Origin of the sequence: Streptomyces orinoci, assembly GCF_003121295.1 — a bacterium.
Lineage (GTDB): Bacteria > Actinomycetota > Actinomycetes > Streptomycetales > Streptomycetaceae > Streptomyces > Streptomyces orinoci.
On the sequence record NZ_PHNC01000017.1, the window covers coordinates 55,162 to 112,218 of the forward strand.

Sequence of the window (57,057 nt, forward strand, 5' to 3'; positions counted from 1 at the left end):
CAGCCCGGGAGGTCTTCCACCTGGTCAGACCCCCACAGTCATGCCCCCCGCCGTAGAGGCAGCCGTGATACGTGAGAGGGTCTGGCGCGTGAGTGAGACACCGGCGAACACCCTGCAATACCGCTCTGACGGGCCAGAAGACGCTCCCGTCCTGGTCTTGGGGCCCGCCCTTGGTACCACATGGCATATGTCGTAGAAACCGTCCAGGGGCGTCCAGTTGGTCCAGGGTGAGCGCGTAAGTCCAGGTCAGGGCCTTGTGACGTGAGAGCTTCCACGGGGTTGGTGACACGTCTGTGACTGCTCGTACCACGTGAGGACTCCCGTCGGCTTGCTCCGACGGGGGCCTGTGTAGACGGGGACCTGATACGAGGACGCCCCGCCGGCTTGTTCCGGCGGGGCGTCCTCGTGTAGTTGGTCAAGACGGATGGGGGCTTACGCTGGAGGCCCCGTTGTACTCCGGCTCCCCGTTCTCGAGTACGCGGAGGAGCGAGGTGGTGGCGACGCGGGCGGTGCGGCCTATCGGCAGCACGCGGCAGGGGAATTCCCCCCGGCGAACAAGGTCGTAGCTCTTCGATCTCGACAAGCCGAACGCCTGGGCGGCAGCCGCGACGCTCGCTGTCCCACTCCAGGTGGCGCGGATGTTCTCGGGACTGAACGGGCCGTGATGCGTTTCGCTGCTCTGGCTGGGCATTCCTGTCAACAGCGCCTTTCGGGTTTGGTTGCTTCCGGGGCAGCGGGGAAGCGGAGAGGTGCGGTGGACTGACAATGGTCCGAGGATCACCGATTTCGGTAACCGGGCATTGACGGATACCCTGCTCCGCTCGGCGTTGGGGGTGAGTTGTAAAGGGCCCAATCGGCTCCAGCATTGCTGGTTGGAGCCGTCGGCGTTGTCTCCACGTGTTTCCGGTTACACATCATGTGGAGTGCGTGGCGATCCTCAAGCGGGTCACGAAGGGTTCCTGACCTGCGGTGTTTTCGGTGCGCATGATGTGTGGTGTGGGCGTTACGGGCGAAATCTTGACGCTGAAATGACGCTCGTGACGCTCATTCGACGCTCTTTCTGATGGCGTGTCAGGCAGCTTGGCGGAGTCGGATCGGGCGTTGAAAGTGGTCCGTGTCTGCACGCCGCTGAAGCTGGGAAGCAGGGCACTTCCTGTCTGATCGGAAGTCGCGGAAGAGGCCAGCCCAACGCCGTAACCTGCTGCGATGGGGCGGTGTACGTCGCTGACCTGCACGAATGACCTTTCGGCTGTTTCACGCTCGTACCCGTTGATGCAGCCGGAAGTCCCAGAAAAGTCCCGGAGGACTCCCACCGCCCGCACGGACGACTGTGCCTTCGTGATCCGCCGCCGGGCGCTCTTGTTCCGTCGCCTTTGCCGACCGCCGGAGCGGTGGGGCGTGCGTATTCCTCCGTGTAGTACGGCGACCGGAGCCGCAATGCTCGGGCGAGGCTGTACGGACGGGTGTCGGCACATAGATGCGCCGCCCCGGCCCCGCCGTCGATGCCGGGTCCCTGTAGGCGCCGCTGCCGCGGAGACGGAGGCGGGTCCGCTGGGACGCACAACGGGCAGAGGTGCGATAGCCGCGTCCAGGTTTGACTGGGACGGGTGAAGTGCTGCCCGGGCCCGAGGGTCAGGCGCGTGGCGGTGGCCGTGCGCCCGCTTCTTGTCTCATGCTCCCGTGAGTTATTGCATAGGTATTGCAGGTGAAATTCGGCCGCACCTACGGTGTGCCGTCCTGGGTACGCCGAAGGAAGGAAACCCTGCAATGATCACAGGTTCTTCCACAGCCGCCGGCATACGGTCCCCGCGCTGGCAGCGCGCGGCAGAGTCCGTATCCCGCCAGGAGTGGCGGCGGCTCGGTGGCATGGCCGTTGTCATCCTGGCCCTCCATGTCATCGGCTGGTTCACCCTGGTCGCCCTGGTGGCCCCGGAGCACTACAGCCTGGGCACCAAAACCTTCGGGATCGGTATCGGGGTGACCGCGTATACACTCGGCCTGCGGCACGCCTTCGACGCCGACCACATCGCGGCGATCGACAACACCACCCGCAAGCTGATGCACTCCGGACAGCGGCCCGTCTCGGTCGGCTTCTGGTTCTCGCTGGGCCACTCCACCGTGGTGTTCGTGCTGGCCTTCCTGCTCTCCCTCGGTGTCAAGGAACTGGCCGGACCGGTGACGGACGACGGCTCCCAGCTGCACGATGTCACGGGCCTGATCGGCACCATCGTCTCCGGCAGCTTCCTGTATGTCATCGCGGCCATCAACGTGGTGATCCTGGCGGGGATCTGGAAGGTTTTCCGGCGCATGCGGGCCGGTCATTTCGACGAGGCGGAGCTGGAGGACCAGCTCAACAACCGCGGCTTTATGAACCGTCTGCTGGCCCGTGTGATGAAGTCGGTCACCAAGCCGGGGCAGATGTTCCCGGTGGGCCTGCTGTTCGGCCTGGGCTTCGACACCGCCACCGAGGTCGCCCTGCTGGTGCTGGCCGGCTCCGGCGCGGCCTCCGGACTGCCCTGGTACGCGATCCTCTGCCTGCCCATCCTCTTCGCGGCGGGCATGTCGCTGCTGGACACCGTCGACGGCACCTTCATGAACTTCGCCTACGGCTGGGCCTTCTCCAAGCCCGTCCGCAAGGTCTACTACAACCTCACCATCACCGCCCTCTCCGTCGCCGTGGCCTTGATCATCGGCACCGTCGAACTCCTCGGCCTGCTCGCCGATCAGCTCGGCCTCCATGGGGCGTTCTGGGACTGGGTGGGTGGCCTTGACCTGAACGTCATCGGGTTCGTCATCGTCGGGCTGTTCGTGGTCACCTGGATCGTCGCCCTGGCGGTCTGGAGGTTCGCCCGCATCGAGGAGAAATGGACCGCACACATCCAGCCCGGTGAGTCGGCCCTCGACTGACGCGGGAACGCACTGCTCGTGACGGACACCGCCACCGGTGTCCGTCACGAGCAGTGGCGCCGCTATGCCGGCTTCGGCCCGGTCGCCTGGCTGGGCAGGGGCATGGGGCGGGCGGTCACCAACGTCGTGTGTGGGCAACGGTTTTCCGGCGCGCCGCAACGTAGTGCCGCCGGAACGCGAGTTGCGGGGGGTGGATTTACTAGGACGTCCAACTATATATTCGAGAGGTAGGCCCGCGGTGCAGGGAAGCCGGTGTGATTCCGGCGCGGTCCCGCCACTGTGACCGGGGAGTACGCCGTCGAGCAGGACGCCACTGACGAGCTGGATGTCGGGAAGGCGGACGGCGCGCGCTGATCCGGGAGCCAGGATACCGGCCGTGGGATGTTCCGTGTTGTCCACGAGGATGGAGCTGACACGCATGGCACCGGTGCGCATCCATGATCCCGGCGGACTCCGCCGACGGCGTCACTCATATCGCGTTCCCGTCCCCGCAGTCTGACGGTCCCCACGCCATACGCGTTCTCGCGCCGCCCGCACGCCCGCGTACGCAACCGCGGTCACGGGTGCCGGTTCGGCGTGCCATCCCGGATCGCCCTCACCTGACGAGAGCAGGTTCGCATGATCCATCCTAAAGTCCCCGCCGAACCAAGTGAGTTGACCCACTTCATCGGCGGTAAGCATATTCCGGGAACCTCGGGGTCCTATGGCGAGGTGTACGACCCAAACAGTGGTGAGGTCCGGGCCCGTGTGCCCCTGGCGGACCGGGCAGAGACCGAGGCGGCCATCGCCGTCGCCGTCGAGGCCCAGCGTGAGTGGGGTGAGTGGAACCCGCAGCGCCGCGCCCGCGTCCTGCTGCGCTTCCTTCAACTCGTCGAGCGGGAAAGGGAAGCGCTGGCCCGGCTGCTTTCGTCCGAGCACGGCAAGACGATCGCCGACGCCCACGGGGACATCCAACGCGGTCTGGAGGTGGTGGAGTTCGCCGCCGGTATCCCGCATCTGCTCAAGGGCGAGTTCACCGACAACGCCGGCACCGGCATTGATGTCCACTCCCTGCGCGCGCCCCTGGGGGTCGTCGCCGGGATCACTCCGTTCAACTTCCCCGCGATGATCCCGCTCTGGCAGGCCGCTCCGGCCCTGGCCTGCGGCAACGCATTCATTCTCAAGCCCTCCGAGCGTGCCCCGTCCGTTCCGCTCCGGCTGGCGGAGCTGTTCCTGGAGGCGGGCCTGCCGGCCGGTGTCCTCAATGTGGTCAACGGCGCGCGGGAATCGGTCGATGCCCTCCTTGAGGACACCCGTGTCGCCGCCCTCGGCTTTGTCGGTTCCACGCCCGTGGCCGCGCATGTGTATGCCACCGCCGCCGCCCATGGCAAGCGCGCGCAGTGTTTCGGCGGTGCCAAGAACCACCTGATCGTGATGCCGGACGCCGACCTCGACCAGGCGGTGGACGCCCTGATCGGCGCCGGCTACGGCTCGGCCGGCGAGCGCTGCATGGCCGTCTCGGTGGCCGTTCCCGTGGGTGAGGCCACCGCCGACGCGCTGGTGGCCCGGCTGAAGGAGCGCATCGGCACCCTGCGGATCGGCCGCAGCGACGACCCGGAGGCCGACTTCGGTCCGCTGGTCGGCCGTGACGCCGTGGACAGGGTCCGGGCGTACATTGACCTCGGTGTCGCTGAGGGCGCCGAACTGGTCGTGGACGGCCGGGACTTCGTCCTCCCCGGTCACGAGAACGGCTTCTTCGCCGGGGCTTCGCTGTTCGACCGGGTCACCCCCGGCATGCGTATCCACCGGGAGGAGATCTTCGGCCCCGTGCTGTCGGTCGTCCGTGCCGCCGACTACGAGGAGGCGCTGCGCCTGCCCAGCGAGCACACCTTCGGCAATGGCGTCGCGATCTTCACCCGGGACGGGGACACCGCCCGCGACTTCACCCGGCGGGTGAACACCGGCATGGTCGGCGTCAATGTGCCCATCCCGGTGCCGGTCGCCTACCACACCTTCGGCGGCTGGAAGCGTTCCGGCTTCGGCGACCTGAATCAGCACGGTCCGGATTCGATCCGCTTCTACACCCGTACCAAGACCGTCACCTCCCGCTGGCCCGCCGGCCTGCGCGAGGGCGCGAGCTTCACGATCCCGACGATGGGGTGAGCGGACGATGACCTCCACCCTGCTCACCGAGGACCAGCAGGCCCTGGTGGAAACCACCCTGGACTTCGCCCAGGACCAGCTGGCCCCGCACGCCCTGGACTGGGACCGGGACAAGCACTTCCCCGTGGATGTCCTGCGCAAGGCCGCCGGGCTCGGCCTCGGTGGCGTCTACGTCCGTGAGGAGTACGGCGGTTCGGGCCTCAGCCGTGCCGATGGTGTCCTGGTCTTCGAGACCCTGGCATCGGGCTGCCCGTCCATCGCCGGATACCTGTCCATCCACAACATGGTCGCCTGGATGATCGACCGCTATGGCGATGCCGCCCAGCGCGAGCGGTGGCTGCCCCGGCTGTGCGCGATGGACGACCTCGCCAGCTACTGCCTGACCGAACCGGGCGCCGGCTCGGACGCGGCGGCCCTCACCACCCGCGCCGTACGGGACGGCGACGGCTATGTGCTGACCGGCGTCAAGCAGTTCATCTCCGGCGCGGGTGCCTCTCAGGTCTATGTGGTGATGGCGCGCACCGGCGGTGACGGTGCCGAGGGTGTTTCCGCGTTCCTCGTCGACAAGGACGACCCCGGTCTCACCTTCGGCCCGAACGAACGGAAGATGGGCTGGAACGCCCAGCCCACCCGCCAGATCGTCCTGGACGCGGTGCGGGTGCCCGCCGACCGGCTGCTCGGCCGCGAGGGCGAGGGCTTCCGGATCGCGATGAACGGCCTGAACGGCGGCCGCCTCGGCATCGCCGCCTGCTCGCTCGGCGGTGCCCGCAGCGCCCTCGACCGGAGCCTGGCCCACCTCGCCGACCGCGAGGCGTTCGGCGCGCGGCTCCTGGATGCCCAGGCGCTGCGGTTCCGGCTCGCCGACATGGCGACCGAGCTGGCCGCCGCCCGCGCCCTGGTCCAGCAGGCAGCCCAGGCCCTGGACCGGGGCGACCCACAGGCGCCGTACCTCTGCGCCATGGCCAAGCGGTTCGCCACCGACACCGGGTATTCGGTCGCCGACCGCGCCCTCCAGTTGCACGGCGGCTATGGCTACCTCAGCGAGTACGGCATCGAGAAGATCGTCCGCGACCTGCGGGTCCACCGGATCCTGGAAGGAACCAACGAGATCATGCGTGTCATCGTGGCCCGTGGTCTGACGGAGGCGTTCGGATGACCGGAAGCGAAGAGGCCGTCCTGTTCCACACCGCCGGACGGGCCGCCCACATCACACTCAACCGGCCCAGGGCCCTCAACGCCCTGAACCATGCGATGGTCCGCCGTATCGACGAGGCGCTCAAGGTCTGGGAGCGTGACCCGGCCGTGGAGACCGTGGTCATCACGGGGGCGGGGGAGCGCGGCCTGTGCGCGGGCGGCGACATCCGGAGCATTCACGATGACGCCCGTGACGGCGACGGTACCGCCTCCGCCGCGTTCTGGCGGGACGAGTACCGCCTCAACGCCCGTATCGCCCGTTATCCCAAGCCATATGTGGCCGTCATGGACGGCATCGTGATGGGCGGCGGGGTCGGCCTCTCCGCGCACGGCAGTGTCCGGATCGTCACCGAACGCTCGCGGATCGCCATGCCGGAGACGGGCATCGGCTTCGTCCCGGACGTCGGGGGCACCTATCTGCTCGGCCTGGCTCCGGGCGAGCTGGGCACTCATCTGGCGCTGACCGGCGAGCCCATCCGCGCCGGTGACGCCCTGTTCTGCGGGCTGGCCGACCACTTCGTACCCGCCGCCGCGCTCCGGGATTTCCTGGACGACCTCGCCGGCGCTTCCGTACGAGAAGCCCTCCACCGTCATGTACAGCCGCCGCCCCGGAGCGAGTTGGCCGACCGACGGGAATGGATCGACTTCTGCTATGCCGCCGGCACGGTGGAGGAGATCGTCGACCGGTTGCTCGGTCATGGCGATCCGGCGGCCAAGGCAGCCGCAGAGACCCTGCTCGCCAAGTCGCCCACCGCGCTGAAGGTCACCCTCGCCGCACTGCGCCGGGCCCGGCCTCTCGGTTCGCTGGAGCGGGTCCTTGACCAGGAGTACCGCGTCTCCTGCGCCGCACTGCGCACCCGCGATCTGGTGGAGGGCATCCGTGCCCAGGTCATCGACAAGGATCGCGATCCGCACTGGTCGCCGGCCACCCTGGCCGAGGTGACCGACGCCGATGTGGACCGCTTCTTCGCCCCGCTCGGCGAGCGTGAACTCGGACTCGCCGGGCCCGACGCCACCACGGAGGTGGCCTGGTGAGCCGTACCGTCGCATTCGTCGGACTCGGGCACATGGGCGCACCCATGGCCGCCGGCCTGGTCAGAGCGGGCTATCACGTGCTCGGCCATGACCTCGTGCCCGCCGCTGTGGACGGCGCCGCGCGGGCGGGCGTTGAGCCCGCGTCCTCCGCGGCCGGTGCTGTCGAGCACGCCGAGGTGGTCATCACCATGCTCCCGGCGGGCCGTCATGTCCTGGACCTCTATGCCACCCTCCTGTCGGCGGCCCGGCCGGGCACTCTCTTCGTGGACTGCTCCACCATCGATGTCGCCGACGCCCGCACCGCCCACCAACGCGCCGTCGCGGCCGGGATGCGGGCACTGGACGCGCCGGTCTCGGGCGGTGTGCTGGGTGCCGAGGCGGCCACGCTCACTTTCATGGCCGGTGGGGGCGAGGCGGAGTTCGCCGAGGCGCGGCCGCTGCTGGAGGCCATGGGCAAGAAGGCCGTCCACTGCGGTGGTCCGGGCGCCGGGCAGGCCGCCAAGATCTGCAACAACATGATCCTCGGTATCTCCATGATCGCCGTCAGCGAGGCGTTCGTCCTCGGCGAGAGCCTTGGGCTGTCCCATCAGGCGCTGTTCGACGTGGCCTCCACGGCGTCCGGGCAGTGCTGGGCACTGAGCGCCAACTGTCCCGTTCCCGGCCCCGTGCCGACCAGCCCCGCCAACCGCGCCTATCGCCCGGGCTTCGCCGCCTCCCTCATGGCAAAGGACCTGGGGCTGGCCGCCAACGCGGCCCGGTCGGGCGGCGTCCGCGCCGAACTCGGTCTCCGCGCCGCCGAGTTGTATGCGGCCTACGCCGAACAAGTGGGCGCCACGGAGGACTTCTCCGGCATCGTACGTACCATCAGGGACCAGAGCGGAGAACAGGTATGAGCACCGAACCGGCCGTCGAGTACGAGACGATCCTCGTCGAGCGCAAGGGCCGCACCGCCCTGCTCACCCTCAACCGCCCCAAGGCCCTCAACGCGCTCAACCTCCAGGTCATGAACGAGGTCGTGGCCGCCACCGAGGCCCTGGACCGGGACCCGGAGTGCGGCTGCATCGTGATCACCGGTTCGGCGAAGGCGTTCGCGGCCGGAGCGGACATCAAGGAGATGCAGCCGCAGGGATACCTGGACATGTATCTCACCGACTGGTTCGCGGCCTGGGACCGGCTGGGGCAACTGCGTACCCCGACCATCGCCGCCGTGGCCGGATACGCCCTCGGTGGCGGCTGTGAACTCGCCATGCTCTGCGACATCCTGCTCGCCGCCGACACCGCCGTCTTCGGCCAGCCGGAGATCAAGCTCGGCGTGATTCCCGGCATCGGCGGTTCCCAGCGGCTGACCCGGGCCGTCGGCAAGGCCAAGGCCATGGAACTGTGCCTGACCGGGCGCACCATGGACGCGATGGAGGCCGAGAGTGCCGGGCTTGTCTCCCGGATCGTCCCCGCGGTTGAACTGCTCGCCGAGGCCCTGGCCGTCGCCGAGGTCGTCGCCGGGATGTCGCTGCCGGTGGCGATGATGGCCAAGGAGGCCGTCGGACGGGCCTTCGAGACCACGCTCTCGGAAGGCGTCCGCTTCGAACGGCGGCTGTTCCACGCGGTGTTCGCGACCGCCGACCAGAAGGAGGGCATGGGCGCCTTCATCGACAAGCGACTGCCGGAATTCCGCCACCGCTGATCCATGAACAGGGGAGCGCCCACCTGGCGCCGGAGGGAGATCCCGCCGGGTGGGCACCCACTGCCTTGTCATCCGGGGCCGGATCCCGGTGGCGGCGCAGGAGTGCCGCTATCGCGCAGCGCAGACAGTCCGCACCGGCGTCCGGCCCGGCTGCCGCACCGCCGTGGGAGGGTGGCGGGCAGGCCGTCGTCAGTGTCCGGAACTGCTCGCAGCGTCCGTTCGGCGGTGTTCTGATCAGCCTCTCCAGGTCCTGAAGGAGTTGTTCGGTCCGCTTCGCCTCATGGGCGAGCGCCCGGACTCGCGCACTCTGTCCGCCGATCTGCCGCCGGGTGGCGAGGAGTTGTTCGTACTCCTCCACGGTGAGGGCGACGGCCTCGCGGCCGCCGAGGGTGATGTGGCGCGGTGTGAGACGTCTGGTCATGGTTCCGCAGGGTCCTGTGTTGTCCGGAAGAAATCGGGTCGCGGTCGTGACCGTCATCAAGGTCATGGGCTGGACGCTGTTTGGACGGTCAGCTCCCAGAGGGAGGCCGGCGCCGCGCGGGGTGATGGCTGTCGAGGACCGCACGTTCTCGGCCACTTGTCTGATTGACGGACCATCTGCTCTGTCCGTACGCTCCGGTTGTAATGACGGTCTAAGGAAGCTGGTGGAATTCCAGCACGGTCGCGCCACTGTGAACAGCCCCTCCCCAGGGTGGGCTGGAGTCAGACCCTTGGCCGTCGCGACGCTCCACTGAACCGAGGGACGCACGATCCCCTGAAGGAGGCTCGACCATGAGCAGCATGTCCGCGCCCGCCGCACTGCCCACCCCGGTTGTCCTGCCGGCCGCGAAGGCTGTGATCTGGCTGGTCGGAACCGCGCTGATCGCGCTGGCCATCTACTACTTCATCGGTGTCGACCAGGGCGCCTACTCCGTCTTCGGCAAGGACATGCACGTCCACGAGTTCGTGCACGACGCCCGCCACTTCCTCGGCTTCCCCTGCCACTGACGAAAGCGCGCACGGACATCCGAACATGGAAAAGAGACTCATCCTGCGCGGCGGCATCGCCGGCGCGGTCGCCGGTCTGCTCGCCTTCGTCTTCGCCCGGATCTTCGCCGAGCCCCAGATCGCCAAGGCCATCGACTACGAGAGCGGGCGGGACGCCGCTCAGGAGGTCCTCGACAAGGCCGCCGGACTGACGCCGGAGGCGGCGGGACCGGACATCTTCAGCCGGACGATCCAGGCCAATGTCGGCATCGGCCTGGGCATGGTCTTCTTCGGCATCGCCATGGGCGCCCTGTTCGCCGTCGCCTATGCCGTCTGCCTCGGCCGGGTCGGCAAGCTGCGTCCCCGTAACCTGGCGATGCTGGTGGCCCTGGGCGGCTTCCTCGGCGTCTACTTGGTGCCGTTTGTGAAGTACCCGGCCAACCCGCCGGCGATCGGCCACCCGGAGACGATCAAGGACCGCGGCAACCTCTATCTGGTCATGGTCGTCTGCTCGGTGGTCTTCCTCGTCGGCGCCGTCTGGCTCGGCAAACGCCTCCAGGCACGCTTCGGCAACTGGAACGCCACACTCCTGGCCGCCGGTGCCTACATCGTGGCGATCGGCATCGTGATGGCCCTGCTGCCGCAACTCGGCGAGCTGTCCGCCAATGTGCACGAGTACGGCCACCAGGCCACGGAGACACCCCTGCCGTTGAAGGACGCCAAGGGCTCCATCGTCTACCCGGGCTTCCCGGCGGACGTGCTGTTCTCCTTCCGCTTCTACTCCGTCGCGGCCCAGGCACTGCTGTGGGCGTCGCTGGGCCTGGTGTTCGGGCCCATGGCCGAGCGGCTGCTCGACCCGGCGATGCGGACCGCTGCCAAGCCCGCGCCGAACCAGCCGGAGCCGGCCGGCGCCGCCTGACGGTGCTGGCCGTACGACGGTCCCGGGGGCCGTGCCCATGCGAAGGGCACGGCCCCCGGTGCGTTTCACCGGCCCGGGGCGCCGCCCGGTACGGCCAGCGGCCCGCCGATCCGCAGATTCCAGCGTCCTGCCCGTCCGCTGAACTCCGTGGCGGTCAGCGGCAGTACGTCCAGCCGCCAGAAGGAAGCCATGGGCAGGCCGAGGACATGGACGACAGCGGCCCGTACCACCTCCGGTTCGACCACGGCGAGCGTACGGCCGTCCGTCTCCCGCGCGCCGTCCAGCCAGTGCCCGACCCGCTCGCACACATCCCGCACCGACTCCCCGCCGTGGGCCGCCCAGCCGGGGTCGCCGAGCCAGCGGCCTATCGCCTCCGGCTCCGCGGCCGCCACCTCCTCAAGGGTGCGCCCCCGCCACCGGCCCACATCCAGCCCGCTCAGCTCCGGCAGCTCCACCCCGTCGAGACCGAGCGCCACGGCCGTGTCCCGGCACCGGACACTGGGGGACGTCACCACGAGGCCGGGCGAGGGCAGCGAACCGGCCGCCGAGCGGGCCTGGGCCGCTCCGGCGTCGTCGACCGAGTCGCCGTCGTAGAAGCGGGCCTGCCGCAGTGACGGGCTCATGGCGGGCGAGACGAAGGTGACGCGGCTGGTCACGTGGCGGCTCCTGCTGTATCGACTGTCGATGTCATGGGGGTACGGGTTTCCACGGGATACGGCACATGGGTACGCCGGTCCGGATCGATGGCCAGGTGTCCGCCGGCCGGGGGCCGGGCCCGCTGGGCGCAGTCGCGGCGCTCGCAGATCCGGCAGCCCAGCCCGATGGGGGTCGTGGCGCGGGGGTCGTCGAGGGCGATGCCCTCGGCGTACACCAGCCGGTGCGCGTGCCGCAGCTCGCAGCCGAGCGCCACCGCGAACTCGGCACGCGGCGCCTGGTGTCCGAAACCGCCCCGGGTGATGGTGCGCGCGATCCAGAAGTACCTTTTGCCGTCCGGCATTTCGGCCACCTGCGTCAGTATCCGCCCGGGCGCGGAGAACGCCTCGTACACCGTCCACAGCGGACAGGTGCCGCCCATCCGGGAGAAGTGGAAGTCGGTGGCCGACTGCCGCTTGGAGATGTTCCCGGCCCGGTCGACGCGCAGGAAGGAGAAGGGCACGCCCCGGCGGCCGGTGCGCTGAAGGGTGCTCAGACGGTGGCAGACCGTCTCGAAGCCGACGCCGAAGCGGGCGGAGAGCAGCTCGATGTCGTAGCGCACCTCCCCGGCCGCCGTGTGGAACCCCTCGTACGGCATGAGCAGCGCGCCCGCGAAGTAGTTCGCCAGGCCGATGCGGGCCAGCGTCCTGGACTCCGGCGAGGTCAGTTCCTTGGCGGGGCCGACGAGTTGAGCGAGGAGCGGACCGCGCTCCAGGAAGGCGAGCTGGGTGGCGAGCTGGAAGGCGCGCTGCCCGTCGTTCAGCCAGGGGGAGAGAAACAGCAGGCCGGTGTCCGGGTCGTACCGCCGGGCGTCGGCCAAGCGGCCCGGAGCGGCTTGCAGCACCCGGACCCCGTGTCGCTCGGCGAGCCGTGCGGTGAGCGGGTCGGCGGCCCGGCCCGGCCGCAGCTCCAGGTCCGCCGCCAGCCGCTCGGCCCGGGTGTCCAGGGGCTCGAAGTGGTTGTGATGGGCGTAGAAGAAGTCCCGGACCTCGTCGTGCGGTTCGCCGGGGAGCAGTAAGGCGCCGTTGGAGCCCGGGGCGGCGAGGGCGGCGGCCTGCTCGGCGGCGTCGCGGTAGCGGTGGTGCAGCGCGACCAGGGCGCGCGCCACCTCGGGGTGCTCGCGCGCGGCCGCGGAGATCTCCTCCTCGGCCGGAAGCGGCACTCCACACGCCTCGTCGGCGAGCGCGGCCCGCAGATCGGTGGCGAGGCGGTCCTCATCGGCCTGGGAGAAGAACTCCGTGTCGACACCGAAGACCTCGGCGATCCGCAGCAGGACAGCTGCCGTGAGCGGGCGCCGGCTCTGTTCGATCTGATTGGCGTAGCTGGTGGAGATGCCGAGGGCGCGGGCCATGTCGACCTGGTTCATGCCGTGCTCACGGCGCAGCCGGCGCAGCTTGGCGTGAGCGTAGATCTTCCGCTCCGCCGGTCGTCGGCCCATGGGCGCACCTCCTGGTTCCACCGGCCTGGGCTGCGAACATAGCATCCGCAGGATTCGCAGATTTCGCGGATTCGCAGCTCCTGGATGTACGGATTCCACAGCTTGGCGTGGTGGCCTCGCGGCCGGCTGCCGGGCAGGCTCGAGCTCGACCGCTCACCGCCGCATCACCGCGAGGAGTCCCGTGATCGAGCACCACGTCCGTGTCCATCCCAGCGCCGACCGCCTGCCCCGCGAGGAGCAACTCGCCTGGAAGCTGGCGGCGGTGGCCACCGGCACCGGGGAGCCGGACGGCGACAGTGCCGCGATGGCCGTGAACCGGGTGATCGACAACGCCTCGGTCGCGGTCGCCTCTCTGCTGCGTCGCCCGGTCGCCGTGGCCCGGGCTCAGGCCGCGTCCCACCGCGCAAGCGCCTCCGGTGCCTCCGTCTTCGGCAACCCGGGCCGGGTTTCCCCGGAGTGGGCTGCCTGGGCGAACGGCACCGCCGTACGGGAGCTGGACTTCCACGACACCTATCTGGCGGCCGACTACTCCCACCCCGGCGACAACATCCCGCCGCTGCTGGCCGTCGCCCAGCACACCGGCCGCACCGGCGCCGACCTGCTGCGCGGCATAGTCGCCGCATACGAGATCCATGTCGCTCTGGTGAAGGGCATCTGCCTGCACGCCCACCGCATCGACCATGTGGCCCATCTCAGCGCCGCCACCGCCTGTGGCCTGGGCGCGATGCTGCGGCTGCCGACGGAGACGGTGTATCAGGCGGTCCAGCAGGCGGTGCACACCACCACCGCGACCCGGCAGTCCCGCAAGGGCGAGATCTCCAGCTGGAAGGCGTACGCCCCGGCCTTCGCCGGCAAGGCCGCGATCGAGGCCGTGGACCGGGCGATGCGCGGCGAGACCTCACCGTCGCCTGTCTACGAGGGCGAGGACGGCTTCCTGGCGTGGCTGCTGGACGGCCCGGAGTCCGACTACACGGTGCTGCTCCCGGAACCCGGTGAGCCGCGCCGCGCCATCCTCGACACCTACACCAAGGAACACTCCGCCGAATACCAGGCCCAGGCGTTCATCGACCTCGCCCGACGGCTGCGGGAGAAGACCGGCCCGCTGGAGCAGGTCCGGTCGGTCCTGCTGCACACCAGTCACCACACCCACCACGTCATCGGCTCCGGCGCGAACGATCCGCAGAAGTACGACCCGGCGGCCAGCCGCGAGACCCTCGACCACTCGGTGCCGTACATCTTCGCCGTCGCGCTGGAGGACGGCGCCTGGCACCACGAGCGCTCCTACGCCCCCGAGCGGGCCCGGCGCCCGGAGACCGTCGTCCTATGGCGGAAGGTCAGCACGGTCGAGGACCCGGAGTGGACCCGTCGCTACCACGACCCCGATCCGGAGCGCCGGGCCTTCGGCGGACGCGCGGTGATCACTCTGGACGACGGGACGGTGATCGAGGACGAACTGGCCGTCGCCGACGCACACCCGGCCGGCGCCCGCCCCTTCGAACGGCCCGGTTATATCGGCAAGTTCCGCACCCTCGCCGAGGGCATCGTCGCCCCCGCCGACCAGGACCGCTTCCTCGCCGCGGCCGAGCACCTCGCCGAACTGGGCACGTCCGAGCTGGACGGCCTGTTCCCGGCGGTGGACACCGAGGCCGTCGCCGTGTACGACGCACGGCTCCCGAAGGGCCTGTTCTGATGCTGCTGCACACCCGCACCACCCCCGCCGAGCGCCGCCGGGCCTTCCGGGAACAGCTGGCGTCCGGCCGGCTGCTGCGGATGCCGGGCGCGATCAACCCGCTTTCGGCCCGGTTGATCCAGGACACCGGCTTCGACGCGGTCTACCTCTCCGGTGCCGTCCTCGCCGCCGACCTGGGGCTGCCCGACATCGGCCTGACCACCTCCGCGGAGATCGCCGCCCGCGCCCAGCAGACCACCAGGGTGACCGACCTGCCCGTGCTCATCGACGCTGACACCGGCTTCGGCGAGCCCATGAACGCGGCCCGTACCGTCCAGTTGCTGGAGGACGCCGGTCTGGCCGGGCTGCACCTGGAGGACCAGGTCGACCCCAAGCGGTGCGGCCACCTGGACGGCAAGTCGGTGGTGCCGCGCGAGGAGATGCTCCGCCGCATCCAGGGCGCCGTGCACGCCCGCCGCGACCCGGACTTCCTGCTGATGGCCCGTACCGACGCCCGAGCCGTCGAGGGCCTGACGGCCGCGATCGACCGGGCCAAGGCATATGCCGACGCAGGCGCGGACGCGATCTTCCCCGAAGCACTCGCCGACGAGTCCGAATACGAGGCGTTCCGCACGGCGGTGGACGTCCCGCTGCTCGCCAATCTGACCGAGTTCGGCAAGACCCCGCTCCTGAACACCCGCGCCCTGGAGAACCTCGGCTACAACATCGCGCTCTACCCCGTCACCCTGTGGCGGATCGCCATGGGCGCCGTCGAGGAGGGCCTGCGCACCCTCGCCGCCGAGGGCAGCCAGGAGTCCCTGCTGCCCCGTATGCAGACCCGCTCCCGGCTCTACGAACTCCTCGGCTATGAGGAGTACTCGGCCTTCGACTCGGCCGTATCCGGCTTCACCCTCCCACCCGGCACCTGACTGACCGAAGGCAGGCATCCCATGTCCACCACCGCACCCGAGATCCACCGGGGGCTGGCCGGTGTCGTCGTCGACACCACCGAGATCTCCACGGTCATCCAGGAGACCAACTCCCTCACCTACCGCGGCTATCCGGTCCAGGACCTGGCCGCCCGCCGCTCCTTCGAGGAGGTCGCCTATCTGCTCTGGCACGGCGAGCTGCCCGGCCCCCGTCAGCTGGCCGACTTCCAGGCGCGGGAACGCGCTCTGCGCCCCCTGGACCGCACCACCTGCGAACTCCTGACCCGGCTGCCCGGGACCTGCCATCCCATGGACGTACTGCGCACCGCGGTGAGCTTCTTCGGAGCCGAGGATCCGACGGAGGACGACGGCAGCCTCGCCGCCAACCGGGCCAAGTCCCTGGTCCTGCTTGCCAAGTTGCCCACCGTGGTGGCGGCCGACCAGCGCCGCCGCCAGGGCCTGGACCCGATCCCCCCGAACCCGGACCTCGGATACGCGGCGAACTTCTTCCATATGTGCTTCGGCAGCGTGCCCGAACCCGAAGTGGTCCGCTGCTTCGAGATCTCCCTCGTGCTGTACGCCGAACACAGCTTCAACGCCTCGACGTTCACCGCCCGTGTGGTCACCTCCACCCTCTCCGACCTCTACAGCGCGGTCACCGCCGCCATCGGCGCGCTCAAGGGCCCGCTGCACGGCGGCGCCAACGAGGCCGTGATGCACATGCTCAACGAGATCGGCGACGCACGGCGCGCCGACGAGTGGCTGGCGGAGGCCCTGGCCTCCAAGCGGAAGATCATGGGCTTCGGCCACCGGGTCTACAAGCACGGGGATTCCCGGGTGCCGGTCATGCAGGAGGCACTGGACCGGCTGGTGGCCCGCGCCGCCGACCCGGAGGTCACCCGCCTGGCCACGCTCCACTCGGCCCTGCGGCACGCGATGATCACCCGCAAGGGCATCCACCCGAACCTGGACTATCCGGCCGGGCTCGCCTACCACCTGATGGGCTTCGACATCCCGGCCTTCACACCGATCTTCGTGATGAGCCGCATCACCGGCTGGACCGCCCACATCACCGAGCAACTCGCCCACAACGCGCTGATCCGGCCCCTCGCCTCTTACGCGGGACCGGATCAGCGGGCGGTGCCGGCGAACGCCGGCTGACTCAGCCGGGAGCCGGCCGGCTCGGGGCGGCAGCGGGTTCGGTTATGGCATCCCGGCCCATTGGGGCGCCTGGTCAGGAGGCGGGCAGCTCACCGCGGACCGTGCGGGCGGCGGCGACCAGGTTCTCCAGGGAGGTGCGGGTCTCGGGCCAGCCGCGGGTCTTCAGCCCGCAGTCGGGGTTGACCCACAGCCGCTCGGCGGGGATCGCCTTCAGGCCGGTGCGCAGCAGTTCGGCGGCTTCATCGGTGCTCGGGACGCGGGGGGAGTGGATGTCGTAGACCCCGGGTCCGGCCTCGCGCGGATAGCCATGGGCGGCGAGTTCATGGGCGACCTGCATATGTGAGCGGGCGGCTTCCAGGCTGATGACGTCGGCGTCGAGGTCGTCGATGGCCTGGACGATGTCGCCGAACTCGGCGTAGCACATATGGGTGTGGATCTGGGTGCCGGGACGGACGCCACTGGTGGTGAGGCGGAACGATTCCGTGGCCCACGCCAGGTAGGCGGGGCGGTCGGCGGCGCGCAGCGGGAGGGTCTCGCGCAGCGCGGGCTCGTCCACCTGGATCACTGCAGTCCCGGCGGCTTCCAGGTCGTTGACCTCGTCGCGCAGGGCCAGGGCGACCTGGCGGGCGGTGTCGGCGAGGGGCTGGTCGTCGCGGACGAAGGACCAGGCCAGCATGGTGACCGGGCCGGTCAGCATGCCCTTGACCGGGCGCTCGGTCAGGGACTGGGCGTAGGCCGTCCAGCGGACGGTCATCGGCTCCGGGCGGGAGATGTCGCCGGCCAGGACCGGCGGGCGGACATACCGGGTGCCATAGGACTGGACCCAGCCGTGCCGGGTGGCCAGGTAGCCGGTGAGCTGCTCGGCGAAGTACTGAACCATGTCGTTGCGTTCGGCCTCGCCGTGCACCAGGACGTCCAGCCCGGCCTTCTCCTGGAAGGAGATCACCTCCTGGATCTCCGCCTTGATGCGCTCCTCGTAGCCGGCCGTGTCGATCCGCCCGGCCCTCAAGTCGGCACGGGCGGCGCGCAGTTCGGCGGTCTGCGGGAAGGAGCCGATGGTCGTGGTCGGCAGCAGGGGCAGCCCTAGATGGGCGCGCTGGGCTGTGGCGCGCTCGCTGTACGGCTGGGCGCGGCGGGTGTCGGCGTCGGTGATGGCCTCGGCGCGGGTGCGCACGGCGGGATCGCGGGTGATGGGGGAGGCGGCCCGGGAGGCGAGGTCGGCCCGGTTGGCGGCCAGTTCGGCGGCGATGCTGTCGGTGCCCTGGGCCAGGCCCTTGGTGAGGGTGACGATCTCGGTGGTCTTCTGCTTCGCGAAGGCCAGCCAGCGCAGGATCTGCGGTTCGATGTCCTTCTCGGCGGCCGCGTCGAGCGGGACATGGAGCAGCGAGCAGGAGGCGGCGACATCGACCTGGCCGGCGAGGCCGAGCAAGGTGCCCAGGGTGGACAGGGACTTCGACAGGTCGTTGATCCAGATGTTGCGGCCATTGACGACCCCGGCGACCAGGCGTTTGCCGGGCAGTCCGCCGACGGCGGCCAGGGCGTCGAGGTTGGCGGCCGCGGCCTCGGTGAAGTCCAGGGCCAGGCCCTCGACGGGGGCCTTGGCCAGCACGGGCAGGGCCTCGCCGAGCCGGTCGAAGTAGGAGGCGACCAGCAGCTTCGGGCGGTCGGGGAGGGTGCCCAGCTCGCGGTAGGCGCGGGCGGCCGCGTTGAGTTCGGCCGGGGTGCGGTCCTGGACCAGCGCGGGCTCGTCGAGCTGCACCCACTCGGCGCCGGCCGCGCGCAGCTTGGCGAGCACCTTGGCGTAGACCGGCAGCAGCCGGTCGAGGAGGGTGAGAGGTTCGAAGCCGGCGGGCACACCGGGAGCGGGCTTGGCGAGCAGGAGGTAGGTGACCGGGCCGAGCAGGACCGGGCGGGCGGTCAGACCGAGAGCCAGGGCCTCCTTCAGTTCCGTGACCTGCTTTACCGGGTTCGCGGTGAAGGCGGTGTCGGGGCCCAACTCCGGGACCAGGTAGTGGTAGTTGGTGTCGAACCACTTGGTCATCTCCAGTGGGGCGACCTCCTGGGTGCCCCGTGCCATGGCGAAGTAGCCGTCCAGGGCGTCGCTTTCGACGGCGGCGCGGTGGCGTGCCGGGATGGCGCCGACCATGACGGTGGTGTCGAGGACGTGGTCGTAGTAGGAGAAGTCGCCGGTGGGCACCTCGTGGATGCCGGCCTCGGCGAGCTGTCGCCAGTTGTCGGCGCGCAGTTCGGTGGCGGTGGCCCGGAGGGCGTCGGCGGTGACGCGGCCCTTCCAGTAGCCCTCGATGGCCTTCTTCAGTTCCCGGTTCGGGCCCTGGCGGGGGTAGCCGTACACGGTGGCCCGTGCTGCCGCGGCTGCGGACTTGCTGGTCACGGAGATCTCCTTCGCGAGACGATTCCCTGAGATCCCGGGGACGGGACGAGAACGCGAAGGGATGACGAACCGGACGGCAGCGACCCCGCGCGGCAAAAGCACGGCCGTCCCGTCTGGTGTGTGCGCCGACCCGCCCTCGAGGTCACCGGGATGTCCGCGTACGGAATGGTCCGTACGCGGGCAGTTGGCAGGTCTTCGGACTCACGGGCACGTCTCGTCGCCGTACTTGGTACGAGACACCTACTGGCCGTCGCTTCCCAGGCCCGGTACATCGGGCCCAGTGCGTATGACGGCGGTCGTTCCCGCTCACCGCTGCGGGGCAGTCCCGGATTCCCACCGGGTTCCCTCTTACGGCACCCCGCCTGGCGGACGGGGTGAACCAGCTGCTCAGGTCAGCCTACGGGTTGTCGCGCCTCGGGGAAGAGAGGCGTCCAACATCCGGAAGGTGACCCGCAACACTTCGAGGCGGCACACGAGGGGCGGGAAGCGCCGCGTTCGCGCTTCCCGCCCCTGCCATGTCATGCCCCGCCGCGGGGGACCCTCAAGCCCGCGTCGTACCAGGCCCTCAGCCCTGGTCGTAGCTGTGGAACCCCCGGCCGGTCTTCCGGCCGAGCAGTCCCGCCTGCACCATCCGCTGGAGCAGTGGCGGCGGCGCGTAGAGAGGTTCGCGGAACTCGGCGTACAGGGACTCCGCGATCGAGGCAACGGTGTCCAGGCCGATCAGGTCCGCGAGCCTGAGCGGGCCCATGGGGTGGGCGCAGCCCAGTTCCATGCCGGTGTCGATGTCGGCGGCGGTGGCGAAGCCGGACTCCGCCATCCGCACGGCGGCCAGCAGGTAGGGGATGAGCAGGGCGTTGACGACAAAGCCGGCCCGGTCCCGGGAGCGGATCACCGTCTTGCCGAGCGCGCGGGTGGCGAACTCCTCCACGGTGGCCGCCGCCTGCGGCGAGGTGTGCAGGGAGGTCACCACTTCGACCAGGGGCAGCACGGGCACCGGGTTGAAGAAGTGCAGGCCCACGACCCGGTCCGCGCGGCCGGTGGCCATGCCGAGCCGCATGACCGGGAGGGAGGAGGTGTTGGTGGCGAGTACGGCCGCCGGATCCTCGACGATCTTGTCCAGGGCGGCGAAGATCTCGGTCTTGGCGTCCGGGTTCTCGGCAACGGCCTCGATGACGAGCTGGCGGTCGGCGAGCTGGTCCAGGCCGCTGGTGAACAGGAGCCGGGCGAGGGCGTCCTCCGCCGCTGTCCGCTCCAGCTTGCCGCGTCCCACGGCACGTTGGAGGGAGCTTGCCACCCGGTCCCGGGCGGCGCGGGCGGCGACCGCGTCCACCTCGCAGACCACGGTGTCCAGCCCGGCCCGTGCGCACACTTCGGCGATCCCGGCGCCCATCTGCCCGCCGCCGACCACGCCGACGCGTGTGATGACCGCGCTCATGCTCCGGCCTCCGTCCGCCGCACCAGGTGGCGGTGGTACGCGTCCGGGGTGAAGAATGGCGGCAACTCGCCGGTCAGGGCGGTCCGTTGGAAGAGGGCGCGGATGTCGGTGACGGGCGCCCATGGGTATTCGGCGCCGAGCGCGTCGATCTCCTCGTCGAGGACCTGATCCACGGTCTCCCGGCCGATGACCTGGTGGCGCTGCCACTGCCAGATCTGCACCCGGGCGATCTCGGCCGTGGCCGCGTCCTCCATCAGACCGTCGATGGCGACCGCGCCCTGTCCGCGCAGCCAGGCGGCGAAGTACCGCAGTGCGACGCGGACGTTGGTGCGCACGCCGTCCGCTGTGGGCGGCCCGCTGATCCGCCGCACCGACAACAAGTCGGCCGGTGTCACCTCGACATCGTCGCGGGTGCGGTCGAGCTGGTGGGGCCGTTCGCCGAGGACGCGGTCGAAGACCTCGCGGCAGACGGGCACGAGTGCGGGATGGGCCACCCAGGACCCGTCGAAGCCGTCCTCGGCCTCCCGCTCCTTGTCCAGGCGGACCTTGGCCATTGCGGCCTCGTTGGCGGCCGGGTCCTTGCCCGGCACCTGCGCGGCCATGCCGCCGATGGCGTGGGCGCCGCGCTGGTGGCAGGTGCGCACCAGCAGTTCGGTGTACGCCCGCATGAAGGGGGCGGTCATGGTGACCCTGGAACGGTCGGGGAGGAGGAAGTCGCTGCGATGCCCGAAGGTTTTGATCAGGCTGAACAGATAGTCCCAGCGCCCGGCGTTCAACCCCGCGCTGTGCTCGCGCAGTTCATAGAGTATCTCCTCCATCTCGAACGCGGCGGTGATGGTCTCGATGAGGACGGTGGCGCGGATGGTGCCGCGGGGGATGCCCAGCAGCTCCTGGGCGAGCAGGAAGATGTCGTTCCAGAGCCGGGCCTCGTACCTGTTCTCCAGTTTGGGGAGGTAGAAGTACGGGCCGTACCCGGCGTCCATCTGGCGCTGGGCGCAGTGGAAGAAGTAGAGGCCGAAGTCGACGAGCGCGGCGGGCACCGGTTGGCCGTCGTACTCCAGGTGCTCTTCCTCCAGATGCCAGCCGCGCGGGCGGACCATGATGGTGGCGAGCCGGTCGCCGAGCCGGTACTCCCTGCCCTCCGGAGTGGTGAAGTCGATGCGCCGCTCGATGGCGTCGAGCAGGTTGAGCTGCCCGCCGATGATGTTCTCCCACCGGGGCGCGGTGGCGTCCTCGAAGTCCGCCATCCATGCCTTGGCGCCGGAGTTGAGCGCGTTGATGGTCATCCGGCGGTCCGGCGGGCCGGTGATCTCCACCCGCCGGTCGCCGAGCCCCGGTGCGGGCGGTGCGACCCGCCAGTCTAGGTCGGCCCGGACCGCGGCGGTGACCATGGGGAAGTCCAGCTGCGAGCCCGTGGCCAGCCTCAGCGTCCGGCGCCGGCGTTCCTTGAGGAGTTCCTGGCGGCGCTGTGCGAAGGCGGCGGTCAGCCGGCCCACGAAGTCCAGGGCGGCGGGGGTGAGGATCTCATCGTGGCGGTGGCCGGGGGAGGCGAGGACGCGGACCCGGTGGGTGACTGTGGTGACGGACATCGGGCTCTCCTGAGAGATGGGAGCGGAGGGGGACGGGGACGGTCGTCCGCCCTCCGCGCGGCCGGGGGCGGCGCCGGGCACAGGGCGTCCGGCCTAGTGGAACTGCTCTTCCTCCGTGGATCCGGACAGGGCGGTGGTGGAGGAGGCGGGGTTGACGGCGGTGGACACCAGGTCGAAGTAGCCGGTGCCGACCTCGCGCTGGTGCCTGACCGCGGTGAAGCCGTGTGCCTGGGCGGCGAACTCCCTTTCCTGGAGGTCGACATAGGCGGTCATGCCGTGCTCGGCGTAGCCGCGGGCGAGGTCGAACATGCCGTGGTTCAGGGAGTGGAAACCGGCCAGCGTGATGAACTGGAACCGGTAGCCCATCGCGCCCAGCTCGCGCTGGAACTTGGCGATCTGGTCATCGTCCAGCGCGGCCTTCCAGTTGAAGGAGGGCGAGCAGTTGTAGGCGAGCATCTGGTCGGGGTACCGCGCGTGGATGGCCTCGGCGAACTCACGGGCCTGCGCGAGGTCGGGGGTGCCGGTCTCGACCCAGATCAGGTCGGCGTACGGAGCGTAGGCCAGACCACGGGCGATGACCGGCGCCATTCCGTTGCGCACGCGGTAGAAGCCTTCCGCCGTACGCTCGCCGGTGGTGAACTCGGCGTCGCGCTCATCGACATCGCTGGTCAGCAGGTTGGCGGCGAGGGCGTCGGTGCGGGCGATGATGACGGTGGGCACATCGGCGATGTCGGCGGCGAGGCGGGCCGCGTTCAGGGTGCGGATGTGCTGGGAGGTCGGCACCAGAACCTTGCCGCCGAGGTGCCCGCACTTCTTCTCCGAGGCGAGCTGGTCCTCGTAGTGGATGCCGGCCGCGCCCGCCGCGATCATCGCCTTGGTCAGCTCAAACGCGTTCAGCGGGCCGCCGAAGCCCGCCTCGGCATCGGCGACGATCGGCGCCAGCCAGTCGGTGGTGTCCCCGGCGTCCTCGGCGGTGGCGATCTGGTCGGCGCGCAGCAGCGCGTTGTTGATCCGACGGACCACCTGGGGAACGGAGTTGGCGGGATACAGACTCTGGTCGGGGTAGGTGTGCCCGGCCTGGTTGGCGTCGGCCGCGACCTGCCAGCCGGACAGATAGACGGCCTGGAGCCCCGCCTTCACCTGCTGCACGGCCTGGCCGCCGGTCAGCGCGCCCAGCGCGTGGATGTAGTCCCGCTCGTGCAACTGCCGCCACAGGCGCTCGGCGCCGCGCCGGGCCAGGGTGTGCTCCTCACGGACGCTGCCGGAGAGCCGCACCACATCCTCGGCGCTGTAGGTGCGCTCGATGCCCTGCCACCGCGGCTCGGTGGCCCAGCGCCGCGCGAGTTCCCCGGCCGCCTGCGTCCTCGCCTCTGCCATGACTGTCACCGTCTCCTCGGTTCCGTACTGGCTGCCAACCCCACCATTCCGAATGAACAGTGGTGGCACTGCGTGTCGTATCGCTGAGTGCGGCCCGCCGTCATCCTGGACGGGCGAAGCTGAGCAATGCTGCCGGTACGGACCGAAGTTGCCGGGATCTCCGATGTCAGGGCAGAGATCGGACCCCGGTTCCGTGGTCTGTGCCGGCCGGTGTCCGGCGGGCCGCACCATGACTCTGGCACCGGCACTGAGTGCCAACAACCTTGGATCAATGCCAACTTCTGCGAATCTTCCCGCTGCCCTTTGCCAACCTTGCGAAGGTCTCGGCGAGGTGTCCAAGTACGCTGTCGGATCGGACCCCCGTGCGAAGGAGTTGACCGGTGAGCAAGACCTACGCGGGGGCACGGCTGCGGCGGCTGCGCGCGGACCGCCGGATGAGCCAGGCCGAACTCGCCCGCGTGCTGGGCATCTCACCGAGCTATCTGAACCAGATGGAGCACGACTCCCGGCCGCTGACCGTGCCCGTACTGCTGCGGCTGACCGAGGCGTTCGGTATCGACCCGGGATTCTTCTCCGAGCGCGACACCACCCGGCTGGTCGCGGACCTGCGCGAAGCACTGGCCGGGGAGCTTGCCGAGGCCCGGGTCAGCCCCGCCGACCTGGCCGACCTCGCCGCGCGGATGCCGGCCGTCGCCCAGGTCCTGCTGGACCTCGGCCACCGCAACCAGCGGCTGTCCGAGCGCCTGGCCGGAGCGGCGGACGGCCGGGACGGCCACCGGGAAACCGCGTTCTCACCCCATGAGGAGATCCGCGACTTCTTCTACCGCCGCCAGAACTACCTACACCACAGCGATCTCGCTGCCGAGCAACTGGCCGCGGATATCGGCATCCGGCCGGGCGAGGTGACCAGGGCCCTCACCACGAGACTCGCCCAGGCCCATGGCATCCGTCTCGCCGCCGAGCCGGGCGAGCGCCTGCACCGCTACGACGAGGCAAGCCGCACCCTCCACCTCTCCCCGCGGCTGCGCCCCGGTCGGCGAGCGTTCCGCATGGCGACCCAACTGGCCCTGCTGGAACACACCGACGACCTCGACCGGCTGGCCGCCGAGGACTTCGAGCCCGGCTCACCCGCCCATGCACTGGCCCGCATCGGCATCGCCAACTACTTCGCCGCCGCGCTGATCCTGCCGTACACCGCGTTCCACACGGCCGCCGAGGAAGCGCGCTACGACATCGAACGCCTCACCGACCACTATGGCCTCGGCTATGAGACCGTCTGCCACCGGCTGAGCACCCTGCAACGCCCCCGGCTGCGCGGCGTGCCGTTCTCCTTCGTCCGCGTCGACCGGGCCGGGAACCTCTCCAAACGCCAGTCCGCCACCGGCTTTCCCTTCTCCCGGGCCGGTGGCACCTGCCCGCTGTGGAACGTCTACGAGGCATTCGCCGCCCCCGGCCGCATCCACGTCCAGATCGCCGAAATGCCCGACGGGCAGCGCTACTTGTGGACCGCCCGTGCGGTCACCCGGCATCGCGGCGGCTGGGGCGAACCCGGCAGGACCTATGCCATCGGCCTCGGCTGCGAGATCCGCCATGCCCATCGCCTCGTCTACTCCGACGGCCTCGACCTCGCCAGTCCCTCCGCCGCGACCCCGATCGGCATGGGCTGCCGGGTCTGCGAACGCCTCGGCTGCCCCCAGCGAGCCGTGCCACCACTGGGGCGTGAGCTGCTCATCGACCAGAACAGCAGCACCTTCGTGCCCTATCCGGTCGAGGACGGCGGGGCCGTGTGACCGTGCCGTGGACTCCGGGACGGCGGCCCAAAAGCGTCGGCCACCGGTCTTACCAGGAGACCGGCGCATTCAATGCCGGTCATGGGTGGACAGGGAGTCAACTCATCGTGCTCCTGTCCGGAGCAGGTTCAGTACCGGTTCGGACAAAGCCGCCCGGGAGCGGTCGGGTCATGCGGTTGTGCCGGGGCGGTGGGACGGTTGCGTAGCACCGTTCCGGACGGGTCTGACTCATGACTTCTTTGACCGAAGTGTCTTGTCACAGGCATGTCGACTGCCGTTGCGGGATGGCGTCCGCTGTCACCAGCCACAGGGTGTGTCCCCATAGGGGCCTTGCCGTCTTTCAGGCGTCATCACGGTTCAGACCGCCCGGCCGGGCAGGTGTCAGCCACCCAGCACATCACCACGCGGGAGGCGGAGCACCATGACGACCGGACAGCGCAGTACCTCTTCCACCAGCAAGGGCCCGCCCGCTCGGGGCGAGGCCGTCCTGGGCGTGGACACGCACGGCGAGGTTCATGTCGCCGCAGTGGTTTCCCCGCTGGGCCGGATCCTGGGCACCAGGTCCTTTCCGGCCACGGCGGCCGGCTACCGTCAGCTGCTCGCCTGGGCCCGTGCGTTGGGTATGGTGCGCCGGGCGGGAGTAGAGGGTACCGGTACCTTCGGCGCGGGCTTGTCCCGCTACCTGCTGGCGCAGCATGTCGCGGTGTTCGAGGTGAACCGGCCCGACCGCTCGGCCCGCCGTCTGCTCGGGAAGTCGGACCCGCTCGACGCGCAGGCCGCCGCGCGGGCCGTGCTCAGCGGTCGTGCCCGGGCGCGGGCGAAATCCGGCGATGGCCCGGTGCAGAGTGCTCGGATGTTCAAACTCGCCAAGGACTCCGCGGTCAAGGCCCGCACCCAGGCGATCAACCAGCTCAAGTCCGTCTTGGTCATAACCGATCCAGCCCTGCGGGAACGGCTGTCCGGCCTGGGCAACCGCGAACTGTTCCGCACCTGCGCACGCCTTGGCCCGTGCGAGGGCGAGGCCGGCGGGGGAGACGAGGACGTAACTGACGCCACCTTCGTGGCCCTGAGCATGCTGGCCCAGCGTATCGAGCAGCTCACCGGGCAGATCGACGAGCTGAATCAGCGACTGGCCGGGCTCGTTGAACGCCATGCCCCGCAGCTGCTCGCGCCGGTGGGTATCGGCCCGGACTCCGCTGTCACACTCCTGATCACCATGGGCGACAACCCTGAGCGGCTGAGCACCGAGGCGTCTTTCGCCGCTCTGTGCGGAGTCAGCCCCATCGAGTACTCCTCGGGCGGCCGGAGCTCGCACCGGCTCAACCGCGGCGGCGACCGGCAGGCGAACGCCGCTCTGCACCGCATCGTGTTCACCCGGCTGCGCCACGACCCGCGCACCCAGGCGTACTACGAACGCCGCACCCAGGAGGGCAAAACCCGTCGTGAGATCATCCGATGCCTCAAGCGATATGCCGCCCGCGAGGTCTTCAACCTGGTCAGGACGGTGTCTACCGACCCCCCGATATAGGGGCGTCCGTGACAGATGAGAGGGTCTGGCGGGTGAGTGAGACACCGGCGAAGACCCTGCAATACCGCTCTGACGGGCCAGAAGACGCCCCGGTCCTGGTCCTGGGGCCTGCGCTGGGTACCACATGGCATATGTGGGATCGCCAGATTCCGGAACTGACCCGGCACTGGCGCGTGCTGCGCTACGACCTGCCCGGTCATGGGGGAGCGCCCGCCCGGCCCGCGGCGACCGTCGGGGAACTGGCCGACCGGCTGGCCGCCACCCTGGACGCGCTGGGCATCGACCGCTTCGGCTACGCGGGCTGCTGCATCGGCGGTGCGATCGGCGCCGACCTGGCGCTGCGCCGCCCGGAGCGGCTCGCCTCACTGGCGCTGGTCGGCTCCTCCGCCCGCTTTGGCACGGCCGAGAGCTGGGGCGTCCGCTCCTCCGAGACCCGCTCGCACGGCCTGGACCCGGCCGCCCGCTCGGCCCCCGAGCGCTGGTTCACTCCCGCCTTCGCGGGCGCCCAGCCGGCCATAGTGGACTGGGCCGTCCAGATGGTCCGTACCACCGATATGCCGAGCTATGCCGCCGCCTGCGAGGCGCTGGCCGACTTCGACATACGGTCCGGGCTGGACCGCATCCAGGTACCCACGCTGGTCCTGGTGGGCGCCGAGGACCAGGTCACCCCGCCCGCTGATGCCCGGGTGCTGGTGGCGGGCGTGCCCGATTCGCGGCTGGCCGTGGTGCCCAACACCCGGCACCTGGCGCCGGTGGAGCAGCCCGCCGCCGTTACCGACCTGCTGGTCCGCCACTTCACCACCGCCTGGCAGCAGCAGCCCTTGCCCGGGCCCCGCCCCGGCACCCCCAAGCCGCCGGCCGCCGTCCCGCCGTCCCTGCAGAACCCGCCACCGGCGGGCCCCGGGATGCCCGGTGGCCATCCGAGCGGGCCGGATGGGCCTGCGGCGCCGCCCGCGCATGGCATGCCTGCCGCCACGGTCCCGGCCGCCGGCGCTTCGCCCACCCCGCCGGGTCCGGCGGGAGCTGTTGGGCACGGGGCGCCTGATGCACCGGTGACCGGGCCGGGTGCTGCCGGTGGGGCGCCTGCGGCTGGGGCGGGTGCATCCGTGGGACTGGGGGAGTCATCGGGTTCGATGGCGTCTGTTGGGCATGGGGTGCCCGGTGTCCCTGCGGCGCAAGGGGGCGGGCCCGGTGCGTCTGTGCCGTCGGGCTCGCCGGGGCCTGTTGGGCATGGGGCGCCTGGTGGTGCCGGTGTGCAGGCGAGCGGGGTTGGCGGCTCCGGTGAGGTGCATCCGCCTGGGGCGGCGGGGGAGCCGTCTGGCTCCTTGGGCATGGGGCCTATGGGATCTCTTGGGCAGGGCATGCCCGGGGCTTCCGGGGTGCCGATGGGCGGGCCGGGGGTCGCCGGTGCGGCATTTGTGCCCATGGGGCCCACCGGTGGCGCTTCGTCGGCGGCGTCTGCCGACGCGCCGGCCCCCTGGGGCGCCGCCGGACACGCGGTGCCGGGCGCTTCCGGCGCGCCGGTGGCCGGTCCCGGGGTTGCCGGTGGGGAGTCGCCGGGGGCGAGTCGAGCGGTGGGCGTCGATGGTGGCGGGGAGCCGGGTGCCGGCTGGCCACGGGCCGGGGGAGTGGCCGCGCCGCCCGGTGTGTTCGGACCGCCGCCCGTGGTGGCGGAGCAGAGCGCGGCGGGCGCGGCCGGGGATGACGCGGCCGCGCCCACCGCCGTGCTGCCCGCCTACGGTTCGCTGCCGGAAGCGGTGGCGGGCCCCGCCGGTCAGCCGCCGTACGGCGACGGTTCCGCGGCCCAGCTGCCGGGTCTGGCCCCGACATACGCCCCGCCCGCACCCGGTGCAGGCCCCGCGGCCGAGGACGCCCTCGCCCGGGGCGCCCGGCTGCGCCGCGAGCTGCTCGGCGAGGCCGCGGAGGCGAACGGGCAGGCGCAGGCGGGCGGGCGGACGGAACCGGGCGGGCGGACGGAACCGGGCGGGCGGACGGAACCGGGCGGGCAGGCGGAGCCGGACGTGTTCGGCGCGGAGTTCGAGGACTTCGAGGAGTTCGTCACCCGTACCGCCTGGGGCGAGACCTGGGCCCGCCCCGGCCTGGACCTCCGCACCCGCGCCCTGCTCACCCTCACCGCGCTGACCGCCGGCGGGCACCTCGCCGAGCTGGCCCCGTACACCCGGGCCGCGCTGCGTGCCGGGGCCACGGCGGCGGAGATAGCGGAGACGCTGCGGCACACCGCCCCGTACTGCGGACTGCCCGCCGCCTCGGCGGCGTTCGCCATCGTGCGGCGGGTGGTCGCCGAGGAGGCCGCGGGGTACGGCACGGCGCCCGGGCCGCAGGCGTAGCAGGATGGGAACCATGAAGCTGACCAAGCACAGCCACGCCTGTGTCCGCCTGCGCAAGGACGGCCGCACCCTGGTCATCGACCCGGGTGCCTTCAGCGAGGCGGACGCCGCCGTGGGCGCCGACGCCATCCTCGTCACCCATGAGCACCCGGATCACTTCAGCGAGGACCGGCTGCGGGCCGCGCTGGAGGTCAATCCGGCCGCCGAACTGTGGACCCTGCGCAGCGTCGCCGAGCAGATCTCGGCGGCCTTCCCGGGCCGGGTGCATATCGTCGGCGAGGGCGACACCTTCACCGCCGCCGGATTCGACGTCCAGGTGCACGGTCAACTGCACGCCGTGATTCATCCGGACCTGCCGAGGATCACCAATGTCGGTTACCTGGTGGACGGTTCGCTGTTCCACCCCGGTGACGCGCTGACCGTGCCGGGGCAGCCGGTGGACACCCTGCTGGTGCCGGTGATGGCCCCCTGGAACAAGGTCTCCGAAGTCATCGACTATGTACGGGAGTTGAAGCCCCGGCGGGCCATCGACATCCATGACGGGCTGCTGAGCGACCTGGCCCGGCCGGTGTACGACCGGATGCTGGGCCCGGACGGACCGGGCGGCACCTCCGGAGCGGAGCACCTGCGGCTGGCCCCCGGGGACGGCATGGAACTGTGACTGTCCGACCCCACCGTTAGGGTGGCGGTCATGCGCATCGCCACCTGGAATGTGAACTCGATCACCGCCCGCCTGCCCCGGCTGCTGGCCTGGCTGGAGGGCAGCGGCACGGATGTGCTGTGCATACAGGAGACCAAGTGCACCGCCGAGCAGTTCCCCGCCGGTGAGCTGCGCGAGCTGGGCTATGAGTCCGCCGTCAACGCCACCGGCCGGTGGAACGGCGTGGCGCTGGTCTCCCGGGTCGGGCTGGAGAATGTGGTCACCGGGCTGCCCGGCGGCCCGGAGTACGAGGGGGTGCAGGAGCCCCGGGCCATCTCCGCGGACTGCGGCGGGGTGCGGCTGTGGTCGGTGTATGTGCCCAACGGCCGTGAGGTCGGCCACGACCACTACGGCTACAAGCTGCACTGGCTGGAGGCCCTGCGCAACGCGGTGGTGCCGGACGCGGCCGGGGAGCGCCCCTTCGCGGTGCTGGGCGACTTCAATATCGCCCCCACCGACGAGGATGTCTTCGATCCCGCCGTCTTCGAGGGCGCCACCCATGTCACGCCCGCCGAGCGCGCCGCGCTGGCCGCGCTGCGGGACGCGGGCCTGTCGGACGTTCTGCCCCGCCCCCTGAAGTACGACCGTCCCTACACCTACTGGGACTACCGCCAGCTCTGCTTCCCCAAGAACAGGGGCATGCGGATCGATCTGGTCTATGGCAACGCCCCCTTCGCGGGCGCGGTCAAGGACGCCTATGTGGACCGTGAGGAGCGCAAGGGCAAGGGCGCGTCGGATCATGCGCCGGTTGTCGTGGACCTTCAGGTCTCGAAGACCTGACCTTGGAGGTGGAGCCGAGCAAGCTCGCCGACCACCTCGGCAAGCAGAAGGTGACGGCGGCCATCAGCCGGGAGACACTGCGCCGGACCCTGCGCGCCGGCAAAGTGTCCTGGAAGACCACCACACGTGGAAGGCATCCACCGACCCGCAGTCCCCACCGACCCGCAGTTCATCGCCAAGATGCACCGCGTCCTGGCGCTGTACAACACCCCGCCCGCCGACGGACGGGTGATATGCGCCGACGAGTTCGGACCGCTGAACCTCATGCCTCGCAAGGGCAAGGCGTGCGGGCCGGTGAGGCGTCCGCGTCGGCTGCGGGCCACCTGGGACCGCTACGGCGGCGTGCGGCACATGCTCGCTGCCCTTGATCTGGCCACCGGCAAGCTGTACTACCGCATCCGGCCGCGCAAGCGGTGGCGGGAGTTCCTCGGCCTCCTCAAGGCCCTGCGCGCCCGCTGGCCTGGGGAGAAAACTGGACGTGGTGCCGGACAACTTCTCCCCGTACAAGCACGCCCAGGTCCGCGTCGCCGCCGGCGTGACGAGCCACCAGCCGGCCCGAACCGGCCCCTGTCCGGCTGGAGCCACGGCCAGAAACGCGCCCCGGCCGCGCACGCGTTCCGACGGCTGAGCGGCTCCAAGGTTCAGGCGCGCAACAAGTGGTTGATGTCGTTGAGCCGTCCCGCGCCAGGGCTGCGGTGGTTCTTGATACCGCAGCGGATTTCGTCGAGCGCGGACAGGCCGCGCTCGTCGTCGCGCAGGGCCAGTGCGGCAGCAGCTTCGATCCTGGCGTCGAGGTGCTGGTCAGCGAGGTGGGCCGCCAGTACGCCGCGCAGTTCGGGCGCGTCGATGGGCGACCTGGTGAACGCGTACAGCGCAGTCACCCGAGTCTCGGGCAGCGGATCCTCGGCCAGACGGAGGAGGGTCGCCACGACGTCCGGGTGGTCGGCCGTGACAAAGCGGTAGTAGGAGGCGAGTCCCGAGGCAACACAGTGGCGGACCCCGGGGTCGGTGTGGTCGGCATGGACCAGGATGGCCCGGACCTCCTCGGCGGAGCAGTAAGAGGTGAAGGCGGCGATGACCGTGCGCAGGGCGTGAGGGTCCTGCTCGGTGTTCAGCAACGGGCGCAGGAACTCGGCCGCCTCCTGGGTGAACGGCAACTCCTCGACGGGCTCTCCCGCCAACTCCTGGTCGGTCGGCGGGTCATTCCGAAGCCCAGGAACTTGAGTGCCTCGAGCCCGAAGCGCCTGCGGGCGAGCGAGGACGGATCGCCGGCGACCGCACACGCCCATTGGAAGAGCTCTTGGTCAGTACCAACGCGGCATCCCAGCTGGTGGAGCGACTCGAACCAGTCGTCGTGGTCGGGCCGGGCGTGGACCAGAGCACGGGCCATCAGCTCGTCCGGCGAGCGGTGGATGCCGAGAGCGGCCTCCAGACGGCTGACGATCGCCCGGTGAGCGGGCGGCGGCCCGGGAACCCATGCGGCCTCGGAGTCGATCGCGGCCTGGGCCACGCGCAGGGCCCGGCGGTGTGGGCTGTCTGCGCTCAACGGGTCTCCGCTCCGGATCAACAGGGAGTTCAGCACCCAGTACGCGCCACGCTCGGCCGCCCACGTCACCGGATCGAGGCCGGCCGCCCAGGGGCGGGTCACATCGACGCCGTCCTCGACAAGCCGCGAGACGACCTCGTGGCGGCCGGCGTAGGCGGCGGCGGCCAGCAGGGTGACGCCGTCGTCGCCGGTGAGCTCGTCTTCCGGTACCTCGTCCAGGAGGTCGAACACCGTACGGTCGTCGCCGCGCTCAACGGCGGCCAGCAGCGGAGGCATGTGCACCGACTGATTCTGCCCACACCGACAATGCGGGGCGAACGGTTTTGCCGGCGACGCCGTGGTCCGCCGATGCCGGTTGACCTGTCGAGCCGAGCCGCCCTGGCTCGGTGCAGGAATGCAATCGCCGTCGGGGCTCTCTCATCCGGCAAGGGCTCGGTGTAGGCGAGACGGGCATGCCCGTCGATCGCGGAGTTGTGCGTGGTTTCCGCGTGGTGTGTCCGTCGGGGTCGGTGCATCGTCGTCTGCTCGGACCGAGATGGGCGAGGTGCCGGGTACGGTGCGCCGGCTCGCAGTGGGCCCGGTGTGGCCTTCGCCCGGTGTTTGCTGTGGGTTGACGGTGGGGGGTGGAGGACCGGTCGTGCAGGCCAAGGGGACGTGAGATGCATCGCTCGACAAGTTGCCTGCGGCCCTCATCGGAGTGCGGCGCGTTGGCCTGGGTGCCCATCAGATGGCGGCGAGGTCGTTGAGCAGGCGGCCAAGCTCCGCCGGCGCCTGAAGGTGAGCCAGGTGGCCCTGGCCGGGAAGTTCGTGGACTCCGGCGTGAGCAATGTGCTGCCGCACATGGTCGAACGACGTTCCGTAGGGGGCCGTTCCGCGATTGCGCCGGCCGATGATCAGGTCGACTTGAGCTGCCTGCTGTGCCATCAGATCCGGAGGCGGTGTCGCGTTGAGCGCGCCGAGTTCGGCGTACAGCGGTTCGCTCAAGCGACGTAGTATCGCCCAACTGTCAGGATCGGCCCGAAGGTTCTCGACATATGCTGCGGAGAAGCCGGAGATCCGGCGATTGACGATCTCGACGCAGCGATCCCAGTCCGCCGTCTCCGCTGCCGTCTTCAGGTCCGGCAATGCATGGCGTCCGAACGGCTGCATCACCGGCTCATAGGCGATCACCTGGTGAATCGGGCGATCGTTGGCGGTCAGCAAGGTGATCAGGCCGCCGTAGCTCCAGCCGAAGAGAGCCCTTGTGCTGTCGAACTCGTCAAGGACCACGCCGAGGTCCTCAACCTCTGTCCGCAGCGAGTACGGGTCGGTCAACGGTCCCGAGGGGGCGCGGCCGCGACGGTTCACGACTACCACCGAGGGCCAAGCGTCGATGGCGCCCGCCACATGGCGCCACGTATGCGCATCGCTCATGACGCCCGGGACGACGACGAGGCCCGGAGCATCCGGCTCCCCGTACACATCAACCGTGACCCAGCTGTCCCCGCCGACCGACAGCTTTTTCTGAATCGTTCGCTCCATAAATCTATTATGGAGCGAACGATCTACAATGCAAGCGTGATCGAACGCAGCCGTGGACGCCCCCGAGCCTTCGACCGCGACCGTGCGGTCCTTGATGCCGCTCGCCTCTTCTGGCGACGCGGCTACTCCGGCACCTCGACCCGCACCCTGGCCGCCACCCTCGGGCTTTCCACCTCCAGCCTCTACGCCGCCTTCGGCAGCAAGGCCGGACTGTTCGAGGAAGCGGTGCGGACCTACGCCGAGCGTTACCGCGAGATCTACCAGCAGGCTGTCGCCGAGAAGGACATCCGGACGGTCATCGAACGCATCCTCATCGACTCGGTCCACGAGTTCACCCAGCCAAGCGACACACACCCCGGATGTCTCATCAGCAGCGCCGTGATGACCGACAGCACGAGCACGCTCGACACCAGCGCCTATGTCGCCGAGTTGCACAGCTCGAACGAGCAGGCCCTCCTGGTGCGCATCGAACGAGCGATCAAGGACGGGGAACTGGCCGCGGGCACCAACGCGGCGGTCCTGACCGGGCTCATCCAATGTGTCTGGCACGGATTGTCAGCGCGATCCAACGTCGATACGGCTCGCGAGGACCTGCTCGCGACGGCGCAACTCGCTCACCGGCTGATCTGCCGACAACTCACATCACCAACGTCCTGACCGCAACAACTCGCCGGTCCGACGGCTGTCGGCCGCGGGCCGGCCATGCGGCTCCCCGCGCCCCCTCGGGGGCGCGGGGCAGGGCAACGCCGCACCCCGCTAAACCAGCTCCCGCGGATCGACCGCCTCCGTGAACATCCGCATCCCCGCGTCATTGGGATGCAGATGGTCCCCGCCGTCATAGCGCGGCAGCATCCGGTCCGGCCGTTCCGGGTCACGGATGGCGGCGTCGAAGTCGAAGACCGCGTCCCAGGCACCGCTGTGGGCCCGGATGTCCCGGTTGATCGCCAGCCGCTTTTCCTCGGCCTGCCGGGTGCAGTCATGGAAGCCCCCGCAGGGCGCGATGGTCGCCAGGATCACCCGCAGGCCCCGGGCATGCGCCCGTTCCGCGATGGCGTGCAGTCCGGCGATCACCTGGGCGGCGGTGGTGGAGGTCCGGATGTCATTGACGCCCTCGAAGACGATCACGCTCCGGGCCGAGGTCTGGGCCAGTACGTCCCGCTCCAGCCGGTGTCCGGCGCTCACTCCGGCGAGCGAGCCGCCGGTCCCCTCGCCGGGGTAGCGGTCGGCCACCACCTGGTTGCCGGAGATGCCGCTGTTGAGCACGCCCAGCTCCGGTACCCCATCCTGGGCGTTCTGCTCGCGCAGCCGCCGGGCCAGCAGGTCCGGCCAGCGCACATTGGCCTCCGGGGTGGAGCGTTCGCCGTCGGTGATGGAGTCGCCCAGGGCCACCACCGACCCGGCCCCGCCGGCCACATCCACCCCGGTCAGCAGCGGCCAGGTGGACAGGTTGCCGGTGAAGGCACCGGCCGTGCTGTCGCCGGTGCGGTCGCCGCCGCCGTCCGCGGTGAGATACGAGCGCTGGCCGGTGGTGTAACTGTGCAGCGGCAATTCCCTTACCGTGCCGGGAAGATACAGGCTCACCAGCAGATTGGTGTCCGGCGGCACCCGCAGCCCCACCGGGTCGCTCAACTGCTGGGCGCCGGCGGCCAGTTCGGTCTGGCTACGGCCGCCGAAGGCCAGTGCCCTGGGACGTCCGTCCGCCGCCGCGCCCCGGCCCTGCAGGGCCACCGTGGCCCGCCCGATCCGCACCGGATGCCCGGCGAAGGTGTTCTCCAGCCGGATCCGGGTCCGTGGCCCGCCGGTGCTGCTGTGCACCACCAGCCGCAGGGTACGGTCCCGCCAGGGGCCCACCGTGGTGTAGCCGGAGACGGGCGCCGACCAGCTGCCGGTCCATCCCTCGGTGGGGGCGCGCAGGCCCAGGGCGAAGAGGTGGAGGCCAAGGGCGCGGGGCAGCACCACCGATTCGGTGTCCCGGCCGGGGGCCAGCGGCACCGTCACCGCATACAGCCGTACGGTCTGCCGGCGTTGCCCGGCAGGGGAGTTGAGGTGGGGGAGGGCCACCGCCCTGGTGGCCGGGGTGCCGTGCCGCCAGTCGGGCGCGGTCAGCCGGTAGCCGCTGTGGGAGCCGTCCCGGTAGCGCACCGTCCCCTCGCCGCCGGTCGCCTTGCCGCTGCCCGCCACCAGGAAGGTCAGCGCCGTACCGCGCCCGGTCAGCCGCACCGGCTGCCCGGCGGCCCGTACATTGTCCGGCCGTCCGCCGCCGGTGCGCGGCCAGCGCAGTGTGGTGCCGTCCAGGCGCAGCGCCCGGCCGGGGGTCCAGCCGGCGGCTTTGAGGTCCTGGGCGGAGAAGGAGCCGCCCGCCCCGTCGAAGTCCGCGGCGGCCGGGCGGGCGTCATCGCTGACCGCCGTATTGTCGAAGAGCCGCTCCAAAGGGAGCGGCTCTGGCCGGAGTTCACCGGAAGCGGCGAGCGCGGGGGCGTTCGCCAGGGCGCATGCGCAGGCGCCGAGCGCCGCGATCACCGCCTTGACGGGCCACCGTCTGTGCCGTTTCGCCCCCTGCGTCAGTGCCTTGAGCATGCCGGTCAGGCCTCCCGCGTTCGCCGCTCGGACAGTGGCGGGATGAAGGTAGGGAGACATCCGGGCAACGTCAAGGAGGCCGCTCTGCGGATACTCCGCCGCGCGCCGGTGGTGGGGCCATCCGCGTGAGTGCGATCCTTGCCGGTATGAACATTCCCTTTTTGGACGGCTGGCGCAGGCGGCATGGCTCGGCGGCGCCCGGGGCGGGTGGCGGCACCGGCGACCGGGACGCGCAGGGACTGGCGGGGCTGCTCTCTGAGTGCGAACTGCTGCGTGCGCAGGCGGAGTCGGTCGGGGTGGTGCTCGATGACTCGCCGTCGTCCCTTGAGGCGCTGGACCAGTTGCAGCCGCGCTGGCGGGAGGACGAGGAACTGCAGTCCTGGCTCGGCAATGACGCCGGTCTCTATCTGGGCACGGTGGTGGTCCGGCGGGTGGCGGGCGCGGCCTGGCAACTGTGGCCGGACGGGCAGCCGTTTGTCCGCCTGGCCAATGGGCGGGAGCTCGATGTGGCGGCGGCCGGCCACCAGTGGGCGGAGGACGGTGCGCCACAGCTGTCCCAGCTGTATGCGGAGATCGCCGAGAGCTGACCCGGGACGGCGGGGCGCACCGGGGCCGGATGCTCAACCGGTAAAGGGAATGGTGTACTCCAGGCGCCAGCGGTCGGCCCGGACCACGATGTCCGAGGTCTCCACCGCCCGGTCGGCGCCATCGAAGTGGGTGCGTTCGACCACCGTGACGCACTGGCCCGCCGCGCAGCCCAGGGCCTCCGCCTCCGGGGTGGTGGCCGGCCGGGAGCCGACCAGCTCCCGGGCCCGTACCACCCGGATGCCGATGGCCGCCAGGCGGCCACGCACCCCGCGCCGGGCATACGGTCCGCGCTCCGGGTGGCAGACATCGGTGCCCTCGGTGACCGACAGCGGCTCCCAGCTGGTGGCCAGCTGCACCGGATGCCGGTCGGCCAGGTACTCGTACTCGGTACGCAGCACCGGCTCGCCCGGTGCGATGCCCAGCCGGCGGGCCACCGGCTCCGGGGCGGGCGTCTCGCCGGAGGACGCCTCCCAGGTCAGCACCGTCTCCCGGGGGAAGGCCGGCCGTTCCCAGGGCTGGTAGGCCAGGATCTCGGCGGCGAAGGGGGAGTCCACCGCGCCGGTGGAGCGCAACAGGGTGCCCAGGGGCGCCCGGTCGGTGACAAACACCCCGCGCCCGAACTGGCCCTCCGCGTATCCGGCGGCCTTGAGCACCCGTACCGCCCGGTCCACGGTCTGGTCGCTGGCCGCATAGGCCCGTTTGAGCTCGGAGCGCGAGGGGATGCGGGCGCCCACCGCCAGCGAGCCCTCGTCGATACGCCGCCGCAGGTCGTCCGCGATGCGCAGATATACGGGCCTGCCGTCGCCCACCCAGGGCCCCCTTCCCCGATGTCCCCCTGACCTGTTCTCACAGGCTAGGTACCCAGGCTCGGTCTGTGTACCTAGGAACGGCCTGGAGCAAATGGCGATTTATCCCTCTTCCAGGCGTGTCACCGGTGAAGTCCCGTAATAGGACGGATAGTTTGCTCCGGCCGCGAGAGGGCGGACGCCGAGAGTGAGTGGGACTGAGCATGGCCGTGGAGCCACTGATCGAACTGCGGGACGTCAACAAGCACTACGGCCCCGTACATGTGCTCAAGGACATCAGCCTCACCGTCGGCCGGGGTGAGGTGGTGGTGGTCATCGGGCCCTCCGGTTCCGGGAAGTCAACTCTGTGCCGCACCATCAACCGTCTGGAGCCGGTGGATTCCGGCACCATCACCCTGGCCGGGCGGCCGCTGCCCGAGGAGGGCCGGGAACTGGCCAGGCTGCGGGCCGAAGTGGGCATGGTCTTCCAGTCCTTCAACCTCTTCGCCCATAAGACCGTGCTGGCCAATGTCTCCCTCGCCCAGATCAAGGTGCGCGGCCGCGGCCGGGAGGAGGCCGACCGGCGCTCCCGTGAACTCCTGGAACGGGTGGGGCTGCTGGCGCATGCGGAGAAATATCCGGCGCAGCTCTCCGGCGGCCAGCAGCAGCGGGTGGCCATCGCCCGGGCGCTGGCCATGGACCCCCAGGCGCTGCTGTTCGACGAGCCCACCTCGGCCCTGGACCCGGAGATGATCAATGAGGTGCTGGAGGTGATGCGGCAACTCGCCCGGGACGGCATGACCATGGTGGTGGTCACCCATGAGATGGGCTTCGCCCGCTCCGCCGCCAACCGCGTGGTGTTCATGGCCGACGGCCGGATCGTGGAGGACCGCTCCCCGGAGGAGTTCTTCACCGCCCCCGAGAGCGAGCGGGCCAGGGACTTCCTCTCCAAGATCCTCAAGCACTGAGCGGGGAGCGTACTTCAGATGAGACGCCGCCTCACCGCCCTCGCCCTGACCGTCCTGGCCCTGCTCGGCGGCGCCTGCGGCAAACCGGGCAGCCCCCCGGTCAAGGGCCCCAGGCCGGGCAGCCTCCCGGTCTACCGGGTGGCCACCGGGGTGGACCTCACCGCCTCGCCCACCTGGCGCCGGGCCCGGGCCCGCGGCCATCTGGTGGTCGGCGCCAAGGAGGACCAGCCCTACCTGGGTGAGAAGGACCCCGCCACCGGCACCTACTCCGGCTTCGACATCGAGATCGCCAGGATGATGGCCGCCTCCCTGGGCTTCGACCCAAAGACCGTGGTCTTTACCACCATTGCCTCCGCCAACCGCGAAACCGCCCTGCAGAACGGCCAGATCGACTACTACGTGGGCACCTACACCATCAACGATCTGCGCAAGCGGCAGGTCGGCTTCGCCGGCCCCTACTACCTGGCCGGGCAGTCGCTGCTGGTGCGCAAGAACGAGCAGGGCATCAACGGCCCGGCGGACCTGGCCGGCAAACGGGTCTGCTCGGCCACCGGCTCCACCCCGCTGATGCGCATCCGGCGCGACTACCCCAAGGCCCAGGCGGTGGCCTATGACACCTACTCGATCTGCGTGGACAACCTGCTCAGCCTCCAGGTGGCCGCCGTCACCACCGACGACACCATCCTGCTGGGCTTCGCCGCCAAGGCCCCCGACGAACTGAAGGTGGTGGGCCGGCCGTTCTCCAAGGAGCCCTATGGCATCGGTGTACCGCGCGCCGACACCGCGCTGCGCCTGGCCCTGGACGACGCCATCGAGACCCATGAACGCGACGGCGACTGGAAGAAGGCCTATGACGCCACCCTGGGCCTGTCCGGGGTGCCCGCCCCCCGCCCGCCCGCCGTCGATCGCTATGGCACCGGGAGCACCGCACCGTGAATGTACTGACCGACAACTTCCCGCTCTATGCCGAGGGTTTCCTGGGCACCGTCGAACTCACCGTCTTCTCCAGCGCGTTGGCGCTGGCGCTGGGACTGGTGATGGCCTCCTTCCGGGTCGCCCCGGTGGCCCCGCTGCGGGCCTTCGGCACCGCCTGGGTGATGGTGCTGCGCAACACCCCTTTGACGCTGCTGTTCTTCGCGGTGCTGCTGGGACTGCCCCGGTTCGGCCTGGTGCTGCCCTTCCAGCTGTTCGCGGTGCTGGCTCTGGGCTGCTACACCTCGGCCTTCATCTGTGAGGCGATCCGCTCCGGCATCAATACGGTGCCCACCGGCCAGGGCGAGGCGGCCCGCAGCCTGGGCATGACCTTCGGCCAGACGCTGGGTGCCATTGTGCTGCCGCAGGCGTTCCGTTCGGTGATCCCGCCCATTGGCTCCACCCTGATCGCCCTGGCCAAGAACTCCGCGATCGCCGGGTCGTTCAGCGTCACCGAACTGCTCGGCACCTATAAGTCCCTGGGGGAGCTGGGCTACAGCGCCATCTGGAGCTTTGTCTGGATCGCGGTGGGCTATCTGGTGATCACCCTGGCCATCAGCGGCATTTTCAATGTGCTGGAGAGCCGCTATGGGGTGGCCCGGTGAGCACCGCGCTCTATGACATCCCCGGCCCGCGGGCCCGCCGCCGGCAGCTGCTCTACTCCCTGGCGGCCGGGGCCGCCATCCTGGCGCTGCTCGGCTGGGCCGTCCATCTGCTGTTCGCCACCGGGCAGTTCACCGCCGCCAAGTGGACGCCCTTCGAATACACCGGCATCCAGGAGCTGCTGCTGCGCGGCCTGGGCAACACCCTCAAGGCCTTCGCCTTCGCCGCGGTGCTGGCCCTGGCCCTGGGCACCGTGCTGGCCTGCGGGCGGCTGTCCGACCACCGCCCGGTGCGCTGGACGGCCACCGTGCTGGTGGAGTTCTTCCGGGCCATGCCGGTGCTGGTGATGATCTTCTTTGTGTTTGTGGCCCTCAAGGCACAGCCGCTGACCGCCCTGGTCACCGGGCTGACGCTGTACAACGGCTCGGTGCTGGCCGAGGTTTTCCGCACCGGAGTGGACTCCGTGGACCGCGGCCAGCGGGAGGCGGCCTATGCGCTGGGTATGCGCAAGACCCAGGTGATGACCCATGTGCTGGTCCCGCAGGCGGTACGGGCCATGCTGCCGGCCATCATCAGCCAGCTGGTGGTGGCGCTCAAGGACACCTCACTGGGCTTTCTGATCACCTATGAGGAGTTTCTGCACGCGGGCAAGCTGATCGCCGGGAATCTGGACTACGACCTGCCGTTCATCCCGGTGGTGATGGTGATCGCCCCCATCTACATCGGCATGTGCATGCTGCTGTCCTGGCTGGCCTCCTGGGTGGCCGGGCTGGAGCGGCGCAGCCCCAAGACCGGGGCCGTGGAGGTGGCCGCCGCCGAGCCGGGCACGCTGCTGGCGGGCCCGGCCGGTCATCCGCATCCTCAGGAGTCCGAGCCCAGCCAGAGGTCGGGGCCGAAGACCTCGTAGTGCACATCGGCCGGGGCCACCCCCGCGGCCAGCAGCTGGGTACGGGCCGCGCGCAGGAAGGGCAGCGGGCCGCAGAGGTAGGCGACGGTGCCCTCCGGTATGGCGATCCGCGAGAGGTCGGCCAGGCCGGTGCGCTCGGCGGGCCACTCGCCCTCGGGACGCTCGTACCAGATGTGCGCCTCGGCGTCGGCCAGCTTCGCGGTGAGCTGCTCCAGCTCGGCCCGGAAGGCGTGGTCGGCCTCGCTGCGGTCGGCGTGCACCGTGATCACCCGGCGCCCGGAGCCGGTCTCGGCCAGGTGGGAGAGCATGCCGATCATGGGGGTGCAGCCGATGCCCGCGGAGGCCAGCAGCACCGGGGAGTCGCCGCCGTCCAGGGTCACATCGCCGAAGGGGTGGCTCACCTGGAGGATGTCCCCGACCGCGGTGTGGTCGTGCAGATGGCCGGACACCTCACCGGCCGGGTCGCCGGTGACCCGCTTCACCGAGAACTGCAGGGCGTTCCCCGGGTTTCCGGAGAGGCTGTACTGGCGGATCTGCCGGGCCCCGTCGGCCATGGCGACCTGCACCGACACATACTGCCCCGGGCGCCCGGCGGGCAGCGGGCGGCCGTCCACCGGCCGCACCAGGAAGGTGGCCACCTCGGCGGTCTCGGCCCGGCGCCCGATCACCTCGTAGGGGGCGAAGACCTCGCCCGGCGTGGCCCCGGCCTCCTGGTGGAGCCGGGCCTCGATGGCGATCAGCGCGTTGGCCAGCAGCCAGTAGACCTCGTCCCAGGCGGCGGCCACCTCGGGGGTGACCGCCTCGCCCAGCACCTCGGCGATGGCGGCGAACAGGTGCTGGTGGACGATCGGGTACTGCTCGGGGACGATGCCCAGCGAGGCGTGCTTATGGGCGATCCGGGAGAGCATCGCGTCGGGACGCCGGTCCGGGTGCTCGACCAGCATCACCGCGAAGGCGGCGACCGCCCCGGCCAGGGCCTGCTGCTGGCTGCCGGTGGCCTGGTTACCCCGGTTGAACAGGTCCCGCTCCAGCTCGGGATGGGCCTGGAAAAGCTTGTCGTAGAAGAGCGAGGTGATCTCGCCGATGGCCCCGCCGACGGCGGGCAGGGTGGCGCGGACCAGCTCGGCGGACTTCTCGGACAGCATCGGCGATCTCCTTAATATGCATCCCGGATGCGTATTTTCGGCCATAAAAAATTGGCCATGGAAAAGCCGCCCTCATCGGGCGGCCATGTCGGTCAGCGGCTTCCCAGGCTGAGCAGCACCGGCCCGGTGGGCGACTCCACCAGGTCGCCGACGGACAGCGGGTCGAGGGCGGCGAAGAACGCCTCCTGGGCACTGCGCAGCGCACCGCGCAGCCGGCAGGCGGCCCGCAGCGGGCAGGGCGGGTCGTCCTCGCAGCCGACCACATCGCCGACGCCCTCCAGCTCCCGGACCAGGTGGCCCAGCGAACCGGTGCGCCCGGCGGGGGTCAGGCTCAGTCCGCCGCCCCGGCCCCGGCGGGCCTCTACCACTCCCAGGTGCTGAAGGCGGCTGACCACCTTGGCGGCATGGGTGTACGGCACCGCCATGGCCTCCGCCACCTCCCGGGTGGTGGGTGCCTCGTCGGGGGCGGTCACCGCAAGCCGCATGGCGATACGGAGGGCGATGTCCGTGCTCTTGTTCAGTCGCACATCTTTACGCTAGCTAATTGGATTTTGAGAATCCACTTAAGCCTGTGTGATCTCGGCAACCCCCGCAGGCCGGGCCGTCCGGGACATAGAGTTGGCCCATGGCCGAGGGGGGAGAGCAGGGCATGACGTATCAACTGCCGCCGGACATCGCCAACTTCGTCAACCGCGAGCAGGAGCGGCAGCGCGCCCTGCGGGCCGCCGCCGAGTGGCGCGAACCGCACCGTCCGCTGGTGATCGCGCTCAGCGGCCCGGGCGGCACCGGGAAGACCGAGCTGGCCTTCCGCATCGCCAGGGAGTTATCCGGCAGCCGCCGCCATGTCCTCCTGCTCGACCTGGACGACCTGCGGCGCGAGGGAGTGGTGGACCCCATCGACGCCCAGGGCCAGCTGCTGCTCTCGCTCGGGGTGGCCGGCGACTGCCTGGAGAGCGCCCCCAAGGCGCGCCAGCGGCAGTTCTGGCAGCAGACCAGAGAGAAACGGCCGGTCATCGTGGTGGACAACGTCCGCTATGGCACCGAGCTGCAGCCCCTGCTCCCCGCCTCCGGGGAGAGCGTGGTGATCGTGGCCAGTCATGGCCCGCTGTACGACCTGGAGGGCGGGGCGGCGCTGGAGCTGCCGCTGGATCCGCTGTCCGAGGAGCATGCCACCGAACTGCTGCACCGCATCATCGGTGACCAGGACCGGCGTCCGGCCGCCGAACCGGAGGCGGTGCTCGGCTTTGTCCGGATGTGTTCCGGACTGCCCGCCGCCCTGCGGGTGGCCGGCCGCCTGATGCGCAGCCATCCGCGCCGTCCGCTCGCCCGGCTGCTGGACAGCCTCACCGCCGAACTGGAGGGGGCGCCCGTGGAGAAGGTCTGGGACGCCGCCTACCGGCAGCTGGACCCGCAGTCCGCGCTGCTCTACCGGCTGCTCCCGCAGCACCCCGGCCCCTCGCTGTCCCCGCAGGGCGCGGCCGCCCTTCTGGGCCGGGGCCCGGACGCGGCCGAGGAGGCGCTGGACGCCCTGGAGCGGGCCGGGCTGGTGCAGTTCCGGGACGGCCGGGTGCGCCTGCATGAGCTGCTGCGCGCCCATGCCAGGCGTTGTGCGCTACGGGACGGGGGCGCGCGGGAGCATGCGGAGGCGCGCCGGAGCATGGTGCTCTGGTATCTGCGGCAGGCTCAGCGGGCCGACGCCCTGGCCGCGGGCGCCCGCCTCACCCTGGCCGCCCCGGTCCCGGCCCTCCCGGCCGCCCCCGATGTGGAGCTCACCGGAAAGGCGGCGGCCCATGACTGGCTGGAGACCGAGCGGCATGTCCTCCACGGCTGTGTCACCCTCGCCCATGCGCAGCAACTGGACTACGAGGCGTGGGCGTTCTGCGAGCCGCTGTGGACCCACTATCTGGACCATCCGCACCATGCCGATGTCATCGACGCCTTCCGCACCGGACGGGACGCGGCCCGGCGCGCGGGACATCCGGCCGCCCTGGTACGGATGCGCTGCCAGCTCGCCCGGCCGCTGTGGGAACGGGGCCGCTTCGCGGAGGCCGCAGAGGAGATCGAGGCCGCGGTCAACGCCCGGCAGGCACTGGGTGATTCCGATAACGAGCGCAAACTGGCCGCCTCCGTGACGGAGTTCCGCGGCATGCTGCGGTCGGTACGGGGTGACTGGGCGGGCGCCGCCCGGGACTTCGAGGAGTCCCGGACCGTCCACCGGGCCATCGGCAACCGCTACGGCGAAATGCTGCAGACCCACCGGCTGGGGCAGGCGGCGGCCGCCCTGGGGGAGTTTATCCGGGCCGCCGAACTGCTGACCGAGGCGCACCGGGCCGCCCGCGAGCTGGGGCGCGAGCGGATGACCGCCCGTACGGGCTTTGAACTCGCCCTGGTGCTGCGGAGTTTGGGGCGGCGGGAGGAGGCGTACCACCTCTGCGCGGCGGCCCTGACGGCCGCGCGTGCCCGCGGCTCGGGCTTCGACGAGGCGAGGGTGCTGGACGCACTCGCCGGACTGGCGGAGGACGCGGGGGACGCGGAAGAGGCTCACGAGCGCCGGGCGGCGGCCCGGGCGGTGCGGGAGCGGTGTGGGGCGTTGCGGGGGGTGTGAGTTCGCGGTGGTGGGGTGGCGTCTGCCTGGGGCTGTCGTCGTTCGGCCGCGGGCTGTGGGTGGTTGGTCGCGCAGTTCCCCGCGCCCCTGGTGAGGCGCGTGCGTTACATGGGGAGGGTTCGGCGGAGCAGTCGTACCAGGGCGTGCAGGTGGCGGGCGTCCGCTGCCGCGTCGTACGGCGAGGCGTCCTTGGCGGTGTAGCCGTGGTGCGCGCCCCGGTAGACCTCGCTGTGGAAGGGGACCCCGGCCTCGGTCAGCGTCCGGTCCAGGGTGGCGATCTGCTGGGGCGTCATCGAGCGGTCCTGGTCCGCATGGCCGAAGTAGAGCTCCGCGCGGATGCGGCCGGCCAGCAGATGAGGGCTGTCCGGTGAGTCCGTGACCAGGTTCCCGCCGTGGAAGCAGCCGCCCGCCACGACCTGTCCGGGCCGTGCCGCGGCGGTGCGCATCGTCAGGACCGCGCCCATGCAGTAGCCGATGACACCGAACGGCCCCTCGGCGACCAGGGGAGAGGCGGCGAGCCAGTCAAGGTAGGCGCCCGCGTCCCGGGTCACCACCTCGGGGGTGAGCGAACGCACCAGCGGCATCAGCGACTTGAAGAGCACCGGGCGCTCCTCGTCGCCGATGAAGCCGGGGAGCTCGACCACGGGCGCACGCCCTCGGCGGTGGAAGACATTGGGCACCAGGACCGCATAACCGAAGGCGGCGAGCCGGTCCGCCATCTCCCGGGTCCGGGGACGCAGCCCGAAGGCATCGGTGTACATCAGCACACCCGGGTACGCGCCCCCGTCGGCGGGATGCGCCAGATAGCAGTCCGCGGCGCCGTCCGGCGTCGGCAGGTCGAACGACGACCCTGCTACGGGCAGTTCGGATGCGGGCGTGGTCACAGCGGTGTCTCCCGGTCGCCACCAGAGTAAGAGGCGGGGCACTGAGGGTGTCGGTTATGTCGCGGAACGATTGTGGCCCCCAGTGGGCCGGGGCACCAGATCGGACGGGTCGGTGTTGGCCCCGCACAGCACCACGCAGACCTTCTCCCCGCTGCCGGCGACGGGCCGGCCGGTCGCGGTGAGTGCGGCCAGCGCGGTGGCGGCGCCGTGTTCGACGGCCACCTTGCGATGGTCCCACAGCGCCTGCCGGGCCCGGGCGATCTCGTCGTCCGTCACCAGCACCGAGTGGACCCCGTCCTGCTGAGCGGCATGCAGGGCCATGGCGGAGGCGCGGCGGGCGCCGAGCGAGTCGGCGGCGATCGAGTCCACCGTGACATCCACCGGGCGGCCGGCCTCGATCGCGGCGTTCAGTGCCCTGGAGTTCTCCGGCTCGACCGCCACCGTGCGGATGCCATGGTGCCGGGCGGCGGTGGCGACCCCGGCGAACAGACCGCCGCCGCCGACCGCGACCACCACGGCGTCCAGGCCGGGGATCCGCTGGTGGATCTCCTCCAACAGGGTGCCCGCACCGGCCGCGATCAGCGGGTGGTCATAGGCGTGTGAGGCAAGCGCGCCGGTGGCGGCGGCGAACTCCTCGCACGCCGCGAGTGCCTCGGCGTACTGCGCGCCCACCAGGCGGACCTCGGCGTCGTAGCCGCGGAGCTTGGCCACCTTCACCGCCGGAGCGGTCTCGGGGAGAAACACCGTGGCGCGCACGCCCTGCTGCTGGGCGGCCCACGCGCAGGCCAGTCCGGCGTTGCCGCCGGAGGCGATGGTCACCCCGGCGTCGGGGAGGGCGCCCGCCTCGCGGTGGGCCTGGATGAAGTTCTGCGCACCGCGGGCCTTGAACGAGCCGGTGTGCTGCATGAATTCCATGGCCAGCCACACCTCGCGGTCCCCGGCGGCCGGATCGTCGGGGTCGGGGTGGGCGCCCGGGTCGGCCCGGGCGAGGACGACGGGGCGGATGCGTCCGGAGACGCGGTCGGTGGCGGCCTTGATGTCGGCGTAGGTGAGCTGGTGCACTTCGCTGCTCCTGCTTTCGGGGCGGTAGCCGTATGCCTGACGGTAGTTGGGGCCGATGGCGTACTGGAACCAGCCGGGCTGCTCGGGGTCCTGATCGCGGTGGACGCGCGTCAAAGGACTGCCCCGCGCCGGTGGCAGTGGGCTGCAAGCGGCCGCGTGGCGTCCAGTACGCCCACGCCGGCGGGCGACGGGCCGCGGGGGCGCCCACCGGCGGCGCGGCACAGGGATGCCCTCGAAGGTGCGGTAGCCGTGGTGCGCGCTGCCGCGCACCGTTCCATCTGCGGTGCGTACCGCCGCCGTTGTGCCGGAGACCGCCTCGCGGTGGCGGCCGCACCGGGTGACATCCCGCACCGGACCAGCAGGGCGGCGGTCAGCGGAGCAGCCGTCCCGCTTCCCGCGCCGAAGCGGGACGTACCCGGACCCGGTGGCCATGGCCGCCGATGCCGCAGGTGAGGTCACCCGGCAGGCGGTCGGCGGCCGCGTAGACCGCGGACAGTGCTGCCGCCGGGTCAGGGAACACCAGCCGTCCGTCCGGCTCACGGCGGGGCTCGGTCCGTACCGAGAACAGCCCGGCCCCGCGCGGGCGGGCCACGCACTCCCCGGAGGGGAGGATGACCGCGGCCATCCGGCAGGCGGGGCGCTCGGCCAGGATGCGGCGGGTCCAGCCGTCCACCGTCCAGCCGGTGCCCTGCTCCGCGGCCGGTGCCGCGCCTGCCCGTAGATAGAGCAACCCGGCGCTGTGCGTGGCGCGTTCACCGGCCGACCCGTATTCGGCGGCCAAGTGCTGGGCGGGCGGGGCCAGATGGGCGGCGAAGCGCTCCACGCGCACCTCGTCGCCCTGCCGGTGGGTGCGTACCGCGAAGGCGGAGGGGCGTTGGGGCGGGGGGCCCGGCCTGGGCAGCGGCGCGGCGGTCACCGGTCCGGGCGGCGGGGTCAGACCCAGCTGGGCGTAGACCTCCCGGCGCAACAGCTCAAGCGCGCGCCCTTGTTCCGCGAACGCCTCCTGGACCAGGGAGCGTGCGCTCCCCGGGCGGTGGGCGTGGAGCGCCGCGTCGATGCTCTCCCGCCCGGCCAGACGGGGGCTGTGGGTGAGCAGCCGGTCCATGGGGCTGCCCGGTATCAGCTCCGGGCCGCCGTCCGCCGCCGTGAGCACCGGGCGGTCCAGGGCCGCCGCATAGAGCGCGGTGGAGCCATGGTCGGTGATCACCGCGTCCGCCGCCACCAGAAGCGCCGCCCACTCCTCATGGGGCCGCGCCAGCACCATCCCGGCGCCCAGTGCCGGGGCCAGCTCCTGGGCGAGGTCGAAGCCGCCGGTCGCGCTGTATTCATTGGGGTGTACGACCAGCGCCAACTGGTAGCCGTCATAGGGCAGTTCGGCGGCCAGCCGGGCGGGCAGCCCCGGCCGGGCGGCCAGCAGGGACTCGGGGCCCCAGGTCGAGGTGAGGACGATCAGCCGGCGTCCGCCGGTGCCCAGTGCCGCCCGGTAGTCCTCGCGCAGCGCTGCCGACTCCAGCAGCCGGTCCAGGGTGGGATCGCCCACCACGGTGGCGCGGGCGGCGGCCGGCGGGCAGTGTTCGGCCAGCCGGTCCAGCTGGCTGGGGTGAGCCAGGGCGTGCACCCTGGCCAGGGGCTGCCCGTCCACCAGGAGGTGGACCGGGTCGAGGCCGGAGGCCAGACCGTCCGAACCCTCCTTGGGTACGGTCTTGTTGAAGCCCGCGCCATGGGGGAGCAGCAGCAGCGGCCCGGCCAGGCGGTGGAGTTCGCCCTTGGGGCTGGCCGCCAGGATCAGCCGGAAGGAGCGCCGGCAGGCTTCCGCCCAGGGCAGGGTGCGGGCCCCCGCCCGCTCGATCGCCGCCAGGGCGCCGATGTCGAAGTCCGAGCCGGGGACGAGGGTGAACAGCCGCCGGATGCGCCGGTCACCGGCGAAGACCGGGAGGGTGTCCAGCAGCCGGTGGAGGGCGGCCGCCGAGCGTACGGCGAAGAGCACCGACCGGTCGTCCGCTGCCTGCTGCCCGCTGCCCGCTGCCCGCTGCCCGCTGCCCGCTGAGCCAGTGTCCATCGTAGGGCAGGCGGCCTCGTCCCGAGGGGTGTTTCCGCAGATCGGAGCGGATATCCAGGGGTCGGACGGCGGCATGACGGAGATCGTACCCGCGCCCCGGAAGGGCCCGGCAGAATGCGCCCATGAATGAGGTGGGGATCGCATTGATCGCGGCCGGTTCGGCCCTGGCGGGCAGTTTTATCACCGGCTGGTTCAGCCGGAGCGCCGCCCGGCTGACGCTGGACGCCCAGCAGGCCGCCCGGGTGCTGGAGCTGCGGCGGCAGAGCTATGCGCGCTTTCTGGAGGCGGCGGAGGTCCGGCTGCTGGCCCGCCGCACCGGCGAGGGCCAGGGCATGGACCGCTTTGAGCTCCAGCGGGCGCTGGGCGCGGTGGTTCTGGAGGGCCCGCCGCAAGTGGTGGGCGCCGCCCGGCGGATGGCCGATTCGCTGCGGCGCGAGGGCTCGCCCGACGAGCTGGAGGAGGCCCGGGAGGCGTTTGTGAGGGCGGCTCAGCAAGCCCTGGAAATGGCGTAACGGACGACACAGCGGTGGCTGATGAGATTGACAGGGGGCCGCCGCACCGCGAACCTGACTGGCCGGTAATAATTCCTGAACCCCTCGGAGGCATGGGTGACAGAGGTACGCCACAATGGCGGGCGGTACGGCAAGGCGCTGGCGGCGGTCGGCGCGGCCACGGCCCTGGCGGCCGGTGCCGCCGCACCCACGATGGCCATGACGGCCACCGGCGGCGAGCGCTATGTCGCCCTCGGCGACTCCTACACCTCCGGGCCGGGCATCCCCCAGCAGACCGGTGGGGACTGTGCCCGCTCCAGCGTCAACTACCCTTCGCTGACCGCCAAGAAGCTGCGGCAGAAGTCCTTCCGGGATGTCAGCTGCAGCGGTGCCACCACCGCCGACATGTGGCAGGCGCAGGGCGCCAACGCCCCGCAGCTCAACGCGCTCGGCAAGGGCACCCGGCTGGTGACCGTGGGCATCGGCGGCAATGACGTCGGCTTCGGCGAGATCATCCGCACCTGTGCGCAGCTGTCCGTCAGCGACCCCGCCGGCGACCCGTGCCGCAAGCAGTACACCGAGAGCGGCACCGACGAGCTGACCGGGCGGATCAATGACACCGCCCCCAAGATCGCCAAGGTGCTGGCCGCCATCCACCAGCGCGCCCCCAAGGCCAAGGTGGTACTGGTCGGTTACCCGTCGATCATGCCCGACAACGGGGTGGGCTGCTTCCCCAATGTGCCGATCGCCGCCGGTGATGTGTCCTATCTGCGGGACACCGAGAAGAAGCTCAACGCGATGCTCCAGGAGCAGGCGGGCAAGGCGCACATCCGCTTCGCCGACACCTACCGGGCCACGGTCGGCCATGATGTCTGCCGGCCGGCGGCCGGCCGCTGGATCGAGGGCGCCCAGCCGAGCCGTCCGGCCGCTCCCTTCCACCCCAACGCGGATGGTGAGCAGGCGATGAGCCGCCCGGTGATCTCCCAGGCCCGCGCCCGCTGAACCACGCGGGCCGGTTGGGCAACGCCGGGTGCCCCACCAGGGGTGCGGGGCACTGTGCATCATGCGGCTCCGCCGTGTGGGCGCGACCAGCCACCGATGGCCCGCACATGAAAGGTGACCGCCAGGTGTGGGGCTGCTTCACCAAGCGCATCGCAACAGCACCGCACCCGGCGCCGCGCAGCCCGGCGCACGCGGGACGCGCCCAACACCCCATATCTGTCGGCGAACGGCGCCGGCCGAGTAGGCTCCGGGGCCCGTTCGCCGACAGGAGGCTGTGATGGTCCGAACCAGATCACCCCGACGCCGACAACTGCCCGTCCTGGCCGCAACGGCGGCCCTGGTGGCCGGAGTCGGGGTAGCACCCGGTGCCCTGGCCCAGGCCGCAACGGCCGCGCCGCCGCCCGCCAAATCACCGCTGGCCATAGGAAACGGCGGCGCGGTGGCCAGCGTTGACGCCGACGCCTCGGCGGCCGGCCTGGAAGTGCTGCGCAAGGGCGGCAACGCGGTGGACGCGGCCGTGGCCACCGCCGCCGCGCTGGGCGTCACCGAGCCCTATTCGGGCGGGATCGGCGGTGGCGGCTACTTCGTCTACTACAACGCCAAGTCCCATAAGGTGCTCACCATCGACGGGCGGGAACGCGCCCCGCTGACCGCAGGCCGGGACCTCTTCCTGGACCACGGCAAGCCGCTGGCCTTCGATGACGCGGTCACCAGTGGACTGAGCGTGGGCGTCCCCGGTACGCCCGCCACCTGGGACACCGCGCTGCGGTCCTGGGGCAGCAGGCCGCTGGCCGACGTGCTGAAGCCCGCCGAGCGGCTGGCCCGCAAGGGCTTCACGGTGGACGAGACCTTCCGCAAGCAGACCGCCGACAACGCCAAGCGCTTCAAGGACTTCCCGGCCACCGCCCGGCTCTTCCTGCCCGGCGGCAAACCGCCGGCCGTCGGCTCCACCCTCAAGAACCCCGATCTGGCCCGCACTTACCAGCTGCTGGGCCGCAAGGGCATCGGGGCCGTCTACGGCGGCGAGATCGGGCGCGATCTGGTCAGGACCGTACGCAAGCCCCCGGTGGACCCCAGGTCGGGCCGCAACGCCCGGCCCGGCGGGCTGACCGAGCGCGATCTGCGCGCCTATACGGTCCAGCGGCCCGCACCCACCCACACCACCTACCGGGGCCGGGATGTGTACGGCATGGCGCCGTCCTCCTCCGGCGGCACCGCCATCGCCGAGGCCCTCAATATCCTGCAGAAGCGCGGGAACCTCGGCAAGGTGGACCAAGTCACCTATCTCCAGCGCTATTTGGAGGCCAGCCGGATCGCCTTCGCCGACCGCAACCGCTGGATCGGCGACCCGGCCCAGGAGAAGGTGCCCACCACGGCGCTGACCTCCCAGCGGTTCGCCGCCTCCCGGGCCTGCCTGGTGGACGACCACCAGGCGCTGACCAGTCCGCTGGCGCCCGGTGACCCGTACCACCCGGCCCCCTGCGCCAGGCAGGGCCGGCCCGCGCCCACGCCCTATGAGGGGCAGCAGACCACGCATATGACCGTGGCCGACAAGTGGGGCAATGTGGTGGCCTACACCTTCACCATCGAGCAGACCGGCGGCAGCGGGATCACCGTTCCCGGCCGGGGCTTCCTGCTCAACAATGAGCTGACCGACTTCTCCTTCGTACCGGTCACCCCGGGGGTGCACGACCCCAACCTGCCGGGTCCGGGCAAGCGGCCCCGCTCGTCCATCTCGCCCACCATTGTGCTCCGGCACGGGAAGTTCGACTTCGCCATCGGCTCGCCGGGCGGCGCCACCATCATCACCACCGTGCTGCAGACCTTCCTCAACCATGTGGACCGGGGCATGCCGCTGGTGGACGCGATCGCCGCGCCGCGCGCCAGCCAGCGCAACGCCGCCGCCACCGAGCTGGAGCCCGCGCTGTGGAACAGCAGGCTGCGCGGCCAACTCCAGGACAGAGGCCAGGTGTTCAAGCAGAATCCGGAGATCGGGGCCGCCACCGGCGTCCAGCGGCTGCCGGACGGCCGGTGGCTGGCCGCCGCCGAGAAGGTACGGCGTGGCGGCGGCTCGGCCATGGTGGTCAGTCCGGCAAGGCGTTGATCGCGTCCAAGGTGGTCAGTCCAGCAAGGCGATGATCGCGTCCGTGGTGTCGGTCTCGGCCAGCCGGGGCAGGATCCGGGTCACACTGACCCGGTGTGTCTCGGGGTCGAGATCGGTCACCGCGTCGGTGGCGACCGTCACGTGATAGCCGTGCTCATGGGCGGCGCGGGCGGTGGACTCCACTCCAATGCTGGTCGCGATGCCCGCGAGCACAATCTGCGTCACCCCCCGGCGGCGCAGCTGGAGGTCCAGGTCGGTGGCGTGGAAGGCGCCCCAGGTGTGCTTGGTGACCACGATGTCACCGTCCTGGCGCCCCAGTTCGGGCCGCAGTTCGGCGAAGTCGGCCGGCGGTTCGCCCTGGCGCGGCGGCATCTCGGTGCGGCCCGGGGCGCCGGGGCCGGTCACCCGCACCAGCACCACGGGCAGGCCGTGGGCACGGAAGGCGGCGGCCAACCGGGCGCCGCGCGCCACGATCTCCTCGGCGGGGTGGACGGTGGGCAGGGCGGTGATGCCCTTCTGCAGGTCGATCAGGACCAGGGCGGTCCGGGGATCAAGAGTGGTAGCAGGCATGGCGCCACCGTAGAAGGTAAACAGGAAAGCTTGCAAGTTTTCCTGTTTGTTTTCTGAAGGGCGCGGCGGTCTTGCCCCGGCGGATCACCCGGATCTACGGTCGGCATCCCACGTGGTCTACGCGTGTCAGCCCGGCTGAACACCGGGCTGGAGCCGGACCGCGTCCCGGCTGAACCCCGGCTGAGTCCCGGCGAAGGAGCAGCTAGTGAACCAAGTCCTCCGCGCCGCCCTGGTCCAGGCCACCTGGACCGGCGACACCGAGTCGATGATCGCCAAGCATGAGGAGCACGCCCGGGCGGCCGCCGCCCAGGGCGCCAAGGTGATCGGCTTCCAGGAAGTCTTCAACGCCCCCTACTTCTGCCAGGTGCAGGACGACGAGCACTACCGCTGGGCCGAACCCGTCCCGGACGGCCCCACGGTGACCCGGATGCGGCAACTGGCCCGGGGGACCGGCATGGTGATCGTTGTGCCGGTGTTCGAGGCCGAGTCCTCCGGCTTCTACTACAACACCGCCGCCGTCATCGACGCCGACGGCAGCTATCTGGGCAAGTACCGCAAGCATCACATCCCCCAAGTCAAGGGATTCTGGGAGAAGTTCTACTTCCGGCCCGGCAATCTGGGCTGGCCGGTGTTCGACACCGCCGTGGGCCGGGTCGGCGTCTATATCTGCTACGACCGCCACTTCCCCGAGGGCTGGCGGCAACTGGGCCTGGGCGGCGCCCAGCTGGTCTACAACCCCTCCGCCACCTCCCGCGGCCTGTCCGGCTACCTCTGGAAGCTGGAACAGCCCGCCGCCGCCGTGGCCAATGAGTACTTCATCGCCGCCATCAACCGGGTGGGACGGGAGGAGTACGGCGACAACGACTTCTATGGCACCTCCTACTTTGTCGATCCGCGCGGCCAGTTGGTGGGCGAGCCCGCCAGCGACACCAAGGAGGAACTCCTGGTGCGCGACCTGGACTTCGGCCTGATCGAGCAGGTGCGCCGGCAGTGGGCCTTCTACCGCGACCGCAGGCCGGACGCCTATCAGGGACTGGTGCAGCCATGACCGCCCCGCTGCACCAGCGCCACCGGGCCGTGCTGCCCCAGTGGCTCGCCCTGTACTACCGTGAGCCGCTGGAGCTCACCCATGGCGAGGGACGCCATGTCTTCGACGCCCAGGGGCGGCGCTATCTGGACTTCTTCGGCGGCATCCTCACCACCATGACCGCCCACGCCCTGCCCGAGGTCACCAAGGCCATCGCCGACCAGGCCGGGCGGATCCTGCACACCTCCACCCTCTACCTCGACCGCCATATGGTCGAACTGGCCGAGCGGATCGCCGCCCTCTCCGGCATCCCCGACGCCCGGGTCTTCTTCACCACCTCCGGCACCGAGGCCAATGACGCCGCCCTGCTGCTGGCCACCACCCACCGGCGCTCCAACCAGATCCTGGCGATGCGCAACAGCTACCACGGCCGTTCCTTCTCCACCGTCGGCATCACCGGCAACTCGGCCTGGTCGCCCACCAGTCTGTCCCCGCTGCAGACCCTCTACCTCCATGGCGCGGTGCGCTCCAGCGGCCCGTACGCCCACCTGGACGACCGGCGCTTTATCGAGGCCTGTGTGGCCGACCTGGAGGACATGCTGGGCCAGGCACACGGCAATGTCGCCGCGCTGATCGCCGAACCGGTGCAGGGCGTGGGCGGGTTCACCGCCCCGCCGGACGGGCTGTACGCCGCCTTCCGCCAAGTCCTCGACCGGCACGGCATCCTATGGATCAGCGACGAGGTGCAGACCGGCTGGGGCCGTACCGGCGACCACTTCTGGGGCTGGCAGGCGCACGCCGGCAATGGGCCGCCCGACCTGCTGACCTTCGCCAAGGGCATCGGCAACGGCATGGCCATCGGCGGGGTGGTGGCCCGTGCCGAGGTCATGAACTGCCTGGAGGCCAACTCCATCTCCACCTTCGGCGGCAGCCCCGTCACCATGGCGGCCGGGCTGGCCAACCTCGGCCATCTGCTGGAGAACGACCTCCAGGGCAATGCCCGCCGGGTCGGTGGCCTGCTGCTGGAACGGCTGCGCGCGGCCGCCGCCGGGCTGGCGGTGGTACGCGAGGTACGCGGCCGGGGCCTGATGATCGGCGTGGAACTGGCCGGCGCCGAGGCGGCCGGCGAAGCCCTGGAAGTGGCCCGGGAACAGGGCCTGTTGATCGGCAAGGGCGGCCGGGCGGGCAATGTACTGCGCATCGCCCCGCCGATGTCGCTCACGGTGGCGGAGGCCGAGGAGGGCGCCGCCCTGCTGGAACGCACACTGCGGCAGGTGGACGGAGGGGAGCGGGCATGAGCAGGACCCTGATCCGCGGCGGGCTGGTGATCACCTCCGCCGAGGAGCTGCGCGCGGAGGTGCTCACCGAGGACGGCAGGGTGGCGGCGCTGGCCGCCCCGGACAGCACCATCGCCCAGGGCTGGACGGCCGACCGGGTCATCGACGCCACCGGGAAATATGTCATTCCGGGCGGAGTTGATGTCCATACCCACTTCGACCTGCCCTTCGGCGGCACCGCCTCCTCCGACGACTTCACCACCGGCACCCGGGCCGCCGCCTGGGGCGGCACCACCACCGTGGTGGACTTCGCGGTGCAGTCCCGCGGCCGCGCCCTGCGCGAGGGCCTGGACGCCTGGCATGCCAAGGCCGAGGGCAACTGCTCGGTGGACTACGGCTTCCATATGATCCTCTCCGACGTCAACGAGGGCACCCTCAAGGAGATGGACCAGCTGGTGGCCGAGGGCTGCACCAGCTTCAAGCTCTTTATGGCCTACCCCGGGGTCTTCTACAGCGACGACGGCCAGATCCTCCGCGCCATGCAACGCGCCGCCGGCAACGGCGGGTTGATCATGATGCATGCGGAGAACGGCCCGGCCATCGATGTCCTGGTGGAACAGGCGCTGGCCGCCGGCCACACCGAGCCCCGCTATCACGGCGAGGTCCGCAAGGCACTGCTGGAGGCCGAGGCCACCCACCGGGCCATCCAGCTGGCCAGGGTGGCCGGCGCCCCGCTGTATGTGGTGCATGTCTCGGCCCAGGAGGCGGTCGCCGAACTCGCCCGCGCCCGGCGCCTGGGACTGCCGGTCTTCGGCGAGACCTGCCCGCAGTACCTCTTCCTGTCCACCGACAACCTCGCCGAACCGGACTTCGAGGGAGCCAAGTACGTCTGCTCCACACCGCTGCGGCCCCGCGAACACCAGGCGGCGCTCTGGCGCGGGCTGCGAACCGGTGACCTCCAGGTGGTCTCCACCGACCACTGCCCCTTCTGCTTCTCCGGGCAGAAGGAACTGGGCCGGGGCGACTTCTCCAAGATCCCCAATGGGCTGCCGGGCGTGGAGAACCGGATGGACCTGCTCCACCAGGCGGTGGTGGACGGCCATATCAGCCGCCGCCGCTGGATCGAGATCGCCTGCGCCGCCCCGGCCCGGATGTTCGGCCTGCCCGGCAAGGGCACCATCGCCCCCGGCGCGGACGCCGATATCGTCATCTACGACCCGCACACCGAACAGACCCTCTCCGCCGCCACCCACCATATGAACGTGGACTACTCGGCGTACGAGGGCAAACGGGTCACCGGCCGGGTGGAGACCGTCCTCTCCCGGGGCGAAGTCATCCTCGACCGGGGGAAGTTCACCGGCCGCCCCGGCCACGGCCGCTACCTCCCCCGCACCCCCGTCTCGCGGTAAAGCGCACCAACGACCGCACCAACGCGCACCAAACCGCACCAACTCGCACCAACTCGCAAAAGGAGCCCCTGCCTTGGACTTCGGCCTCGTACTGCAGACCGACCCGCCCGCCTCGGCCGTGGTGGAGCTGATGCGCCGCGCCGAGCGGTGCGGCTTCCGATACGGCTGGACCTTTGACTCGGCCGTGCTGTGGCAGGAGCCATTCGTCATTCACAGCCGGATCCTGGAACACACCGAGCGGCTGATCGTCGGCCCCATGGTCACCAACCCCTCCACCCGCAC

At 70.8% G+C, this 57,057-nt stretch carries 48 protein-coding genes, 4 pseudogenes and 2 riboswitches (2 of these 54 cut by a window edge); of the genes and pseudogenes, 32 read left to right on the forward strand and 20 right to left on the reverse strand.

Going from position 1 to position 57,057, the window contains the following annotated elements; translation table 11 throughout:
• A pseudogene (locus CV755_RS12950) lies at positions 1-56 on the forward strand (transposase); its annotated part reaches 259 nt to the left of the window's first position; the annotation flags it as partial.
• A gap of 359 nt (positions 57-415) precedes the next feature.
• On the opposite strand, the gene CV755_RS37355 reads toward CV755_RS12950, so the two are convergent.
• On the reverse strand, positions 416-691 hold the full coding sequence (locus tag CV755_RS37355; protein ID WP_109280365.1) for a helix-turn-helix domain-containing protein: 276 nt from the start codon (positions 689-691) through the stop codon (positions 416-418).
• A gap of 1,076 nt (positions 692-1,767) precedes the next feature.
• Between CV755_RS37355 and nicT the strand changes: the two genes are divergently transcribed.
• From nicT to CV755_RS12985, 6 genes are all read left to right on the forward strand, one after another.
• On the forward strand, positions 1,768-2,907 hold the full coding sequence (gene nicT / locus CV755_RS12960; RefSeq protein ID WP_109280366.1) for a Nickel transporter NicT: 1,140 nt from the start codon (positions 1,768-1,770) through the stop codon (positions 2,905-2,907).
• Positions 2,908-3,126: 219 nt separating this feature from the next.
• A riboswitch (cobalamin riboswitch) is annotated at positions 3,127-3,300 on the forward strand.
• Positions 3,301-3,525: 225 nt separating this feature from the next.
• On the forward strand, positions 3,526-5,049 hold the full coding sequence (locus CV755_RS12965) for a CoA-acylating methylmalonate-semialdehyde dehydrogenase (protein ID WP_109280367.1): 1,524 nt from the start codon (positions 3,526-3,528) through the stop codon (positions 5,047-5,049).
• 7 nt (positions 5,050-5,056) lie between these two features.
• Positions 5,057-6,205, forward strand: coding sequence for an acyl-CoA dehydrogenase family protein (locus CV755_RS12970; protein ID WP_109280368.1), 1,149 nt, complete (start codon positions 5,057-5,059; stop codon positions 6,203-6,205).
• Complete coding sequence (locus CV755_RS12975; RefSeq protein WP_109280369.1) at positions 6,202-7,278, forward strand: enoyl-CoA hydratase/isomerase family protein; 1,077 nt, start codon at positions 6,202-6,204, stop codon at positions 7,276-7,278. The genes CV755_RS12970 and CV755_RS12975 overlap by 4 nt, the downstream gene beginning before the upstream one ends.
• Entirely contained in the window at positions 7,275-8,171 is an 897-nt protein-coding gene (gene mmsB / locus CV755_RS12980) for a 3-hydroxyisobutyrate dehydrogenase (RefSeq protein WP_109280370.1), read from the forward strand. Before CV755_RS12975 ends, mmsB begins: the two co-directional genes overlap by 4 nt.
• The gene (locus CV755_RS12985) at positions 8,168-8,959 is read left to right on the forward strand and encodes an enoyl-CoA hydratase (protein ID WP_109280371.1); all 792 of its coding nucleotides are present in this window, start codon (positions 8,168-8,170) and stop codon (positions 8,957-8,959) included. Before mmsB ends, CV755_RS12985 begins: the two co-directional genes overlap by 4 nt.
• Here the strand turns inward: CV755_RS12985 and CV755_RS12990 are convergent.
• Entirely contained in the window at positions 8,922-9,380 is a 459-nt protein-coding gene (locus tag CV755_RS12990) for a hypothetical protein (RefSeq protein WP_241561177.1), read from the reverse strand. The two genes, CV755_RS12985 and CV755_RS12990, sit on opposite strands and share 38 nt — an antisense overlap.
• Before the next feature lie 350 nt (positions 9,381-9,730).
• Between CV755_RS12990 and CV755_RS12995 the strand changes: the two genes are divergently transcribed.
• Both CV755_RS12995 and CV755_RS13000 read left to right on the forward strand, forming a co-directional pair.
• Complete coding sequence (locus tag CV755_RS12995; RefSeq protein ID WP_193553400.1) at positions 9,731-9,946, forward strand: CbtB domain-containing protein; 216 nt, start codon at positions 9,731-9,733, stop codon at positions 9,944-9,946.
• Between the two features lie 25 nt (positions 9,947-9,971).
• Positions 9,972-10,844 (forward strand): CbtA family protein, encoded by an 873-nt coding sequence (locus tag CV755_RS13000; RefSeq protein ID WP_109280372.1) that lies wholly within the window; start codon positions 9,972-9,974, stop codon positions 10,842-10,844.
• Positions 10,845-10,909: 65 nt separating this feature from the next.
• Here the strand turns inward: CV755_RS13000 and CV755_RS13005 are convergent, their stop codons facing one another.
• On the reverse strand, positions 10,910-11,500 hold the full coding sequence (locus CV755_RS13005; RefSeq protein ID WP_109280373.1) for a histidine phosphatase family protein: 591 nt from the start codon (positions 11,498-11,500) through the stop codon (positions 10,910-10,912).
• On the reverse strand, positions 11,497-12,975 hold the full coding sequence (locus tag CV755_RS13010; RefSeq protein WP_109280374.1) for a short-chain fatty acyl-CoA regulator family protein: 1,479 nt from the start codon (positions 12,973-12,975) through the stop codon (positions 11,497-11,499). The genes CV755_RS13005 and CV755_RS13010 overlap by 4 nt, the downstream gene beginning before the upstream one ends.
• 181 nt (positions 12,976-13,156) lie before the next feature.
• Between CV755_RS13010 and CV755_RS13015 the strand changes: the two genes are divergently transcribed.
• The 3 genes from CV755_RS13015 to CV755_RS13025 are packed head-to-tail and all read left to right on the forward strand — an operon-like array spanning position 13,157 to position 16,734.
• Positions 13,157-14,665 carry an MmgE/PrpD family protein gene (locus CV755_RS13015; RefSeq protein ID WP_109280375.1) on the forward strand — a complete coding sequence of 503 codons (1,509 nt, stop codon included), beginning with the start codon at positions 13,157-13,159 and terminating at the stop codon, positions 14,663-14,665.
• On the forward strand, positions 14,665-15,573 hold the full coding sequence (gene prpB, locus CV755_RS13020) for a methylisocitrate lyase (RefSeq protein ID WP_193553401.1): 909 nt from the start codon (positions 14,665-14,667) through the stop codon (positions 15,571-15,573). The genes CV755_RS13015 and prpB overlap by 1 nt, the downstream gene beginning before the upstream one ends.
• Positions 15,574-15,594: 21 nt before the next feature.
• A complete protein-coding gene (locus CV755_RS13025; RefSeq protein WP_109280376.1) occupies positions 15,595-16,734 on the forward strand; it encodes a bifunctional 2-methylcitrate synthase/citrate synthase in 1,140 nt (379 codons plus the stop codon).
• Between the two features lie 73 nt (positions 16,735-16,807).
• Here CV755_RS13025 and metE read toward each other — a convergent pair whose 3' ends face one another.
• From metE to aceA, 4 genes are all read right to left on the reverse strand, one after another.
• Positions 16,808-19,126 carry a 5-methyltetrahydropteroyltriglutamate--homocysteine S-methyltransferase gene (metE, locus tag CV755_RS13030; protein ID WP_109280377.1) on the reverse strand — a complete coding sequence of 773 codons (2,319 nt, stop codon included), beginning with the start codon at positions 19,124-19,126 and terminating at the stop codon, positions 16,808-16,810.
• 169 nt (positions 19,127-19,295) lie between these two features.
• Positions 19,296-19,525, reverse strand: a riboswitch (cobalamin riboswitch).
• Positions 19,526-19,691: 166 nt separating this feature from the next.
• Positions 19,692-20,561 (reverse strand): 3-hydroxybutyryl-CoA dehydrogenase, encoded by an 870-nt coding sequence (locus tag CV755_RS13035; protein WP_109280378.1) that lies wholly within the window; start codon positions 20,559-20,561, stop codon positions 19,692-19,694.
• Complete coding sequence (gene aceB / locus CV755_RS13040) at positions 20,558-22,150, reverse strand: malate synthase A (protein ID WP_109280379.1); 1,593 nt, start codon at positions 22,148-22,150, stop codon at positions 20,558-20,560. The genes CV755_RS13035 and aceB overlap by 4 nt, the downstream gene beginning before the upstream one ends.
• Positions 22,151-22,243: 93 nt before the next feature.
• Positions 22,244-23,527, reverse strand: a complete 1,284-nt coding sequence (gene aceA, locus CV755_RS13045) for an isocitrate lyase (protein ID WP_109280380.1) — start codon at positions 23,525-23,527, stop codon at positions 22,244-22,246.
• Between the two features lie 380 nt (positions 23,528-23,907).
• Here aceA and CV755_RS13050 point away from each other — a divergent pair, with 380 nt between their 5' ends.
• The 6 genes and pseudogenes from CV755_RS13050 (at position 23,908) to CV755_RS13075 (ending at position 30,673) form a co-directional block, all read left to right on the forward strand.
• Complete coding sequence (locus CV755_RS13050; protein ID WP_109280381.1) at positions 23,908-25,317, forward strand: short-chain fatty acyl-CoA regulator family protein; 1,410 nt, start codon at positions 23,908-23,910, stop codon at positions 25,315-25,317.
• Between the two features lie 421 nt (positions 25,318-25,738).
• Positions 25,739-26,845 (forward strand): IS110 family RNA-guided transposase, encoded by a 1,107-nt coding sequence (locus CV755_RS13055; protein WP_241561178.1) that lies wholly within the window; start codon positions 25,739-25,741, stop codon positions 26,843-26,845.
• A gap of 32 nt (positions 26,846-26,877) precedes the next feature.
• Positions 26,878-27,801: pseudogene (locus tag CV755_RS36925) on the forward strand (alpha/beta fold hydrolase); the annotation flags it as partial.
• A 1,098-nt stretch (positions 27,802-28,899) separates the two neighbouring features.
• Positions 28,900-29,193: pseudogene (locus tag CV755_RS36930) on the forward strand (carboxymuconolactone decarboxylase family protein); the annotation flags it as partial.
• Positions 29,194-29,206: 13 nt separating this feature from the next.
• Positions 29,207-29,854 carry an MBL fold metallo-hydrolase gene (locus CV755_RS13070; RefSeq protein WP_109280382.1) on the forward strand — a complete coding sequence of 216 codons (648 nt, stop codon included), beginning with the start codon at positions 29,207-29,209 and terminating at the stop codon, positions 29,852-29,854.
• 30 nt (positions 29,855-29,884) lie between these two features.
• Positions 29,885-30,673, forward strand: a complete 789-nt coding sequence (locus tag CV755_RS13075) for an exodeoxyribonuclease III (RefSeq protein WP_109280424.1) — start codon at positions 29,885-29,887, stop codon at positions 30,671-30,673.
• A gap of 641 nt (positions 30,674-31,314) precedes the next feature.
• On the opposite strand, the gene CV755_RS13080 is transcribed toward CV755_RS13075, so the two are convergent.
• The 4 genes and pseudogenes from CV755_RS13080 to CV755_RS13095 all read right to left on the reverse strand — a co-directional run bounded on the left by CV755_RS13080 (position 31,315) and on the right by CV755_RS13095 (position 33,740).
• A complete protein-coding gene (locus tag CV755_RS13080; protein WP_109280383.1) occupies positions 31,315-31,830 on the reverse strand; it encodes a HEAT repeat domain-containing protein in 516 nt (171 codons plus the stop codon).
• Positions 31,785-32,495, reverse strand: coding sequence for an ankyrin repeat domain-containing protein (locus tag CV755_RS34655; protein WP_338323652.1), 711 nt, complete (start codon positions 32,493-32,495; stop codon positions 31,785-31,787). Before CV755_RS34655 ends, CV755_RS13080 begins: the two co-directional genes overlap by 46 nt.
• A 101-nt stretch (positions 32,496-32,596) precedes the next feature.
• Positions 32,597-32,943: pseudogene (locus tag CV755_RS37175) on the reverse strand (hypothetical protein); the annotation flags it as partial.
• Positions 32,943-33,740 carry an alpha/beta fold hydrolase gene (locus CV755_RS13095; protein ID WP_109280385.1) on the reverse strand — a complete coding sequence of 266 codons (798 nt, stop codon included), beginning with the start codon at positions 33,738-33,740 and terminating at the stop codon, positions 32,943-32,945. The pseudogene CV755_RS37175 and the gene CV755_RS13095, both read right to left, overlap by 1 nt.
• Positions 33,741-33,776: 36 nt before the next feature.
• Between CV755_RS13095 and CV755_RS13100 the strand changes: the two genes are divergently transcribed.
• Complete coding sequence (locus CV755_RS13100; RefSeq protein ID WP_109280386.1) at positions 33,777-34,397, forward strand: TetR/AcrR family transcriptional regulator; 621 nt, start codon at positions 33,777-33,779, stop codon at positions 34,395-34,397.
• Positions 34,398-34,496: 99 nt separating this feature from the next.
• On the opposite strand, the gene CV755_RS13105 is transcribed toward CV755_RS13100, so the two are convergent.
• The gene (locus CV755_RS13105) at positions 34,497-36,317 is read right to left on the reverse strand and encodes an SGNH/GDSL hydrolase family protein (RefSeq protein WP_109280387.1); all 1,821 of its coding nucleotides are present in this window, start codon (positions 36,315-36,317) and stop codon (positions 34,497-34,499) included.
• A gap of 146 nt (positions 36,318-36,463) precedes the next feature.
• Between CV755_RS13105 and CV755_RS13110 the strand changes: the two genes are divergently transcribed.
• The gene (locus tag CV755_RS13110; RefSeq protein WP_109280388.1) at positions 36,464-36,904 is read left to right on the forward strand and encodes a DUF6278 family protein; all 441 of its coding nucleotides are present in this window, start codon (positions 36,464-36,466) and stop codon (positions 36,902-36,904) included.
• 33 nt (positions 36,905-36,937) lie between these two features.
• Here CV755_RS13110 and CV755_RS13115 read toward each other — a convergent pair whose 3' ends face one another.
• Positions 36,938-37,714: a GntR family transcriptional regulator gene (locus CV755_RS13115; RefSeq protein WP_109280389.1), complete on the reverse strand. Its 777-nt coding sequence runs from the start codon at positions 37,712-37,714 to the stop codon at positions 36,938-36,940.
• Positions 37,715-37,914: 200 nt separating this feature from the next.
• On the opposite strand from CV755_RS13115, the gene CV755_RS13120 reads away from it, so the two are divergent.
• From CV755_RS13120 to CV755_RS13135, 4 genes are read left to right on the forward strand one after another with little or no spacing between them, the layout of a single operon-like run.
• Positions 37,915-38,658 (forward strand): amino acid ABC transporter ATP-binding protein, encoded by a 744-nt coding sequence (locus CV755_RS13120; protein WP_109280390.1) that lies wholly within the window; start codon positions 37,915-37,917, stop codon positions 38,656-38,658.
• Between the two features lie 18 nt (positions 38,659-38,676).
• A complete protein-coding gene (locus tag CV755_RS13125) occupies positions 38,677-39,594 on the forward strand; it encodes a glutamate ABC transporter substrate-binding protein (RefSeq protein WP_109280391.1) in 918 nt (305 codons plus the stop codon).
• Complete coding sequence (locus tag CV755_RS13130) at positions 39,591-40,235, forward strand: amino acid ABC transporter permease (RefSeq protein WP_109280392.1); 645 nt, start codon at positions 39,591-39,593, stop codon at positions 40,233-40,235. The genes CV755_RS13125 and CV755_RS13130 overlap by 4 nt, the downstream gene beginning before the upstream one ends.
• Positions 40,232-41,140 (forward strand): amino acid ABC transporter permease, encoded by a 909-nt coding sequence (locus CV755_RS13135; protein ID WP_109280393.1) that lies wholly within the window; start codon positions 40,232-40,234, stop codon positions 41,138-41,140. The genes CV755_RS13130 and CV755_RS13135 overlap by 4 nt, the downstream gene beginning before the upstream one ends.
• Here CV755_RS13135 and CV755_RS13140 read toward each other — a convergent pair.
• Positions 41,095-42,285, reverse strand: a complete 1,191-nt coding sequence (locus tag CV755_RS13140; RefSeq protein ID WP_109280394.1) for a globin domain-containing protein — start codon at positions 42,283-42,285, stop codon at positions 41,095-41,097. The genes CV755_RS13135 and CV755_RS13140 overlap by 46 nt on opposite strands.
• 92 nt (positions 42,286-42,377) lie before the next feature.
• Positions 42,378-42,812, reverse strand: a complete 435-nt coding sequence (locus CV755_RS13145; RefSeq protein ID WP_109280395.1) for an RrF2 family transcriptional regulator — start codon at positions 42,810-42,812, stop codon at positions 42,378-42,380.
• A 122-nt stretch (positions 42,813-42,934) separates the two neighbouring features.
• On the opposite strand from CV755_RS13145, the gene CV755_RS36690 reads away from it, so the two are divergent.
• The gene (locus tag CV755_RS36690; protein ID WP_109280396.1) at positions 42,935-44,890 is read left to right on the forward strand and encodes a zeta toxin family protein; all 1,956 of its coding nucleotides are present in this window, start codon (positions 42,935-42,937) and stop codon (positions 44,888-44,890) included.
• A 104-nt stretch (positions 44,891-44,994) separates the two neighbouring features.
• On the opposite strand, the gene CV755_RS13155 is transcribed toward CV755_RS36690, so the two are convergent.
• The 3 genes from CV755_RS13155 to CV755_RS13165 form a co-directional block, all read right to left on the reverse strand.
• A complete protein-coding gene (locus CV755_RS13155) occupies positions 44,995-45,774 on the reverse strand; it encodes a dienelactone hydrolase family protein (protein WP_241561180.1) in 780 nt (259 codons plus the stop codon).
• 54 nt (positions 45,775-45,828) lie between these two features.
• Positions 45,829-46,836, reverse strand: coding sequence for a serine/threonine dehydratase (locus CV755_RS13160; RefSeq protein WP_109280397.1), 1,008 nt, complete (start codon positions 46,834-46,836; stop codon positions 45,829-45,831).
• Between the two features lie 370 nt (positions 46,837-47,206).
• A complete protein-coding gene (locus CV755_RS13165) occupies positions 47,207-48,895 on the reverse strand; it encodes a translation initiation factor 2 (RefSeq protein WP_153068663.1) in 1,689 nt (562 codons plus the stop codon).
• Positions 48,896-49,017: 122 nt separating this feature from the next.
• Here CV755_RS13165 and CV755_RS13170 point away from each other — a divergent pair, with 122 nt between their 5' ends.
• The 3 genes from CV755_RS13170 to ggt all read left to right on the forward strand — a co-directional run bounded on the left by CV755_RS13170 (position 49,018) and on the right by ggt (position 52,492).
• Positions 49,018-49,407 (forward strand): hypothetical protein, encoded by a 390-nt coding sequence (locus tag CV755_RS13170; protein WP_109280399.1) that lies wholly within the window; start codon positions 49,018-49,020, stop codon positions 49,405-49,407.
• Between the two features lie 96 nt (positions 49,408-49,503).
• The gene (locus CV755_RS13175) at positions 49,504-50,388 is read left to right on the forward strand and encodes an SGNH/GDSL hydrolase family protein (RefSeq protein WP_193553402.1); all 885 of its coding nucleotides are present in this window, start codon (positions 49,504-49,506) and stop codon (positions 50,386-50,388) included.
• A gap of 277 nt (positions 50,389-50,665) precedes the next feature.
• Entirely contained in the window at positions 50,666-52,492 is a 1,827-nt protein-coding gene (gene ggt / locus CV755_RS13180; protein ID WP_109280400.1) for a gamma-glutamyltransferase, read from the forward strand.
• Positions 52,493-52,507: 15 nt separating this feature from the next.
• On the opposite strand, the gene CV755_RS13185 is transcribed toward ggt, so the two are convergent.
• Positions 52,508-53,062 carry an isochorismatase family protein gene (locus tag CV755_RS13185; RefSeq protein ID WP_109280427.1) on the reverse strand — a complete coding sequence of 185 codons (555 nt, stop codon included), beginning with the start codon at positions 53,060-53,062 and terminating at the stop codon, positions 52,508-52,510.
• Between the two features lie 205 nt (positions 53,063-53,267).
• Between CV755_RS13185 and CV755_RS13190 the strand changes: the two genes are divergently transcribed.
• The 4 genes from CV755_RS13190 to CV755_RS13205 all read left to right on the forward strand — a co-directional run.
• The gene (locus CV755_RS13190; RefSeq protein WP_109280401.1) at positions 53,268-54,110 is read left to right on the forward strand and encodes a nitrilase-related carbon-nitrogen hydrolase; all 843 of its coding nucleotides are present in this window, start codon (positions 53,268-53,270) and stop codon (positions 54,108-54,110) included.
• The gene (locus CV755_RS13195; RefSeq protein WP_109280402.1) at positions 54,107-55,387 is read left to right on the forward strand and encodes an aspartate aminotransferase family protein; all 1,281 of its coding nucleotides are present in this window, start codon (positions 54,107-54,109) and stop codon (positions 55,385-55,387) included. Before CV755_RS13190 ends, CV755_RS13195 begins: the two co-directional genes overlap by 4 nt.
• A complete protein-coding gene (gene hydA, locus CV755_RS13200; RefSeq protein ID WP_109280403.1) occupies positions 55,384-56,775 on the forward strand; it encodes a dihydropyrimidinase in 1,392 nt (463 codons plus the stop codon). The genes CV755_RS13195 and hydA overlap by 4 nt, the downstream gene beginning before the upstream one ends.
• 73 nt (positions 56,776-56,848) lie before the next feature.
• Positions 56,849-57,057, forward strand: the start of a protein-coding gene (locus CV755_RS13205) for a TIGR03842 family LLM class F420-dependent oxidoreductase (protein WP_109280404.1). Its footprint extends 787 nt past the window's final position; 209 of the gene's 996 nt are visible here — the first part of the coding sequence; it begins with the start codon at positions 56,849-56,851; its stop codon lies beyond the right edge, outside the window.

Bases quoted from the DNA above. Each gene is read 5' to 3' on its own strand.
- CV755_RS37355 (WP_109280365.1), bottom strand. From the start codon at position 691: ATGCCCAGCCAGAGCAGCGAAACGCATCACGGCCCGTTCAGTCCCGAG.
- nicT (WP_109280366.1), top strand. From the start codon at position 1,768: ATGATCACAGGTTCTTCCACAGCCGCCGGCATACGGTCCCCGCGCTGG.
- CV755_RS12965 (WP_109280367.1), top strand. From the start codon at position 3,526: ATGATCCATCCTAAAGTCCCCGCCGAACCAAGTGAGTTGACCCACTTC.
- CV755_RS12970 (WP_109280368.1), top strand. From the start codon at position 5,057: ATGACCTCCACCCTGCTCACCGAGGACCAGCAGGCCCTGGTGGAAACC.
- CV755_RS12975 (WP_109280369.1), top strand. From the start codon at position 6,202: ATGACCGGAAGCGAAGAGGCCGTCCTGTTCCACACCGCCGGACGGGCC.
- CV755_RS12985 (WP_109280371.1), top strand. From the start codon at position 8,168: ATGAGCACCGAACCGGCCGTCGAGTACGAGACGATCCTCGTCGAGCGC.
- CV755_RS12990 (WP_241561177.1), bottom strand. From the start codon at position 9,380: ATGACCAGACGTCTCACACCGCGCCACATCACCCTCGGCGGCCGCGAG.
- CV755_RS12995 (WP_193553400.1), top strand. From the start codon at position 9,731: ATGAGCAGCATGTCCGCGCCCGCCGCACTGCCCACCCCGGTTGTCCTG.
- CV755_RS13000 (WP_109280372.1), top strand. From the start codon at position 9,972: ATGGAAAAGAGACTCATCCTGCGCGGCGGCATCGCCGGCGCGGTCGCC.
- CV755_RS13010 (WP_109280374.1), bottom strand. From the start codon at position 12,975: ATGGGCCGACGACCGGCGGAGCGGAAGATCTACGCTCACGCCAAGCTG.
- prpB (WP_193553401.1), top strand. From the start codon at position 14,665: ATGCTGCTGCACACCCGCACCACCCCCGCCGAGCGCCGCCGGGCCTTC.
- CV755_RS13025 (WP_109280376.1), top strand. From the start codon at position 15,595: ATGTCCACCACCGCACCCGAGATCCACCGGGGGCTGGCCGGTGTCGTC.
- CV755_RS13035 (WP_109280378.1), bottom strand. From the start codon at position 20,561: ATGAGCGCGGTCATCACACGCGTCGGCGTGGTCGGCGGCGGGCAGATG.
- aceB (WP_109280379.1), bottom strand. From the start codon at position 22,150: ATGTCCGTCACCACAGTCACCCACCGGGTCCGCGTCCTCGCCTCCCCC.
- aceA (WP_109280380.1), bottom strand. From the start codon at position 23,527: ATGGCAGAGGCGAGGACGCAGGCGGCCGGGGAACTCGCGCGGCGCTGG.
- CV755_RS13055 (WP_241561178.1), top strand. From the start codon at position 25,739: ATGACGACCGGACAGCGCAGTACCTCTTCCACCAGCAAGGGCCCGCCC.
- CV755_RS13070 (WP_109280382.1), top strand. From the start codon at position 29,207: ATGAAGCTGACCAAGCACAGCCACGCCTGTGTCCGCCTGCGCAAGGAC.
- CV755_RS13075 (WP_109280424.1), top strand. From the start codon at position 29,885: ATGCGCATCGCCACCTGGAATGTGAACTCGATCACCGCCCGCCTGCCC.
- CV755_RS34655 (WP_338323652.1), bottom strand. From the start codon at position 32,495: ATGCCTCCGCTGCTGGCCGCCGTTGAGCGCGGCGACGACCGTACGGTG.
- CV755_RS13095 (WP_109280385.1), bottom strand. From the start codon at position 33,740: ATGGAGCGAACGATTCAGAAAAAGCTGTCGGTCGGCGGGGACAGCTGG.
- CV755_RS13105 (WP_109280387.1), bottom strand. From the start codon at position 36,317: ATGCTCAAGGCACTGACGCAGGGGGCGAAACGGCACAGACGGTGGCCC.
- CV755_RS13110 (WP_109280388.1), top strand. From the start codon at position 36,464: ATGAACATTCCCTTTTTGGACGGCTGGCGCAGGCGGCATGGCTCGGCG.
- CV755_RS13120 (WP_109280390.1), top strand. From the start codon at position 37,915: ATGGCCGTGGAGCCACTGATCGAACTGCGGGACGTCAACAAGCACTAC.
- CV755_RS13125 (WP_109280391.1), top strand. From the start codon at position 38,677: ATGAGACGCCGCCTCACCGCCCTCGCCCTGACCGTCCTGGCCCTGCTC.
- CV755_RS13140 (WP_109280394.1), bottom strand. From the start codon at position 42,285: ATGCTGTCCGAGAAGTCCGCCGAGCTGGTCCGCGCCACCCTGCCCGCC.
- CV755_RS36690 (WP_109280396.1), top strand. From the start codon at position 42,935: ATGACGTATCAACTGCCGCCGGACATCGCCAACTTCGTCAACCGCGAG.
- CV755_RS13165 (WP_153068663.1), bottom strand. From the start codon at position 48,895: ATGGACACTGGCTCAGCGGGCAGCGGGCAGCGGGCAGCGGGCAGCGGG.
- CV755_RS13170 (WP_109280399.1), top strand. From the start codon at position 49,018: ATGAATGAGGTGGGGATCGCATTGATCGCGGCCGGTTCGGCCCTGGCG.
- ggt (WP_109280400.1), top strand. From the start codon at position 50,666: ATGGTCCGAACCAGATCACCCCGACGCCGACAACTGCCCGTCCTGGCC.
- CV755_RS13185 (WP_109280427.1), bottom strand. From the start codon at position 53,062: ATGCCTGCTACCACTCTTGATCCCCGGACCGCCCTGGTCCTGATCGAC.
- CV755_RS13195 (WP_109280402.1), top strand. From the start codon at position 54,107: ATGACCGCCCCGCTGCACCAGCGCCACCGGGCCGTGCTGCCCCAGTGG.
- hydA (WP_109280403.1), top strand. From the start codon at position 55,384: ATGAGCAGGACCCTGATCCGCGGCGGGCTGGTGATCACCTCCGCCGAG.